Annotated in this window: 55 protein-coding genes and 1 pseudogene (1 of these 56 only partly in view); 26 read left to right on the top strand and 30 right to left on the bottom strand. The window is 72.2% G+C overall.

Annotated features, from left to right (window positions below; all coding sequences use genetic code 11):
* A protein-coding gene (locus tag ACFXPX_RS02765; protein ID WP_380594787.1) for a heme A synthase crosses the window boundary here: on the top strand, positions 1 to 415 show its final stretch. The gene continues 566 nt to the left of window position 1, outside the view; only the last 415 of its 981 coding nucleotides appear in the window; its start codon lies off the left edge, out of view; the stop codon is at positions 413 to 415.
* Positions 416 to 465: 50 nt separating this feature from the next.
* Here ACFXPX_RS02765 and ACFXPX_RS02760 read toward each other — a convergent pair whose 3' ends face one another.
* Genes ACFXPX_RS02760 through ACFXPX_RS02750 form a run of 3 tightly spaced genes read right to left on the bottom strand, consistent with a single transcriptional unit; the run spans position 466 to position 2017 of the window.
* Positions 466 to 888, bottom strand: a complete 423-nt coding sequence (locus ACFXPX_RS02760; protein ID WP_380639340.1) for an NUDIX hydrolase — start codon at positions 886 to 888, stop codon at positions 466 to 468.
* Positions 885 to 1457 carry a GNAT family N-acetyltransferase gene (locus tag ACFXPX_RS02755; RefSeq protein ID WP_380639429.1) on the bottom strand — a complete coding sequence of 191 codons (573 nt, stop codon included), beginning with the start codon at positions 1455 to 1457 and terminating at the stop codon, positions 885 to 887. Before ACFXPX_RS02755 ends, ACFXPX_RS02760 begins: the two co-directional genes overlap by 4 nt.
* A gap of 5 nt (positions 1458 to 1462) precedes the next feature.
* On the bottom strand, positions 1463 to 2017 hold the full coding sequence (locus ACFXPX_RS02750) for a flavoprotein (protein ID WP_380524151.1): 555 nt from the start codon (positions 2015 to 2017) through the stop codon (positions 1463 to 1465).
* Between the two features lie 83 nt (positions 2018 to 2100).
* On the opposite strand from ACFXPX_RS02750, the gene ACFXPX_RS02745 reads away from it, so the two are divergent.
* The 5 genes from ACFXPX_RS02745 (at position 2101) to ACFXPX_RS02725 (ending at position 5400) form a co-directional block, all read left to right on the top strand.
* Entirely contained in the window at positions 2101 to 3285 is a 1185-nt protein-coding gene (locus tag ACFXPX_RS02745) for a helix-turn-helix domain-containing protein (RefSeq protein ID WP_380639338.1), read from the top strand.
* A 104-nt stretch (positions 3286 to 3389) separates the two neighbouring features.
* A complete protein-coding gene (locus tag ACFXPX_RS02740; protein WP_380639336.1) occupies positions 3390 to 3860 on the top strand; it encodes an ATP-binding protein in 471 nt (156 codons plus the stop codon).
* A 221-nt stretch (positions 3861 to 4081) separates the two neighbouring features.
* Positions 4082 to 4216: a hypothetical protein gene (locus ACFXPX_RS02735; protein ID WP_380396179.1), complete on the top strand. Its 135-nt coding sequence runs from the start codon at positions 4082 to 4084 to the stop codon at positions 4214 to 4216.
* Positions 4213 to 4815, top strand: a complete 603-nt coding sequence (locus ACFXPX_RS02730) for a methyltransferase domain-containing protein (RefSeq protein WP_380639334.1) — start codon at positions 4213 to 4215, stop codon at positions 4813 to 4815. Before ACFXPX_RS02735 ends, ACFXPX_RS02730 begins: the two co-directional genes overlap by 4 nt.
* 135 nt (positions 4816 to 4950) lie before the next feature.
* A complete protein-coding gene (locus tag ACFXPX_RS02725; protein WP_380639332.1) occupies positions 4951 to 5400 on the top strand; it encodes a hypothetical protein in 450 nt (149 codons plus the stop codon).
* Between the two features lie 60 nt (positions 5401 to 5460).
* Here the strand turns inward: ACFXPX_RS02725 and ACFXPX_RS02720 are convergent, their stop codons facing one another.
* Positions 5461 to 5799 (bottom strand): hypothetical protein, encoded by a 339-nt coding sequence (locus ACFXPX_RS02720; protein WP_380524163.1) that lies wholly within the window; start codon positions 5797 to 5799, stop codon positions 5461 to 5463.
* A gap of 72 nt (positions 5800 to 5871) precedes the next feature.
* On the opposite strand from ACFXPX_RS02720, the gene ACFXPX_RS02715 reads away from it, so the two are divergent.
* Positions 5872 to 6513 carry a DUF2461 domain-containing protein gene (locus ACFXPX_RS02715; RefSeq protein WP_380639330.1) on the top strand — a complete coding sequence of 214 codons (642 nt, stop codon included), beginning with the start codon at positions 5872 to 5874 and terminating at the stop codon, positions 6511 to 6513.
* A gap of 72 nt (positions 6514 to 6585) precedes the next feature.
* Here ACFXPX_RS02715 and ACFXPX_RS02710 read toward each other — a convergent pair whose 3' ends face one another.
* Positions 6586 to 7533: a heme o synthase gene (locus ACFXPX_RS02710; protein WP_375888386.1), complete on the bottom strand. Its 948-nt coding sequence runs from the start codon at positions 7531 to 7533 to the stop codon at positions 6586 to 6588.
* A gap of 463 nt (positions 7534 to 7996) precedes the next feature.
* Here ACFXPX_RS02710 and tkt point away from each other — a divergent pair, with 463 nt between their 5' ends.
* The 5 genes from tkt (at position 7997) to pgl (ending at position 14823) form a co-directional block, all read left to right on the top strand.
* Positions 7997 to 10096: a transketolase gene (gene tkt / locus ACFXPX_RS02705; RefSeq protein WP_380524168.1), complete on the top strand. Its 2100-nt coding sequence runs from the start codon at positions 7997 to 7999 to the stop codon at positions 10094 to 10096.
* A gap of 93 nt (positions 10097 to 10189) precedes the next feature.
* The gene (gene tal, locus ACFXPX_RS02700; RefSeq protein ID WP_380524170.1) at positions 10190 to 11332 is read left to right on the top strand and encodes a transaldolase; all 1143 of its coding nucleotides are present in this window, start codon (positions 10190 to 10192) and stop codon (positions 11330 to 11332) included.
* Positions 11333 to 11396: 64 nt separating this feature from the next.
* Positions 11397 to 12953 carry a glucose-6-phosphate dehydrogenase gene (zwf, locus tag ACFXPX_RS02695; protein WP_380639427.1) on the top strand — a complete coding sequence of 519 codons (1557 nt, stop codon included), beginning with the start codon at positions 11397 to 11399 and terminating at the stop codon, positions 12951 to 12953.
* A complete protein-coding gene (gene opcA / locus ACFXPX_RS02690; protein WP_375888378.1) occupies positions 12950 to 14038 on the top strand; it encodes a glucose-6-phosphate dehydrogenase assembly protein OpcA in 1089 nt (362 codons plus the stop codon). The genes zwf and opcA overlap by 4 nt, the downstream gene beginning before the upstream one ends.
* The gene (gene pgl / locus ACFXPX_RS02685; protein WP_380639328.1) at positions 14035 to 14823 is read left to right on the top strand and encodes a 6-phosphogluconolactonase; all 789 of its coding nucleotides are present in this window, start codon (positions 14035 to 14037) and stop codon (positions 14821 to 14823) included. Before opcA ends, pgl begins: the two co-directional genes overlap by 4 nt.
* 117 nt (positions 14824 to 14940) lie before the next feature.
* Here the strand turns inward: pgl and ACFXPX_RS02680 are convergent, their stop codons facing one another.
* The 11 genes from ACFXPX_RS02680 to uvrA all read right to left on the bottom strand — a co-directional run bounded on the left by ACFXPX_RS02680 (position 14941) and on the right by uvrA (position 28105).
* Positions 14941 to 15228 (bottom strand): RNA polymerase-binding protein RbpA, encoded by a 288-nt coding sequence (locus ACFXPX_RS02680; protein WP_030308030.1) that lies wholly within the window; start codon positions 15226 to 15228, stop codon positions 14941 to 14943.
* A 205-nt stretch (positions 15229 to 15433) separates the two neighbouring features.
* A complete protein-coding gene (gene secG / locus ACFXPX_RS02675) occupies positions 15434 to 15670 on the bottom strand; it encodes a preprotein translocase subunit SecG (protein WP_350509343.1) in 237 nt (78 codons plus the stop codon).
* An 87-nt stretch (positions 15671 to 15757) separates the two neighbouring features.
* Positions 15758 to 16543, bottom strand: coding sequence for a triose-phosphate isomerase (gene tpiA, locus ACFXPX_RS02670; protein ID WP_375888370.1), 786 nt, complete (start codon positions 16541 to 16543; stop codon positions 15758 to 15760).
* A 7-nt stretch (positions 16544 to 16550) separates the two neighbouring features.
* On the bottom strand, positions 16551 to 17753 hold the full coding sequence (locus ACFXPX_RS02665) for a phosphoglycerate kinase (RefSeq protein WP_375888367.1): 1203 nt from the start codon (positions 17751 to 17753) through the stop codon (positions 16551 to 16553).
* 152 nt (positions 17754 to 17905) lie between these two features.
* Complete coding sequence (gap, locus tag ACFXPX_RS02660; protein ID WP_375888364.1) at positions 17906 to 18910, bottom strand: type I glyceraldehyde-3-phosphate dehydrogenase; 1005 nt, start codon at positions 18908 to 18910, stop codon at positions 17906 to 17908.
* Positions 18911 to 19317: 407 nt separating this feature from the next.
* Positions 19318 to 20298: a DNA-binding protein WhiA gene (whiA, locus tag ACFXPX_RS02655; RefSeq protein WP_188308910.1), complete on the bottom strand. Its 981-nt coding sequence runs from the start codon at positions 20296 to 20298 to the stop codon at positions 19318 to 19320.
* Positions 20289 to 21374, bottom strand: a complete 1086-nt coding sequence (gene yvcK / locus ACFXPX_RS02650) for a uridine diphosphate-N-acetylglucosamine-binding protein YvcK (protein ID WP_375888490.1) — start codon at positions 21372 to 21374, stop codon at positions 20289 to 20291. Before yvcK ends, whiA begins: the two co-directional genes overlap by 10 nt.
* 64 nt (positions 21375 to 21438) lie before the next feature.
* Positions 21439 to 22323, bottom strand: coding sequence for an RNase adapter RapZ (gene rapZ / locus ACFXPX_RS02645; RefSeq protein ID WP_375888361.1), 885 nt, complete (start codon positions 22321 to 22323; stop codon positions 21439 to 21441).
* A gap of 118 nt (positions 22324 to 22441) precedes the next feature.
* On the bottom strand, positions 22442 to 24499 hold the full coding sequence (gene uvrC / locus ACFXPX_RS02640; protein WP_375888359.1) for an excinuclease ABC subunit UvrC: 2058 nt from the start codon (positions 24497 to 24499) through the stop codon (positions 22442 to 22444).
* Positions 24500 to 24541: 42 nt separating this feature from the next.
* Positions 24542 to 24985: a Rieske (2Fe-2S) protein gene (locus ACFXPX_RS02635; protein ID WP_375888356.1), complete on the bottom strand. Its 444-nt coding sequence runs from the start codon at positions 24983 to 24985 to the stop codon at positions 24542 to 24544.
* 123 nt (positions 24986 to 25108) lie between these two features.
* Entirely contained in the window at positions 25109 to 28105 is a 2997-nt protein-coding gene (gene uvrA, locus ACFXPX_RS02630; protein ID WP_380592759.1) for an excinuclease ABC subunit UvrA, read from the bottom strand.
* 268 nt (positions 28106 to 28373) lie between these two features.
* Between uvrA and ACFXPX_RS02625 the strand changes: the two genes are divergently transcribed.
* The gene (locus tag ACFXPX_RS02625; protein ID WP_380639326.1) at positions 28374 to 29108 is read left to right on the top strand and encodes a maleylpyruvate isomerase family mycothiol-dependent enzyme; all 735 of its coding nucleotides are present in this window, start codon (positions 28374 to 28376) and stop codon (positions 29106 to 29108) included.
* A gap of 57 nt (positions 29109 to 29165) precedes the next feature.
* Positions 29166 to 29819 (top strand): MBL fold metallo-hydrolase, encoded by a 654-nt coding sequence (locus ACFXPX_RS02620; protein WP_380524182.1) that lies wholly within the window; start codon positions 29166 to 29168, stop codon positions 29817 to 29819.
* A gap of 76 nt (positions 29820 to 29895) precedes the next feature.
* On the opposite strand, the gene ACFXPX_RS02615 is transcribed toward ACFXPX_RS02620, so the two are convergent.
* From ACFXPX_RS02615 to zapE, 4 genes are all read right to left on the bottom strand, one after another.
* Positions 29896 to 30876, bottom strand: coding sequence for a TerC family protein (locus ACFXPX_RS02615; RefSeq protein WP_380524184.1), 981 nt, complete (start codon positions 30874 to 30876; stop codon positions 29896 to 29898).
* Between the two features lie 191 nt (positions 30877 to 31067).
* Positions 31068 to 31646, bottom strand: a complete 579-nt coding sequence (locus tag ACFXPX_RS02610; RefSeq protein ID WP_360236073.1) for a TerD family protein — start codon at positions 31644 to 31646, stop codon at positions 31068 to 31070.
* 247 nt (positions 31647 to 31893) lie between these two features.
* Positions 31894 to 33984: an excinuclease ABC subunit UvrB gene (gene uvrB / locus ACFXPX_RS02605; RefSeq protein WP_380524186.1), complete on the bottom strand. Its 2091-nt coding sequence runs from the start codon at positions 33982 to 33984 to the stop codon at positions 31894 to 31896.
* Between the two features lie 67 nt (positions 33985 to 34051).
* On the bottom strand, positions 34052 to 35101 hold the full coding sequence (zapE, locus tag ACFXPX_RS02600) for a cell division protein ZapE (RefSeq protein WP_380639425.1): 1050 nt from the start codon (positions 35099 to 35101) through the stop codon (positions 34052 to 34054).
* A gap of 121 nt (positions 35102 to 35222) precedes the next feature.
* Here zapE and ACFXPX_RS02595 point away from each other — a divergent pair, with 121 nt between their 5' ends.
* From ACFXPX_RS02595 to ACFXPX_RS02570, 6 genes are all read left to right on the top strand, one after another.
* Entirely contained in the window at positions 35223 to 36014 is a 792-nt protein-coding gene (locus ACFXPX_RS02595; RefSeq protein ID WP_375888332.1) for a pyrimidine reductase family protein, read from the top strand.
* Between the two features lie 51 nt (positions 36015 to 36065).
* Complete coding sequence (locus tag ACFXPX_RS02590) at positions 36066 to 36527, top strand: indole-3-glycerol phosphate synthase (protein ID WP_380524189.1); 462 nt, start codon at positions 36066 to 36068, stop codon at positions 36525 to 36527.
* Between the two features lie 124 nt (positions 36528 to 36651).
* Complete coding sequence (gene murC, locus ACFXPX_RS02585; protein ID WP_380639423.1) at positions 36652 to 38040, top strand: UDP-N-acetylmuramate--L-alanine ligase; 1389 nt, start codon at positions 36652 to 36654, stop codon at positions 38038 to 38040.
* 22 nt (positions 38041 to 38062) lie between these two features.
* Positions 38063 to 38473 carry a peptide-methionine (R)-S-oxide reductase MsrB gene (gene msrB / locus ACFXPX_RS02580; RefSeq protein WP_375888324.1) on the top strand — a complete coding sequence of 137 codons (411 nt, stop codon included), beginning with the start codon at positions 38063 to 38065 and terminating at the stop codon, positions 38471 to 38473.
* Between the two features lie 148 nt (positions 38474 to 38621).
* The gene (locus ACFXPX_RS02575; protein ID WP_380639324.1) at positions 38622 to 38807 is read left to right on the top strand and encodes a hypothetical protein; all 186 of its coding nucleotides are present in this window, start codon (positions 38622 to 38624) and stop codon (positions 38805 to 38807) included.
* A 345-nt stretch (positions 38808 to 39152) separates the two neighbouring features.
* Positions 39153 to 39431 carry a hypothetical protein gene (locus tag ACFXPX_RS02570; RefSeq protein WP_380639322.1) on the top strand — a complete coding sequence of 93 codons (279 nt, stop codon included), beginning with the start codon at positions 39153 to 39155 and terminating at the stop codon, positions 39429 to 39431.
* A 292-nt stretch (positions 39432 to 39723) separates the two neighbouring features.
* On the opposite strand, the gene ACFXPX_RS02565 is transcribed toward ACFXPX_RS02570, so the two are convergent.
* The 3 genes from ACFXPX_RS02565 to ACFXPX_RS02555 all read right to left on the bottom strand — a co-directional run bounded on the left by ACFXPX_RS02565 (position 39724) and on the right by ACFXPX_RS02555 (position 41175).
* The gene (locus ACFXPX_RS02565) at positions 39724 to 40290 is read right to left on the bottom strand and encodes an ATP/GTP-binding protein (protein ID WP_375888485.1); all 567 of its coding nucleotides are present in this window, start codon (positions 40288 to 40290) and stop codon (positions 39724 to 39726) included.
* Between the two features lie 88 nt (positions 40291 to 40378).
* Complete coding sequence (locus ACFXPX_RS02560) at positions 40379 to 40732, bottom strand: DUF742 domain-containing protein (protein ID WP_375888319.1); 354 nt, start codon at positions 40730 to 40732, stop codon at positions 40379 to 40381.
* Positions 40729 to 41175 (bottom strand): roadblock/LC7 domain-containing protein, encoded by a 447-nt coding sequence (locus tag ACFXPX_RS02555; RefSeq protein ID WP_375888317.1) that lies wholly within the window; start codon positions 41173 to 41175, stop codon positions 40729 to 40731. Before ACFXPX_RS02555 ends, ACFXPX_RS02560 begins: the two co-directional genes overlap by 4 nt.
* Positions 41176 to 41307: 132 nt before the next feature.
* Here ACFXPX_RS02555 and ACFXPX_RS02550 point away from each other — a divergent pair, with 132 nt between their 5' ends.
* Positions 41308 to 42663, top strand: coding sequence for an RNA-guided endonuclease InsQ/TnpB family protein (locus tag ACFXPX_RS02550; RefSeq protein ID WP_380639320.1), 1356 nt, complete (start codon positions 41308 to 41310; stop codon positions 42661 to 42663).
* On the opposite strand, the gene ACFXPX_RS02545 is transcribed toward ACFXPX_RS02550, so the two are convergent.
* The 4 genes from ACFXPX_RS02545 to ACFXPX_RS02530 all read right to left on the bottom strand — a co-directional run bounded on the left by ACFXPX_RS02545 (position 42577) and on the right by ACFXPX_RS02530 (position 47501).
* Complete coding sequence (locus ACFXPX_RS02545) at positions 42577 to 44334, bottom strand: ATP-binding protein (RefSeq protein WP_380524194.1); 1758 nt, start codon at positions 44332 to 44334, stop codon at positions 42577 to 42579. The two genes, ACFXPX_RS02550 and ACFXPX_RS02545, sit on opposite strands and share 87 nt — an antisense overlap.
* A 189-nt stretch (positions 44335 to 44523) precedes the next feature.
* Positions 44524 to 45534 carry an MBL fold metallo-hydrolase gene (locus ACFXPX_RS02540; RefSeq protein ID WP_380639318.1) on the bottom strand — a complete coding sequence of 337 codons (1011 nt, stop codon included), beginning with the start codon at positions 45532 to 45534 and terminating at the stop codon, positions 44524 to 44526.
* Between the two features lie 121 nt (positions 45535 to 45655).
* The gene (locus ACFXPX_RS02535; protein ID WP_375888311.1) at positions 45656 to 46459 is read right to left on the bottom strand and encodes a hypothetical protein; all 804 of its coding nucleotides are present in this window, start codon (positions 46457 to 46459) and stop codon (positions 45656 to 45658) included.
* 115 nt (positions 46460 to 46574) lie between these two features.
* Positions 46575 to 47501: a GNAT family N-acetyltransferase gene (locus tag ACFXPX_RS02530; protein ID WP_380639316.1), complete on the bottom strand. Its 927-nt coding sequence runs from the start codon at positions 47499 to 47501 to the stop codon at positions 46575 to 46577.
* Between the two features lie 267 nt (positions 47502 to 47768).
* Here ACFXPX_RS02530 and ACFXPX_RS02525 point away from each other — a divergent pair.
* The 4 genes and pseudogenes from ACFXPX_RS02525 (at position 47769) to ACFXPX_RS02510 (ending at position 51664) form a co-directional block, all read left to right on the top strand.
* Positions 47769 to 49117, top strand: a pseudogene (locus ACFXPX_RS02525) (DUF692 domain-containing protein).
* Between the two features lie 28 nt (positions 49118 to 49145).
* Positions 49146 to 50213, top strand: a complete 1068-nt coding sequence (locus ACFXPX_RS02520) for a TIGR04222 domain-containing membrane protein (protein WP_380639314.1) — start codon at positions 49146 to 49148, stop codon at positions 50211 to 50213.
* A gap of 69 nt (positions 50214 to 50282) precedes the next feature.
* A complete protein-coding gene (locus ACFXPX_RS02515; protein ID WP_380524203.1) occupies positions 50283 to 51065 on the top strand; it encodes a TIGR04222 domain-containing membrane protein in 783 nt (260 codons plus the stop codon).
* Between the two features lie 44 nt (positions 51066 to 51109).
* Positions 51110 to 51664 (top strand): hypothetical protein, encoded by a 555-nt coding sequence (locus ACFXPX_RS02510; protein ID WP_380639312.1) that lies wholly within the window; start codon positions 51110 to 51112, stop codon positions 51662 to 51664.
* A 63-nt stretch (positions 51665 to 51727) separates the two neighbouring features.
* On the opposite strand, the gene hemQ is transcribed toward ACFXPX_RS02510, so the two are convergent.
* The 3 genes from hemQ to ACFXPX_RS02495 are packed head-to-tail and all read right to left on the bottom strand — an operon-like array spanning position 51728 to position 54517.
* On the bottom strand, positions 51728 to 52453 hold the full coding sequence (hemQ, locus tag ACFXPX_RS02505; RefSeq protein ID WP_375888299.1) for a hydrogen peroxide-dependent heme synthase: 726 nt from the start codon (positions 52451 to 52453) through the stop codon (positions 51728 to 51730).
* Positions 52450 to 53892: a protoporphyrinogen oxidase gene (gene hemG, locus ACFXPX_RS02500; protein WP_380639310.1), complete on the bottom strand. Its 1443-nt coding sequence runs from the start codon at positions 53890 to 53892 to the stop codon at positions 52450 to 52452. The genes hemQ and hemG overlap by 4 nt, the downstream gene beginning before the upstream one ends.
* Positions 53893 to 53926: 34 nt before the next feature.
* Positions 53927 to 54517, bottom strand: coding sequence for a Uma2 family endonuclease (locus tag ACFXPX_RS02495; protein ID WP_380524210.1), 591 nt, complete (start codon positions 54515 to 54517; stop codon positions 53927 to 53929).
* A 219-nt stretch (positions 54518 to 54736) separates the two neighbouring features.
* Between ACFXPX_RS02495 and ACFXPX_RS02490 the strand changes: the two genes are divergently transcribed.
* A complete protein-coding gene (locus ACFXPX_RS02490; protein ID WP_380592744.1) occupies positions 54737 to 55714 on the top strand; it encodes a DUF4349 domain-containing protein in 978 nt (325 codons plus the stop codon).
* Positions 55715 to 55840 lie beyond the last annotated feature (126 nt).

Here is a 55840-nt window from a genome sequence, read left to right as displayed (position 1 = left end):
CGCGGCAGGCACCCTGGTCACCGGAGCCGGCCACCACCCGGGCACCCCGCAGGACAACAAGATCGTCCCCCGCATCCCGATCGACTACGACAGGTTGGCCCAGTTCCACGCCGACTTCGCGTTCGTCTCGGTCGGCCTCACCATCGCGATGATCTTCGTCTTCGCAGCCGTGAAGGCCCCGCCCGCAGCCAAGGCCCGCACCAGGGAACTGCTGATCGTCCTGCTCCTTCAGGGCGTCCTCGGCTTCATCCAGTACTTCACCGACGCGCCGGAACTCATGGTCGGCCTGCACATGTTGGGCGCAAGCCTGACGTGGATCGCCGCCCTCCGCATCCCCCTCGCCCTCCGCACCCGCGAGGTAGAGGAGAAGCTCACCGAACTCCCCACCCAGGCCCCCCAGGCCGCCGCAGTCTGAGCACCGTCGCGACGGCCCCCATCCGAGTTCGGATGGGGGCCGTCGCTGTGTCACAACAGCCGCCGTCCATCGTGCGTACGGATGCTCGGTGCCGAATCCTCTCGAAGCGCGTCCAGGACACGCACGGCATAGGCCTCTGCCATGCGCTCGGATACCTCGTCCGCCGTGAGCCAGCCGACTTCAATCGATTCATCCGAGAGCTGCGCTTCTCCGCCCTCAGGCCGACAGCGAAAGACGAGCGCGACAACCCCTCGCCGCAGGTTCTTGTAGACCCCGGTCAGCCGCTCCACACCAGCATGGATCCCGGTCTCCTCGTAGACCTCCCGGCACACTCCGTCCTCGATGCCCTCATCCAACTCCAGCACGCCACCCGGCGGCTCCCACGCCCCGTTGTCAGCCCGCCGGATCGCCAACACCCGCCCGTCCTCCCGCACCACCACCCCCGCAACGGAAACAGAGTGGAGTGTCGTCATGTTCGCGCCGCCGGGCGGGTCAGTTCGAGGACCATCACGTCATGCCGGGCCGCGCCCTCCCAAGGGATCGCCGCCCCGACGCGCCTGTAGCCCCACGCTCGGTAGGACGCCCGGGCCGCAGTCGCCTCTGCTCGGGAGTTCAGCATCACCCGGGCGTTGTCGATGCCCTCGATGAGGACGCGATGCATGCGGGTGGCAACGCCTTGGCGGCGCCACCCGGGTCGGACCGCCAGCTCGAAGAGACCGAACGTGCGCTTTCCGTCCTCACATCGGAGATCCTCGGACACGGGATCGATCAGGGTGTCCCACCAGCCAGTGTTCGCCGACAGCGGGTAGCCGTACGCCATACCCACGACGGTGTCGCCGTCGAAGGCGATCGCCGCCCGGAACCCCCGCCGACGCGCCTGCGAGCGGAACCGGCGAAACGCCCGCTCCACGTCAACCGGCCCATCGCCGTAGGGGGCCTCCGCGAACGCCTCCGCGAACGCCGCCTTCAACCGGCCCTCCAGCTCGGCCGCTTGCTCACCATCCAACAGCCGAACCGCCACCATCACGCCTCCCCTGCCCATGAACGTCACGTAGTCCGTTCGGAAACGCTTCCGAGAGCAGGCCTGAGCAGGTCGAGCACATGGGCCCAGCTGTACTCGTCGCGCGCCCCGCCGGACTTGGGTTTGTGCGGCACGGCGTCGCCGATCAGGACACCCATCGACCGCAGCCGGGACAGGCTCTCCGAGTAGGCCGGGTGAGCGGCCAAGGCCGAGTTGACGTAGGGCTGGACGGCGACGGGAATGCCGAGCCCGTACGCCTCGCAGAGGATGCCCAGCGCGAGTGTGTCGGTGATTCCGAGGGCCCACTTGTTGATCGTGTTGAAGGTGGCGGAGACGACCGCGATGGCATCGGCCCCTGGCAGCGGCCGGGAACTGCCGGGTGTGCGCCAGGCCGAGCGGATCGGATAGCCGGTCTGGGCCTCGATGGCTTCCTGGTCCAGGAAGGGAAGCGTGTTCGGAGTGGCGATCACCCCGACGCTCCACCCCTCCGCGTGGGCAGCGGTGATCAGTTCGCCCACGCCATCAGCGATTCCCGAGGCGCAGACGACGACATAGAGGAAAGGCTCAGCGTGCTCGGTCAAAACCTGAACTCCTGTTCGTAGGAACACAACCCGCCACCTTCGGCGAGTATCGTCCGAGTGGCTGCTACGAACGGAGTACCAGTATGCCCAGGCACATCTCCGAGCACACGGGCGAGCGCATCGCCCAGTACCGCAAGCTCCGCCACCTGACCCAGCGGGAACTCGCCGCTCGTGCCCATATCTCCTACAGCATGCTGACCAAGGTCGAACAGGGGGCCAAGCCGGCCACACCCGCGGTAATCGCTGCCGTCGCCCGGGCGCTGTTCGTCCAAACCGTCGATCTCACCGGTCAGCCGTACGTGACCGAGTTGCAACAGGACGAACTCGACGTGCTGATCCAGCCGATCCGCGAAGCACTCGATCTGTACGACCTCGGCGCCGATCCCGAGGTTGCCCCGCGCTCGATGGACGAACTGCACTCCGCCTCGGAGCAATTGTGCGCCCAGATCCGCGAGACCCGTATCAAGGACGCCGCCCGAACCCTTCCAGCTCTGATGATCGAGGCCACCACGGCCGCACACACGGCACCTTCCGAGAAGGCATGGCAGGTGCTGGCAAGCACCTACCGCACGGCTTACGACATCACCACGAAGTTGGGCTACAGCGATCTTTGCGTCGTGGCCTTGGACCGCATGGCCTGGGCGGCCGAGCGCGCATCCGACCCGGTGGTTGCCGGAGTCCGCCAGTACCTGCGGTCGCTGGTCTACCTTCGAGCAGGCCAGTACGACATCGGGAAGCGACTCGTAGGAGTCGGCATGGGCACCCTCGAACAAGCCGACCACAGTCGGCCCCGGGATGTGGCGGTCGGGCAACTACACCTCGGCGCAGCCATGTTGGCCGCGCGATCCGGGGACGGCGACACGGCAGCCGAACACATCGCGGAGGCCGAGCGAATCGCCGAGGTGACCGGCGAGGCCATGCGAGTGCACTGGCTCTCGTTCGGACCGACGAACGTCGCCGTCCACCAAGTTGCGACCCTGGCCGAGCAGTACCGGTACGCAGAAGCCGTCCGAGCCGCCGAGCAGGTCCAGATCCCTGCGGAGTGGCCCGCCTCGCGGGCTGCCGCACACATCGCAGAGGTGGCACGGGCACAGTTGTGGATCGGCCGCTCGGAGGCATCGTTGAAGTCGCTGCAGCGCGCAAGGGAGCTGGCGCCACAGCAGATGCGCTACCACCCAATGGTGCGGGAGACGGTCACCGGGCTCGTCTCAGCCCGCCGCTCGACACCGGACACTCTCGCGCACCTGGCGCACTGGGCCGGCATCTGATCATCACTCTCTGAGGCTGGACTATCACCAGGGAGTGATAGTCCAGCCCTTCCCTTGCAGCGATGCTCTCCATAACGAGATCGCCACGCCAAGGAGAAGCGCCGATGAACCTCCTCTCGAACGTTGTGAGAGGCGACGCCCTGCTCCAACGGGGACCGGATGCGAGCGTCCACTCGTCCGCCGAACTGGCGACCATCTGCCTGCCGTACCGGCCCGAATCAGTGGGCGCTGCCCGGCGCTTCGTGCGCACGAAGCTGCGGGCATGGGGGCTGGACGACCTGGTGGACGACGCCGTCGTCATCGTCAGCGAGTTGGTCACCAACTCCGTCGAGACCTGCTGCCGGGCCCGCCTGCTCGTCGGCCTCCGCCGCCCCACCGACCGGACCGTCCGCATCCTCGTCGGTGACGGGTCCCGCTCGATGCCCGTGATGGTCCAGGCCGGCCCCGACGCCACCTCCGGCCGGGGTCTGGCGATGGTCCACCGACTCACCCACGGCCGCTGGGGCGTCACACCCCTCGCGTTCGGCAAGGTCGTCCACGCCGACCTCGCGACGCCCACCCCGACCTCCCGGTGAACTCGCAACCTCCCGAGCCGAGTTCCGATTCCACCGATGCTCCCCCGACGCCCGACCCCACCCGGGTCTGGGCTGCCTACGGGGTGTCCGCCGCAGCCGGGCTGCACGTCATCGCCGCGGCCCTGATCCTGATCAACCGCGCCCACTGAACTCCCGTCCGCGCCGCCGACCCGGCGGCGCGGCCGGGATCACCAACACGCGTCAACATTAAAGGAGGACCCATGGGTTGGGGAACCGACAAGCCCAGCGGCGGCAAGCACGGGGGCAAGAAGGACCCCGGCACGAGCAAGCCGTCCCCCGACGGTCAGCGCCCGGCGCCCGACCCGAAGCACAAGAAGGACGAGGGCGACAAGTGACGGACCCCGTGCATCGACCGGAGCAGGCCGCCGTGCGCGGCCTGCTCCGGGCCGTCGGCGAAGCGCTCGACGGCCCGGTCCCCCGTGAGTGGAAGGATGCGGTCGCCGCGATCCCTCGCCACCGCTTCCTCCCCGAGCGGATCTGGCTGGAGGACGACCAGGGCGGCTACGAGCCCTGCGCCCTCTCGACCGACCACCAACGCTGGTTCGAGGCGGCCTACGCCGACGCGCCCGTCGTCACCCAGGTCAACGACGGCCAGGTATCGGCCGATCCGGCCGATACCTGGCCCTCCTCCTCCGCCTCGGCCCCCTCGATCGTCGTCCGCATGCTCCGCGACCTCGACGTCCGGCCCGGCATGAACGTCCTGGAGGTCGGCGCCGGCACCGGCTGGAACGCCGCCCTGCTGGCCCACCGCCTCGGCCCCGGGCACGTCACCTCGATCGAGATCGACCCCGAGGTCTCCGAACAAGCCTGGGCCGCCCTGAACGCCGCCGGTCTGGACGTGGACCTCGTCTGCGGGGACGGCTCCCAGGGCTGGCCCCGCCGGCACCCGTACGACCGGATCATCTCCACGTGTTCGGTCCGCCGTGTGCCCTGAGCCTGGATCGAGCAGACCCGTCCCGGCGGCATCATCCTCACCCCCTGGGACAACCCGCTGCTCTGCTGGGGCCTGCTCAAGCTCACCGTCGGCCACGACCGGGCCGAGGGCCGTTTCAGCCCGCACTCAGCGTTCATGCTGATGCGCAACCAGCGGCAGGACCTGCGGATCTTCCGCGATGTCGTCCGGGACGGCCACGTACCGAAGGAATCCGTCACCACGCTGCCACCGTGGAACATCACGGGCGACCACTGGGAGGCCCGATTCGCCCTCGGCCTCCGGCTGGGCGACGTGTGGACCGCCTGGGAGGACGAGCCGGGCGTCGACGGCGTCGCCGCCCGGCTCTGGATCGCGACCACCGACGCCCGCTCCTGGGCCGCCGTCGACCACGACGGCGAACAACGCGAACACTTCACCGTCTGGCAGCACGGCCCCCGCCGCCTCTGGGACGAGGTCGAAGCCGCCCACCACTGGTGGGAGCAGCACGACCGCCCGGCACCCGACCGCTTCGGCCTCACCGTCACCGCGAACACCCAGTGGCCATGGCTCGACCGCCCCACCCACCCCGTCCGGGCTCCTCAGTGAGTCGACGACGACGGCCCGGCTCCCCACGTGGGGAGCCGGGCCGTCACCACACTCGAAGACTCAGCCGCCGAGCTGGATGCCCGCCATGCGCTTCCACTCGTACGGGCCGGTCTTGACCTTGAGGCCCAGCTCGCCCTCGAAGTTCTCGTGCAGGGTGAGCCCGGCCAGCTCAGCGGCCCGGCGGCCGACGGCGTAGGTGGGGGCGACCTGGTCGCCCCAGGCGCCGTCCGCGCCGACCACGACGATGCGGGTGGCCACGCCGCCGACGTACTCGACGACCGCGTCGGCGCTGCCGCCGTGCTGCTGGGCGAAGCTGGTGAGGTGCTTGGCGATGCGCTTGGCACGGCGCTCGGTGCGGGCGTCCGGCGTGGCGGCGGTGGCGGTCTCTGCGCTGCTCATGCCCGCATGCTACCCACCGGTAGAGGCGCTGGCGACGGGAGCGCCCTGTGCACCGGGCCACATACTCGGAACATGACGTTCACAGGCTGGCCGGCCGAGGCGCTGGACTTCTACGAGCACCTCGAGGCCGACAACTCCAAGACCTTCTGGCAGGCCCACAAGGCGCAGTACGACGAAGCCGTACGGGCGCCGATGGAGCTGCTGCTCGCCGAGCTGGAGCCGGAGTTCGGGCCGGGGAAGATCTTCCGCCCCAACCGGGACGTCCGGTTCAGCGCCGACAAGTCCCCGTACAAGACGCACATCGGCGCGCACCTGGAGGCCGGTGGCTACATCCAGCTCTCCGCCGACGGCCTGGCCTGCGGCAACGGGATGTACCAGCTCGCCCCGGACCAGCTGGACCGCTACCGCGCCGCCGTCGCCGAGGACGTCAGCGGCGCCGAGCTGGAGCGGGTGATCGCCGCGGTGGAGAAGGACGGCCCCCAGGTGTTCGGCCGGGACTCCCTCAAGACCGCCCCGCGCGGCTTCCCCAAGGACCACCCGCGGATCGAGCTGCTCCGCCACAAGGGCCTGGTGGCCTGGCAGGAGTGGGAGCCCGCGACGTGGCTGGGCACCGGCACAGCCCGTACCCGGATCGCCGCCTTCCTGCGCGCCTCCCAGCCCCTCAAGGACTGGCTGGACGACCACGTCGGCCCCTCCGAGCTACCGGCCCGGTGACGGCACGAAGACAACGCGAAGAGCCCCGGTCCACCAGGACCGGGGCTCTTCGCTCAACCAGAAACGGGGGCCTTACTTCACGAACGGGTCGATCGCGCACACCACGAACAGCAGCGACAGGTAGGTGATCGACCAGTGGAACAGCCGCATCTCCTTGAGCTTCGCGCCCACGATCCCGGCCTTGGCCCGCCCGTACAGCGCGTGCGCCTCGCGCAGCCAGAACCCGCCGAGCAGCACCGCGGCAACGGGGTACAGCCAGCTCATGTGCCCGAGCGGCCAGACGGCCAGCGAGACCGCGACCATCACCCAGGAGTAGGCGACGACCTGCTTGCCGACCGCCACGTTGCCCTTGACGACCGGGAGCATCGGCACGCCGGCCCGCTCGTAGTCGTCGCGCACCTTCATCGACAGCACCCAGGTGTGCGGCGGGGTCCAGAAGAAGACCACCAGGAACAGCGCGACCGCCGCCCAGGACACCGAGTCGGTCACCGAGGACCAGCCGATCAGCACCGGCATGCAGCCGGCGATGCCGCCCCAGACGATGTTCTGCGAGGTGCGCCGCTTGAGCCCCAGCGTGTAGACGAACACGTAGAACAGCAGCGCGCCGAGCGCGAGTCCGGCGGAGAGCCAGTTGACCCCGAAGCCGAGCAGCAGGGTGGAGAGGACGCCGAGCGCGATGCCGAAGACCAGCGCCTCGCGCGGGGACACCATCCCGGTGACGATCGGCCGCCGCTCGGTGCGGGTCATCAGCGCGTCGATGTCGCGGTCGATGTACATGTTGAGGGCGTTGGCACCGCCCGCCGACAGGTAGCCGCCGACCACGACCTTGAGCACCAGCAGCATGTTCGGCACGCCCTGTTGGGCCAGGAACATCACCGGCACGGTGCTCATCAGCAGCAGCTCGATGATCCGCGGCTTGGTCAGTGCGACGAAGGCGCCGACACGGGCCCCGATGGGCCGGTGCGCAGGAGTCGCCCCGGTGACCCCGGCGGGACGGGTTTCGACGGCGGTCACTAACACCCCAACTGAAGATGAAACTTCGCAGGCGTCCACAGGAACGAAGGGTCCCGAATCGTCCGCTCTGCGCGTACCACGACACCATAGACGCTCCATACATCCCAACCGGCTCCGGGGTCCCCCGGCGGGGCGGACGGCCCTCCCCCGGGTCAACCGACTGGGTGAAGCCACGAAGCGCCTCCGCCGCGTCCCCGCAACCCGCCTTGACCACCCGGGCGGCGCGCCCAGCCGAATCGGGAGAGCCTGGGACGAAAGGGATCAGAACGCCCTAGTGGGAATCACCATGCGGAAATCCCGGTTGTCCCGGCACGGAGGGTGAGCCCCGGCCCGGACGGTAGGCTCGCACGCAGAAGCGGGATCTACCCTCCGTGACCGGCACCATCCACAGTCGGGACCACAGCGCCGTGGCCGACCCGGTCCCCATTCACGGGGTCACTCTTCACAATGGAAGGAGCCCTGAGACAGGGTGAGCACTGCGCCGAAGAACGCATTCGAGTGGAGCGACCTGGACGAGCGCACGGTTGACACGGCGCGGGTCCTGGCGATGGACGCTGTCCAGAAGGTCGGTAACGGGCACCCCGGGACGGCCATGTCGCTGGCCCCCGCGGCCTACCTGATCTTCCAGCGCTTCCTGCGCCACGACCCGACCGACCCGGCCTGGGTCGGCCGCGACCGCTTCGTCCTCTCCCCCGGGCACACCAGCCTGACGCTCTACACCCAGCTGTACTTCTCGGGCTACGGCCTGGAGCTGGACGACCTCAAGGCCTTCCGCGTGGCCGGCAGCCGCACCCCGGGCCACCCGGAGCACGGCCACACCGCGGGCGTGGAGACCACCACCGGACCGCTCGGCCAGGGCATCGCCAACGCGGTCGGCATGGCGATGGCCGCCCGTTACGAGCGCGGCCTGTTCGACCCGGAGGCGGCGGCCGGCGAGTCCCCCTTCGACCACACCGTCTGGGCCATCGTCTCCGACGGCGACCTGGAGGAGGGCATCTCGGCCGAGGCCTCCTCGCTGGCCGGCCACCAGAAGCTGGGCAACCTGGTCGCCCTGTACGACGACAACCACATCTCGATCGAGGGCGACACCGAGACCGCCTTCTCCGAGGACGTCCTCAAGCGTTACGAGGCGTACGGCTGGGACGTCCAGCGGGTCACCCCGAAGGCCAACGGCGACATCGACGTCGAGGCCCTCGCCGGTGCGCTGGCCGCCGCCAAGGCCGAGACCTCCCGCCCGTCGCTGATCGCGATGCGCACGATCATCGCCTGGCCGGCCCCGGACGCCCAGAACACCGCCAAGGCGCACGGCTCCGCGCTCGGTGCCGCCGAGATCGCCGCCACCAAGAAGGTCCTGGGCTTCGACCCGGAGAAGACCTTCGAGGTCAGCGACCAGGTCATCGAGCACGCCCGTCAGGTCATCAAGCGGGGCAAGGCCGCCCGCGACCAGTGGCAGCAGGGCTTCGACGCCTGGCGCGCCGCGAACGCCCACCGGGCCGCCGAGTTCGACCGCATCCAGGCCGGCGAGCTGCCCGAGGGCTGGAAGAAGGCCGTCCCCTCCTTCCCGGCCGGCAAGGACGTCGCCACCCGCAAGGCCTCCGGCGAGACCCTCAAGGCGCTCGGCGCGGTGATCCCGGAGCTGTGGGGCGGCTCGGCCGACCTCGCGGAGTCCAACCTCACCACCATCGACGAGGACAGCTCCTTCCTCCCCGAGGGCAACCCGCTGAAGTCGGCGAGCCCGTACGGCCGGACGATCCACTTCGGCATCCGCGAGCACGCCATGGGCTCGACCATGAACGGCATCGCCCTGCACGGCAGGACCCGCGTGTACGGCGGCACCTTCCTGGTCTTCGCCGACTACATGCGCCCGGCCGTGCGCCTGGCCGCGCTGATGAAGCTGCCGGTCACCTACGTCTGGACGCACGACTCGATCGGCCTCGGCGAGGACGGCCCGACCCACCAGCCGGTGGAGCACATGGCCTCGCTGCGCGCCATCCCGGGCCTGGCCATGGTCCGCCCGGCCGACGCCAACGAGACGGCCGTCGCCTGGCGCACCGTGATCGAGCGCCAGACCAGCCACCCCGGTCCGGTCGGCCTCGCGCTCACCCGCCAGAACGTCCCGACCTTCGACCGCGAGGTCTTCGCCTCCGCCGAGGGCACCGCCAAGGGCGCCTACGTGCTGGCCGAGGCCGGCAACGGCGACCCGCAGGTGATCCTGCTGGGCACCGGCTCCGAGGTCCAGCTGGCCGTCAAGGCCCGCGAGGTCCTGGAGGCCGAGGGCATCGCGACCCGCGTGGTCTCGGTCCCGTCCTTCGAGTGGTTCCAGGAGCAGGACCAGGCCTACCGCGACAGCGTGCTGCCGCCGTCGGTCAAGGCCCGCGTCTCGGTCGAGGCCGGCATCGCCCAGGGCTGGCGCGAGCTGGTCGGCGACCACGGCCGGATCGTCTCGCTGGAGCACTTCGGTGCCTCCGCCGACTACCAGGTGCTGTTCGAGGAGTTCGGCCTGACCTCCGAGCGCGTCGTCGCCGAGGCGCACAACGCCCTGCGCTCCCTCGAAGCCGTCAACCGCTAGCAGTTCCCGCGGCCGGGCCCGAGACCCGCACGTCGACGGCCCGGCCCCTCTGACTACCCCACGAAGCAGAAGAAGACGAAGGACTGAAGCACCATGACTGACGCACTGAAGCGCCTCAGCGACGAAGGCGTTGCGATCTGGCTGGACGACCTCAGCCGCGCGCGGCTGAACTCCGGCAACCTGGCCGAGCTGGTGCAGAACAAGCACGTGGTGGGTGTCACCACCAACCCGACCATCTTCCAGAAGGCCATCGCCGGCAGCGGCGACAGCTCCTACGACGGCCAGCTGCGCGACCTCGCCGTCCGCGGGGTCACCACCGACGAGGCGATCCGCATGATCACCACCTCGGACGTGCGCGACGCCGCGGACGTGCTGCGCCCGGTCTACGACGCCTCCAACGGCCGTGACGGCCGGGTCTCCATCGAGGTCGACCCGCGTCTGGCGCACGAGACCGCCCCGACCGTGGCCGAGGCCAAGCAGCTGTGGTGGCTGGTCGACCGCCCGAACGTCCTGATCAAGATCCCCGCCACCCAGGCCGGCCTGCCGGCCATCGCCGCGGTCATCGGCCTGGGCATCAGCGTCAACGTCACGCTGATCTTCTCGCTGGAGCGCTACAAGGCCGTCATCGACGCCTACCTGACCGGCCTGGAGGCCGCCAAGGCCAAGGGCCTGGACCTCTCCCAGATCGAGTCGGTGGCCTCCTTCTTCGTGTCCCGCGTGGACACCGAGATCGACAAGCGCCTGGACAAGATCGGCGGCGACGCCAAGGACCTGCGCTCCAAGGCCGCGCTGGCCAACGCCCGCCTCGCCTACCAGGCGTACGAGGAGGTCTTCGGCTCGGTCGACGGCAGGACCGCCGGCAGCGCCCGCTGGAAGGCCCTGGAGGACGCCGGCGCCAAGCCGCAGCGCCCGCTGTGGGCCTCGACCGGCGTCAAGGACCCGGCCCTGCCGGACACCCTGTACGTCACCGAGCTGGTCGCCCCGGGCACCGTCAACACCATGCCCGAGGCCACCCTGGACGCCACCGGCGACCACGGCGTGGTCACCGGCAACACCATCGTCCCCAACTACGCCGACGCCAAGGCCGTCCTGGACGCCATCGCGGCCGCCGGCGTGGACTACGACGACGTCGTCCAGGTGCTGGAGGACGAGGGCGTGCAGAAGTTCGAGCAGTCCTGGCAGGAGCTGCTCGACACCGTCACCGCCTCGCTGGCCGCATTCGCCAACGAGAAGTGAACCCCCGCTCACACAGCCAGCGCACGAAAGCGGAGCACACCAAGTGAGCACTGATTTCCCCGAGTTGACGTCGGAATCGGACGCGGACGACCTCCCGGCCACCCCCGTCAACCCGCTTCGTGACCCCTCCGACCGGCGGCTCCCGCGCATCGCGGGGCCGTCCGGCCTGGTCATCTTCGGGGTCACCGGCGACCTGTCCCGCAAGAAGCTGATGCCGGCCATCTACGACCTGGCCAACCGGGGTCTGCTGCCGCCGGGCTTCTCCCTGGTGGGCTTCGCCCGCCGCGAGTGGGAGGACGAGGACTTCGCCAAGGAGGTCCACGACGCGGTCAAGGAGCACGCCCGGACCCAGTTCCGGGAGGAGGTCTGGCAGCAGCTCGCCAAGGGCATGCGCTTCGTCCAGGGCACCTTCGACGACGACGAGGCCTTCGACAAGCTCCGCGAGACCATCGAGGAGCTGGACAAGGCCCAGGGCACCGGCGGCAACTTCGCCTTCTACCTGTCCGTCCCGCCGAAGTTCTTCCCCACGGTCGTCCAGCAGCTCAAGAAGCACGGCCTGGCCGACCCGCCGCAGGGCTCCTGGCGCCGCGCCGTCATCGAGAAGCCCTTCGGCCACGACCTGGAGAGCGCCCAGGAGCTCAACAAGGTCGTCCACGAGGTCTTCCCGCGCGACGAGGTCTTCCGGATCGACCACTACCTGGGCAAGGAGACGGTCCAGAACATCCTGGCGCTGCGCTTCGCCAACCAGATGTTCGAGCCGATCTGGAACCGGTCGTACGTCGACCACGTGCAGATCACCATGGCCGAGGACATCGGCATCGGCGGCCGGGCCGGCTACTACGACGGCATCGGCTCCGCCCGTGACGTCATCCAGAACCACCTGCTCCAGCTGATGGCGCTCACCGCCATCGAGGAGCCGGCGTCCTTCCACCCGAAGGCGCTGGTGGCCGAGAAGCTCAAGGTGCTCAGCGCCGTCAAGCTCCCGGCCGACCTCGGCCGGCACACCGTACGCGGCCAGTACGCGGCCGGCTGGCAGGGCGGCGAGGAGGTGGTCGGCTACCTGGACGAGGACGGCATCAACCCGGACTCCAAGACCGACACCTACGCGGCCATCAAGCTGGAGATCAACAACCGCCGCTGGGCGGGCGTCCCGTTCTACCTGCGCACCGGCAAGCGGCTGGGCCGCCGGGTCACCGAGATCGCGGTGGTCTTCCAGCGCGCCCCGTACCTGCCGTTCGACTCCTACGCGACCGAGGAGCTGGGGCAGAACGCCCTGGTCATCCGGGTCCAGCCGGACGAGGGCGTGACGGTGCGGTTCGGCTCCAAGGTGCCGGGCACCTCCTTCGAGGTCCGGGACGTCACGATGGACTTCGCCTACGGCGAGTCCTTCACCGAGTCCAGCCCGGAGGCGTACGAGCGGCTCATCCTCGACGTGCTGCTCGGCGACGCCAACCTGTTCCCGCGCCACCAGGAGGTCGAGCTCTCCTGGCAGATCCTCGACCCGATCGAGAAGTACTGGGACGCCCACGGCAAGCCCGCCCAGTACGCGGCGGGCACCTGGGGCCCCACCGAGGCGGACGAGATGCTCGCACGAGACGGCAGGAGCTGGCGGCGGCCATGAAGATCGACCTCACCAACACGACGTCCAGCAAGATCAACGCCGCGCTGATGGAGGCGCGCCGGACCAGCGGCTCCACCGCCGCCGGCATGGTGCTCACCCTGGTCATCGTGACCGACGAGGGCAGCGCCTACGACGCCCTCAAGGCCGCCAACGAGGCCTCCCGCGAGCACCCGATGCGCACCCTCGCGGTGATCAAGCGCGCCGGCCGCTCGCCCCGGGCCCGCGCCGAGACCCGGCTGGACGCCGAGATCCTGGTCGGCTCGGACGCCGGCTCCGGAGAAACGGTCATCCTGCGCATGCACGGCGAACTCGCCTCGCACGCCCAGTCGGTGGTCCTGCCGCTGCTGCTGCCGGACGCCCCGACCGTGGTCTGGTGGCCGGACAACGCGCCGCAGCACCCGGCGCAGGACCCGCTGGGCGCGCTCGCCCAGCGCCGGATCACCGACGCCGTCACCGCCGAGTCCCCGGTCGGCCAGCTCGCCCAGCGGGCCCAGAGCTACACCCCGGGCGACACCGACCTGGCCTGGACCCGGATCACCGGCTGGCGCTCGATGCTGGCCGCCGCGCTGGACCAGCGGCCGGCCGCCGTCAGCTCGGTGGTGGTCGAGGGCGAGTCCTACAACCCCAGCGTCGAGCTGCTCGGCCTGTGGCTGCTCAACCGGCTGAACGTGCCGGTCGAGCGGGTCGTCACCGGCGGCCCCGGCATCACCGCGGTGCACCTGCGCACCAAGGACGGGGACATCACCCTGGACCGTCCGGACGGCCTGATGGGCACGCTCTCCATGCCCGGTTCGCCGGACCGCCAGGTGGCGCTCAAGCGGCGCGAGACCTCGGAGCTGATCGCCGAGGAGCTGCGCCGGCTGGACCCGGACGACATCTACTCGTCGGCCGTGCGCACGTCCGTCGAGCGGCTGCGCGAGCCCTCGGAGCAGACCGCCCCGGTGGCCGCGGCCGAGCCCGTCGCCGACGCGGCGGCCGCGGCCGCCGACGCCGCGGTGGCCGACCCGGCCCGGGTGACCGCCGACGCGGACAAGCCCGCCGCGAAGAAGGCCGCGGGCAAGCGCGCCGCCAAGGGCAGCGCATGACGGCCGCGACCCCGCAGCTGGTCGTCCACCGGGACAAGGAGCTGATGGCCCAGGCGGCCGCGGCCCGACTGATCACCCGGATCGTGGACGCCCAGGCCGCCCGCGGCACCGCCTCGGTGGTGCTCACCGGCGGCCGCAACGGCAACGCCCTGCTGGCCGCGATCGCCGCCTCCCCGGCGCGCGACGCGGTCGACTGGGGCCGGCTGGACCTGTGGTGGGGCGACGAGCGCTTCGTCCCCGCCGCCGACCCGGACCGCAACGCCGGCCAGGCCCGCGCCGAGCTGCTGGACGCCGTCCCGCTCGACCCGGCGCGGGTGCACGAGATGCCCGCCTCGGACGGGGTCGACGGCTCGGACGTGGAGGCGGCCGCCGCCCGCTACGCGGAGGAGCTGGCCAAGGCCGCCGGACCGGGCGACCGGCTCGGCGTCCCGGCCTTCGACGTGCTGCTGCTCGGCGTCGGCCCGGACACCCACGTCGCCTCGCTCTTCCCGGAGCACCCGGGCGTGCGGGAGACCGAGCTGACCGTGATCGGCGTGCGCGGGGCCCCCAAGCCCCCGCCGACCCGGGTGTCGCTCACCCTCCCGGCGATCCGGGCGGCCCGCGAGGTCTGGCTGCTGGCCGCCGGCGAGGACAAGGCGGGCGCGGTCGCGCTGGCCCTGTCCGGCCCCGGCGAGCTCCAGGCGCCCGCCTCCGGCGCGTACGGCCGCAGCCGCACCCTGTGGCTGCTGGACCGCGCCGCCGCCGAGCGGATCCCGCCGCAGCTGTACCCGCCGGCCTCCGCGTAACAGCCGTCCCGGCCGCCGCGGCCGGGACGGCGGGGAACGCCGGAAACAGCAGGAACAGCAGGAACGCCGAAGGGCGCCCCCGTCACTCGACGGGTGGCGCCCTTTGTCGTCAGCTCCTCAGATCTCGCCGCGCAGCTTGGCCAGCGCCTCGGCGAGGATCGCCTCGCCGTCGGCGTCGGTGCGCCGCTCCCGGACGTAGGCGAGGTGGGTCTTGTACGGCTCGTTGCGCGAGGGCGCCGGCGGGTTGTGCTCGTCCTGCCCGGCCGGGAAGCCGCAGCGCGGGCAGTCCCAGGTGTCCGGGATGACGGCCTCGGCGGCGAAGCTGGGGCGCGTCTCGTGCTTGTTGGCGCACCAGAAGGAGATCCTGTTGCGCGGAGCGGACTCGCCGCGCTCCGCCTCCCCCATCGGGCCTGCCCCGACCCTGCTCCCACGGATGGCGTTGCCACTTGCCACGGTCTGACTCCCTGCGTGCTGGTGCGCCGACCCGCCGCGGTGCGCGTCGGTGGCGAAAGTCGTCCTAGTGTAAGCAGGACTTAAGCCTCCGCCACCATCGCCTCCGCCCCCGACCGTCCCAGGATAGGCGCTCGGGCGACGGGGCGTCAGGGCTGCGTCAGCTCTTGTACTTCAGGACCAGGCCCAGCGCCATGATGGAGGCGAACCAGCCGATGCCGACCACGATGGTGATGCGGTCCAGGTTGCGCTCGGCCACCGCCGAACCGCCACCGGTGGACATGGCACCGCCACCGAACATGTCCGACAGGCCGCCGCCCTTCCCCTTGTGCAGGAGCACCAGCAGGATCATCAGCAGGCTGAAGATGATCAGGGCAATCGAGAACCCGAGAACCACGACCGGACCAACTCTCTCGTATCTTCGGCGACGGGGCCGGACCGCTGTCGGCGGTCCGGCCCCAAAGCCTACGTTGCTGCGGCGGCGTTAGCCTACTGCCTGCTCACGGTAGCGCACGATCTTGACGAACTCGTCGGCGTCCAGCGAGGCACCGCCGATCAGGCCGCCGTCGATGTCGGGCTTGGCCATCAGGCCGGCCGCGCTCGACGACTTGACCGAACCGCCGTACAGCACACGGACCTTGTCGGCCAGCTCGGCGCTGTACAGCTCGGCCAGGCGGACCCGGATCGCGGCGCAGACCTCCTGCGCGTCCTCCGGGGTGGCCACCTCGCCGGTGCCGATCGCCCAGACCGGCTCGTAGGCGACCACGATCGACTCGGCCTGGTCCGCCGGGACGCCCTCCAGGGCGCCGTCCAGCTGGGCCAGGGTGTGCTCGACGTGGGTGCCGGCCTTGCGGATCTCCAGCGGCTCGCCGATGCACAGGATCGGGGTGACCCCGGCCCGGTAGGCGGCCTTGACCTTGGCGTTGACGATCTCCTCGTTCTCGCCGTGGTACTGGCGGCGCTCCGAGTGGCCGATCACCGCGTAGGTGCACTGGAGCTTGGCCAGCATCGGTCCGGAGACCTCGCCGGTGTAGGCGCCGCCGTCGTGCCGCGAGATGTCCTGCGAGCCGTACTTGATCTTCAGCTTGTCGCCGAAGACCAGGGTCTGCACCGACCGCAGGTCGGTGAACGGCACCAGGACGGCGACCTCGACGGCCTCGTAGTCCTTGTCGGCCAGCGCGAAGGCCAGCTTCTGGGTGTGCTGGATGGCCTCGAGGTGGTTGAGGTTCATCTTCCAGTTGCCCGCCATCAGCGGGAGACGCTCAGTCATGTGTTTCTCAGTCCTCCAGGGCGGCGAGACCGGGAAGGGTCTTGCCCTCCAGGTACTCGAGGCTCGCGCCACCGCCGGTCGAGATGTGTCCGAAGGCGTTCTCGTCGAAGCCCAGGATGCGGACGGCCGCGGCGGAGTCGCCGCCACCGACCACGGTGAACGCGTCGCTGTCCAGCAGGCCCTGCGCGACGGCCTTGGTGCCGTTCGCGTAGTCGGGGTGCTCGAAGACGCCCATCGGACCGTTCCAGAACACGGTGCCCGCGTCGGCCAGCTTCGCCGCGTACAGCTCGCGGGTCTTCGGGCCGATGTCCAGGCCCTCCTGGTCGGCCGGGATGGCGTCCGAGGAGACGATGTCGTAGGTCGCCGGGGTCTTGCCCTTGAGGTCCGGGAACTCGGCCGAGACCAGGACGTCCACCGGCAGCACGAACTCGACGCCGCGCGCCTCGGCCCGGGCCAGGTACTCCAGGCAGACCGGGATCTGGTCCGCCTGCAGCAGCGAGATGCCGACCTCGTGGCCCTGGGCCTTGAGGAAGGTGTACGCCATGCCGCCGCCGATCAGGATCCGGTCGGCCTTCTCCAGCAGGTTGTCGATCACGCCGAGCTTGTCGGACACCTTGGCGCCGCCGAGCACCACCACGTACGGGCGCTTGACGTCCTCGGTCAGCTTCTTGAGCACGCCGACCTCGGTGGCGATCAGGTCGCCGGCGGCGTGCGGCAGCAGGGCCGGCAGGTCGTACACCGAGGCGTGCTTGCGGTGCACGGCGCCGAAGCCGTCGCCGACGTACAGGTCGGCCAGGGCGGCCAGCCGCTCGGCGAAGGCCTTGCGCTCGGCGTCGTCCTTGCTGGTCTCACCGGCGTTGAAGCGCAGGTTCTCCAGCAGCGCGACCTCGCCGCCGGACAGCGCGGCGACGGTGGCCGTGGCGGACTCGCCCACGGTGTCGGTGGCGAAGGCGACCGGCTTGCCGAGGATCTCGCCGAGCCGCTCGGCGACCGGGGCGAGCGAGAACTGCGGGTCCGGCTCACCCTTGGGGCGGCCGAGGTGGGAGGCGACGACGACCCTGGCGCCGCGCTCGACGAGCTTGGCGATGGTCGGCGCCACGGCGCGGATCCGGCCGTCGTCGGTGATCCGGCCGTCCGACAGCGGGACGTTCAGGTCGGCGCGCACGAAGACGCGCTTGCCGGCGACGTCCAGGTCTTCGATGGTCTTCACGGGTTCTTCTGTCTCCTGGGGAGATGGTTGATGCGCAGAGGCGGCACGGCGCAGGGGCCGCCTGAGAAGTCCTTGTACGCAGAACGAGGGCCCGGTCGGCACGTTGTCGCCGTCCGGGCCCTCGCCCCTACATCACGTCAGCTCCCACTGCGTCAGAGCTGGCCACCGACGAGGGTGACCAGGTCCACGACGCGGTTCGAGTAGCCCCACTCGTTGTCGTACCAGCCGAGCACCTTGACCTGGTTGCCCTGGACCATGGTGAGCTGCGAGTCGAAGATGCAGGAGGCCGGGTCGTTGACGATGTCCGACGACACGATCGGGTCCTCGGTGTAGGCCAGGATGCCCTTGAGGGAACCCTCCGCCGCCTTCTGGAAGGCCGCGTTGACCTCCTCCTTGGTGACCTCGCGCTCCAGGGTGACGACCAGGTCGGTGATCGAGCCGGTCGGGACCGGGACGCGCAGCGAGGTGCCGTCCAGCTTGCCCTTCAGCTCCGGCAGGACCAGGGCGGTCGCCTTGGCGGCACCGGTCGAGGTCGGGATGATGTTCTGCGAGGCCGCACGAGCACGGCGCAGGTCCTTGTGCGGGAAGTCCAGGGTCACCTGGTCGTTGGTGAACGCGTGGACGGTGGTCATCAGACCCTTGACGATGCCGAAGCTCTCGTTCAGCACCTTCGCCATCGGCGCCACGCAGTTCGTGGTGCAGGAGGCGTTAGAGATGATGTGGTGGTTGGCGGCGTCGTACTTCTCGTCGTTGACACCCAGGACGATGGTGACGTCCTCGTCGGTGGCGGGCGCCGAGATGATGACCTTCTTCGCGCCGGCGGCGAGGTGCTTCTTCGCGGCCTCGGCCTTGGTGAAGATGCCGGTGGACTCGACGACGATGTCGACGCCCAGGGCGGCCCACGGCAGGTTGGCGGGGTCACGCTCGGCGGTCACCTTGAAGGTGTGGCCGTCGACGGTGATGCTGTCCTCGGTGTGCGAGACCTCGGCCTGGAGGGTGCCCAGGGTGGTGTCGTACTTGAGCAGGTGAGCCAGGGTCTTCGTGTCGGTGAGGTCGTTGACACCGACGATCTCGATGTCCGCGCCCTGGGCCTTGACGGCGCGGAAGAAGTTGCGGCCGATGCGGCCGAAGCCGTTGATGCCTACCCGGATCGTCACGAACCGATCTCCTCGTTAGGTACGCCGGCGCTGAGCCGACGGGGATGAGATTTGGGAAGTCCCCGACCGCCTACGACCCTACCTCTCCCGACCCTGGGAGGGCACATCGCGCCACCTGGCAAGACGTGGCGTGGCGCGTTCCGGGGCCCTCCGTCCTTGCCCCTCCGGGCCGTTGGTCCTGGTCAAGTGGTCTTGACCAATTTCGGATCCCCGTCCGACCCCCGTCCGACCCCGGACACGACGACGGCCGGTGCCCGGAATCCGGACACCGGCCGCTGCTACTCGCCCGCTCGCCTCCGGGGCGCTCTGACCCGGCGCCGACGGTCGGCTCTCCCTCGCTCGCTTCTCCCTTTCGGCACCGGCGCGCCCCTTCGACTCGGGGCGGTCCGGTCATCGACCGCGAACGATCAGTTGAGCGCCATCTCGTCGGTCAGGTTGGCCTCGGTGCTCGGCAGGCCCAGCTCGGCCGCCCGCTTGTCGGCCATCGCCAGCAGGCGGCGGATCCGGCCGGCCACCGCGTCCTTGGTCAGCGGCGGGTCGGCGAGCGCGCCCAGCTCCTCCAGCGAGGCCTGCTTGTGCTGCATCCGCAGCTGGCCGGCCGCCGCCAGGTGCTCGGGCACCTCCTCGCCGAGGATCTCCAGCGCGCGCTGCACCCGGGCGCCGGCCGCCACCGCGGCGCGGGCCGAGCGGCGCAGGTTGGCGTCGTCGAAGTTGGCGAGCCGGTTCGCGGTGGCCCGGACCTCGCGCCGCATCCGGCGCTCCTCCCAGGCGAGCACCGACTCGTGCGCCCCCAGCCGGGTCAGCAGCGCGCCGATCGCGTCACCGTCGCGGATGACCACCCGGTCCACCCCGCGCACCTCGCGGGCCTTGGCCGGGATGCCGAGCCGGCGGGCCGCGCCGACCAGGGCCAGCGCCGCCTCCGAGCCGGGGCAGGTGATCTCCAGCGAGGAGGAGCGGCCCGGCTCGGTGAGCGAGCCGTGCGCCAGGAAGGCCCCGCGCCAGGCGGCCTCGGCGTCGCAGGTGGCCCCGGAGACGACTGCCGGGGGCAGGCCCCGGATCGGCCGGCCGCGGCCGTCCACCAGCCCGGTCTGGCGCGCGAGCAGCTCGCCGTCCTTGACCACCCGGACGACGAAGCGGCTGCCGCGCCGCAGGCCGCCGGGCGCCATCACCACGAGGTCGGAGGAGTGCCCGAAGATCTCCAGCAGGTCCTTGCGCAGCCGCCGCGCCGCCGCGCCGGTGTCCAGCTCCGCCTCGATCACGATGCGGCCGCTCACGATGTGCAGCCCGCCCGCGAACCGCAGGATCGCCGACACCTCAGCCTTGCGACAGCAGGCCCGGGTGACCGGGAGCCGGCTGATCTCGTCCTTCACCGCTGGAGTCATCGCCATGGCCCGATCCTTCCATGTGTCCGGAAAATCCGGTCGTACGCGGCTGCCAACAGCTCCGGGTCGTGTCGCGGGGTGCCGTCGGTGCGGGCCACCGTGCCGAGCACCAGTGCGGCACCCATCCGCTCGGCGGCCTTCTCCAGTCCGGCCAGGTCCGCCTGGCCGAAGGCGCCGCCCGTGACGGCGCGCTCGTCCACCAGGATCGCATCCACCGCGAGGTCGGGAGCGTGGTCGGCGATGACCTCCAGGTGGCGCTGCGGGGTGAAGCCCTCGGTCTCCCCGGGCTGCGGGGCCAGGTTCAGGGTGAGCAGGCGGCGGGCGCGGGTCTCCACCAGCGCCTTGGCCAACTCGGGCACCAGCAGGTGCGGCAGCACGCTGGTGAACCAGGAGCCGGGGCCGAGCACCACCCAGTCCGCCTCCCGGACCGCCGTGACGGCCTCCGGGACGGCCGGCGGCCCGTCCGGCAGCAGCCGGATCGACTGCACGGTGCCGGGGGTGACGGCCACGTCGGCCTGGCCGCGGACGGCGGTGAGCTCGGCCGGGCGGTCCGGGTCGTGGCCGCGCACGGTGGCCTCGATGTCCAGCGGCACCGCCGACATCGGCAGCACCCGGCCCTGGACGTTCAGCAGCCGGCCGACCCAGTCCAGCGCCGCGACCGGGTCGCCGAGCTTCTCCCACAGCGCCACGATCAGCAGGTTGCCGACGGCGTGGCCGCCCAGCTCGCCGTTGCCGGTGAAGCGCTGCTGGATCACCTCGGACCAGGTGCGGCCCCAGTCGTCGTCCCCGCACAGCGCGGCCAGCGCCTTGCGCAGGTCGCCGGGCGGCAGCACCCCCAGCTCCTCGCGCAGCCGCCCGCTGGAGCCGCCGTCGTCGGCGACGGTGACCACCGCGGTGAGGTCGCTGGTGAGCCGGCGCAGCGCGGACAGCGACGCGGACAGGCCCTGCCCGCCGCCGAGCGCCGTGATCCGGGGGGCCGGATTGGCCCGGGCGGGACTGCTCCGCGGCCGACCCGGCGACGGGCCGGCCGCCCGCTCCGCGGTCCTGCTCTGCAGCTGTCGCCCGGGCACGTATCCCGCCACAATCACCTCGCGTTCCTCGGCCCCGCCACCGGCTCCGCCGGCGGCCCGGCAGGGAAGGCGGCGGTTACTCCCGACCCATGTCACGGTGGACGAGCACCGTCTCGACTCCGTCGGCGATGAGACGCTTGGTCAGACGCTCGGACATGGCGACGCTACGGTGCTTGCCACCGGTGCAGCCTACGGCAAGCGTCATGTAGCGCTTCCCCTCCCTGCGGTAACCCTCGGTGACGATGCGCAGCAGCTCGGCGTAGCCGTTCAGGAACTCGTTGGCGCCGGGCTGCTGGAACACGTAGTCGGCGACGTCCGAGTCGGTGCCGGTACGGGCCCGCAGCTCGGGCACCCAGTGCGGGTTCGGCAGGAAGCGGCAGTCCACCACCAGGTCGGCGTCGACCGGCAGGCCGTACTTGAAGCCGAAGGACATCACGGTGGCGCGCAGCTCGGGCTCGTCGTGGTCGGCGAACTGGGCGTCCAGCTTGGCGCGCAGCTGGTGCACGTTGAGGTTGGAGGTGTCGATCACCAGGTCGGCCTCGCCGCGCAGGTCGCGCAGCAGGTCTCGCTCCTGGGCGATGCCGTCCACGATCCGGCCGTCGGCCTGCAGCGGGTGCGGGCGGCGCACGCTCTCGAAGCGGCGGACCAGTGCGTCGTCGGAGGAGTCCAGGAAGACCACCCGGAGCCGGACGCCGCGCTTCTCCAGCTCGTCCAGCGAGGTCAGCAGGTCGTCGAAGAACTGGCGGCCGCGGACGTCCACGACGACGCCGATCCGGGCGACGTTGCCCTGGGAACGGGCGCCCAGGTCGACCATGGTCGGGATCAGGGCCGGCGGCAGGTTGTCCACCACGAACCAGCCCAGGTCCTCCAGGCACTTCGCGGCGGTGGAGCGGCCGGCTCCGGACATGCCGGAGATGATCACCAGCTCCGGTGCGTTCTCGGCCACGTCTGACACGGTCACTTCGGTTCCCCGCTCTCGGTCTTTCTGCTGGGGAGAACGCGCACGGCACGGCCGCCCTTCCCCGTCCCGGACAGTCCGGCGGGGTCGGGGCGCGCCGACAGACGGGCGGCGTCGGCCGTCATGGCGTCTCCTGGGATGGTGCGGTCTGGGGTGCTGCGGCCACCGGCTCGGCGGCCTCGTCGGCCCCGTCCTCGATGATCTCGCCGGTCGCGGTGTTGACCGCGGGTGCGGCGGGTGTACGGGACGACAACGCCGCCGCAACAGTTTCCGCGGTGCGGCGCCCGATGCCGGGTACCGCGCAGAGTTCGTCGACGGTGGCGGCCCGGAGCCTCTTCAGCGAGCCGAAGTGCTTGAGCAGCGCCTGGCGGCGAGTCTCGCCGAGGCCCGGGACGGAGTCCAGTTCCCCGGCGGTGAGTCGCTTGGAACGCTTGGCGCGCTGGTAGCCGATCGCGAAGCGGTGGGCCTCGTCGCGGACCCGCTGGAGCAGGTAGAGGCCCTCGCTGGAGCGGGGCAGCACGACCGGGTCGTCCTCGCCGGGCAGCCAGACCTCCTCCAGGCGCTTGGCGAGGCCGCACAGCGCGACGTCGTCGATGCCGAGTTCCTCCAGCGCCCGCTGGGCGGCGGCGACCTGGGGCTGTCCGCCGTCGACCACCAGCAGCTGCGGCGGGTAGGCGAAGCGCTTGGGGCGGCCGTCCTCGGTGCGCGGTCCGTCGCCCGGCTGGTCCTCGTCGGGCTCCTCCGGGACGGCCCACTCGCCGGTCTGCTCGCGCTCCTGGAGGTAGCGGCGGAAGCGGCGGCTGATCACCTCGTGCATCGAGCGGACGTCGTCCTGGCCCTCGAAGCCCTTGATCTGGAAGCGCCGGTACTCGCTCTTGCGGGCCAGGCCGTCCTCGAAGACGACCATGGAGGCGACCACGTCCTCGCCCTGGAGGTGGGAGATGTCGTAGCACTCGATCCGCAGCGGGACGGAGTCCAGTTCCAGCGCGTCGGCGATCTCCTGGAGGGCGCGGCTGCGGGTGGTGAGGTCGGAGGCGCGCTTGGTCTTGTGCAGGGCCAGCGCGTGCTGGGCGTTGCGCTGCACGGTGGCCATCAGGTCCTTCTTGTCGCCGCGCTGCGGGATCCGCAGGTCGACCTGGCTGCCGCGCAGTCCGCTGAGCCATTCCCGGACGGGGGCGGCCGGTTCGGGCAGGGCGGGGACGAGCACCTCGCGCGGGACGGACTCGTTGCGCTCGTCCGGGCCGGCGCCGCCGTAGAGCTGCTGGAGGGCGTGCTCCACCAGGCCGGCGGTGTCCACGTCCTCGACCTTGTCGGTGACCCAGCCGCGCTGGCCGCGCACCCGGCCGCCGCGGACGTGGAAGATCTGGACGGCGGCCTCCAGTTCGTCCTCGGCCACGGCCAGCAGGTCGGCGTCGGTGGCGTCGGCGAGCACGATGGCGTTCTTCTCCATCGCGCGCTTGAGGGCGCCGATGTCGTCCCGCAGCCGGGCCGCCTTCTCGTACTCCATCTCGACCGCGGCCTCCTGCATCTGCTCTTCCAGCCGGCGCAGGTAGTTGCCGGTGCGCCCGGCCATGAAGTCGCAGAAGTCCTCGGCCAGCGCCCGGTGTTCGTCCGCGGAGACCTTGCCGACGCAGGGCGCGGCGCACTTGCCGATGTAGCCGAGCAGGCAGGGGCGGCCGACCTGCCGGGCGCGCTTGAACACGCCGTTGGAGCAGGTGCGGACGGGGAAGACGCGCAGCAGCAGGTCGACGGTCTCGCGGATGGCCCAGGCGTGCCCGTAGGGGCCGAAGTAGCGCACGCCCTTCTTGTGCGCCCCGCGCATCACCTGGACCCGCGGGTACTCCTCGTTGAGGGTGACGGCGAGCTCCGGATAGCTCTTGTCGTCGCGGTACTTGACGTTGAACCGGGGGTCGAACTCCTTGATCCAGGAGTACTCCAGCTGGAGCGCCTCGACCTCGGTGGCGACCACGGTCCACTCCACCGAGGCGGCGGTGGTGACCATGGTCGCGGTGCGCGGGTGCAGGCCGGCGAGGTCCTGGAAGTAGGACGACAGCCGCGGCCGCAGGCTCTTGGCCTTGCCGACGTAGATGACCCGGCCGTGGGCGTCACGGAACTTGTAGACGCCCGGGGAGGTCGGGATCGCGCCCGGCGCCGGGCGGTAGGTGCTCGGGTCAGCCATGGGTCCACCGTACCGAGTTCGGCTGCACGTCGATCAACTGCTTCAGCTCGGAGTGACCTTGAGGTTCCCGCCCTCGACCGTGACGGCGTAGGAGGGCAGCGGGCTGGGGGCCGGGCCGTCCTGCACCGCGCCGTCGGCGATGGCGAACCGGCTGCCGTGGCAGGGGCACTGGATCTGCTGGTTCTTGACCTGGTCCACGACGCAGCCGGCGTGGGTGCACTTGGCGCTGAACGCCTTGTACTGGCCGGCGGTCGGCTGGGTGACGACGATCTTCTGCTCGCGGAAGACCTTGCCGCCGCCCTCCGGGACGGCCGAGGCGGGGCCGAGGTCCACCGGGCCCTTGGCGGCGCCGCCGGTGTCCGAGGAGCCGGCGGACGAGCCGCAGCCGGTGACCGCCACGGTGCCGCCGGCCGCCAGCACGGCCGCGGCTCCGCAGAGCAGGGTGCGCCGGGAGGTGGCGGGGCTGGTCTCGGGGGCCTCGGACATCGGTGCGCTCCTACGGTGTGCTGCTGCTGCGAGGGACCACGGAAGTCTATGCCGCACCCGCCCCGCCGCTCCCGGGATGTCCGGGGGCGGCGGGACGTCCGGGAGCGGCAGGGCGGGCAGGAGCTACTTCTTGGCCGCGGCGGCCCGCTTGCCCGGGGCCTTCTTGACGGCCGCCTTGGCCGCCGGGGCCTTGGCGGCCGTCGCGGCGGCCGCCTTCTTGGCGGCTGCCTTCTTCGCGGGCGCCTTCCTGGCGGGCGCCGGGACCGGGGCGTCGGCGAAGTCGCCCGGCAGGATGTCCCGCAGGAACTTGCCAGTGTGGCTCTCCGGGAAGGCCGCGATCTGCTCCGGGGTGCCCTCGGCGACCACCGTGCCGCCGCCGGAACCGCCCTCGGGGCCCATGTCCACGACCCAGTCGGCGGTCTTGATCACATCGAGGTTGTGCTCGATCACGATCACCGTGTTGCCCTTGTCCACCAGCCCGCTGAGCACCTTGATCAGCTTGCTGATGTCCTCGAAGTGCAGGCCGGTGGTGGGCTCGTCCAGCACGTAGACCGTCCGCCCGGTGGAGCGCTTCTGCAGCTCGGAGGCGAGCTTGACGCGCTGCGCCTCGCCACCGGAGAGCGTCGGCGCGGACTGGCCGAGCCGGACGTAGCCGAGGCCGACGTCGTTGAGCGTCCGCAGGTGGCGGGCGATCGCCGGGACGGCCTCGAAGAAGGCCAGCCCCTCCTCGATCGGCATGTCCAGCACCTCGGCGATGGACTTGCCCTTGTAGTGCACCTCCAGCGTCTCCCGGTTGTACCGGGCACCGTGGCACACCTCGCACGGGACGTAGACGTCCGGCAGGAAGTTCATCTCGATCTTGATGGTGCCGTCGCCGGTGCAGTTCTCGCAGCGGCCGCCCTTGACGTTGAAGGAGAACCGGCCGGGCAGGTAGCCCCGGACCTTGGCCTCCTGGGTCTCCGCGAAGAGCCGGCGGACGTGGTCGAACACCCCGGTGTAGGTGGCCGGGTTGGAGCGCGGGGTGCGGCCGATCGGCGACTGGTCGACGTGCACCACCTTGTCCACCAGGTCGGTGCCGGTGATCCGGGTGTGCCGGCCGGGCACGCTGCGGGCGCCGTTCAGCTCCCGGGCGAGGTGGGTGTAGAGGATGTCGTTGACCAGCGTCGACTTGCCGGAGCCGGAGACGCCGGTGATCGCCGTGAAGGTGCCCAGCGGGAAGCCGACCGTGACGTCCTTGAGGTTGTGCTCGCGGGCGCCGTGCACCGTCAGCTGGCGCTTCTTGTCCCGCTCGCGGCGGGCCGCCGGGATCGGGATGGACCTCTTGCCGGAGAGGTACTGCCCGGTCAGCGACTCCTCGTTGGCCAGCAGCCCCTTCAACGCGCCGGAGTGCACCACCTTGCCGCCGTGCTCACCGGCGCCCGGGCCGATGTCCACCACCCAGTCCGCGGTCTTGATGGTGTCCTCGTCGTGCTCGACCACGATCAGGGTGTTGCCGATGTCGCGCAGCCGCACCAGCGTCTCGATCAGCCGGTGGTTGTCGCGCTGGTGCAGGCCGATGGACGGCTCGTCCAGCACGTACAGCACGCCGACCAGGCCGGAGCCGATCTGGGTGGCCAGCCGGATGCGTTGGGCCTCGCCGCCGGACAGGGTGCCGGCCGCGCGGTCCAGCGAGAGGTAGTCCAGGCCGACGTCGACCAGGAAGCGCAGCCGCTCGTTGACCTCCTTGAGGACCCGCTCGGCGATCTGCTTGTCCCGGTCGTTGAGCCTCATCGCGCCCAGGAACTCGGCGCAGTCGCTGATCGACATCGAGGAGACGTCGGCGATCGACCTGTCCTCGACGGTGACCGCGAGCACCACCGGCTTGAGCCGGGTGCCCTGGCAGGTCGGGCAGGGCACTTCGCGCATGTAGCCCTCGAAGCGCTCGCGACTGCTGTCGCTCTCCGCCTCGGTGTGCCGGCGCTGGATGAACGGGACGGCGCCCTCGAAGCCGGTGCTGTACGAGCGCTCGCGGCCGAAGCGGTTGCGGTAGCGCACCTCCACCTGGTGCTTGTGCCCGTACATCAGCGCCTTCTTGGCGCGGGCGGGCAGCCCGGCCCAGGGGATGTCGGTGCGGAAGCCGAGCTCCCCGGCCAGCGCGTCGATCAGGCGCTGGAAGTACTCCTTGGCGTGCCCGGCCGACCACGGGTGGATCGCGCCCTCGTCGAGCGAGCGCTCGACGTCCGGCACGACCAGCTCCGGGTCGACCTCCATCCGGTTGCCCAGGCCCGAGCAGTCCGGGCAGGCGCCGAACGGCGAGTTGAAGGAGAACGAGCGCGGCTCCAACTCCTCGAACGACACGTCGTCGTACGGGCAGTAGAGGTGCTCGGAGTACATCCGCTCGCGCTCCGGGTCGCCCTCGGGGAGGTCGACGAAGTCGAGCACGACCATGCCGCCGGACAGCCGCAGGGCCGTCTCCACCGAGTCGGTGAGCCGCCGCTTGGCGCTCTCCTTGACGGTCAGGCGGTCGACGACCACCTCGACGGTGTGCTTCTCCTGCTTCTTGAGCTTCGGCGGCTCGGCGAGCTGGACCGTCTCGCCGTCGACCCGGGCGCGCGAGTAGCCCTTGGACTGGAGGTCGGCGAAGAGGTCGACGAACTCGCCCTTGCGCTCGCGCACCACCGGGCTGAGCACCTGGAACCGGGTGCCCTCGGCGAGCTCCAGCACCTTGTCGACGATCGCCTGCGGCGACTGCTTGGCGATCGGGCGGCCGCAGTGCGGGCAGTGCGGCTTGCCGATCCGGGCGAACAGCAGGCGCAGGTAGTCGTAGACCTCGGTGATGGTGCCGACGGTCGAACGGGGGTTGCGGTTGGTGGACTTCTGGTCGATCGAGACGGCCGGGGAGAGGCCTTCGATGAAGTCGACGTCGGGCTTGTCCATCTGCCCGAGGAACTGCCGGGCGTAGGAGGACAGCGACTCGACGTAGCGGCGCTGGCCCTCGGCGAAGATCGTGTCGAAGGCGAGCGAGGACTTGCCGGAGCCGGAGAGGCCCGTGAAGACGATGAGGGAGTCGCGGGGCAGGTCGAGCGAGACGTTCTTGAGGTTGTGCTCGCGAGCACCGCGGACGATGAGGCGGTCGGCCACTGCTTCTGGCGCCTTTCTCCGGACGAGAGGGCTTGCGGTGTGTGGGGTGTTCTTCTTCCAGGATGCGGCAGCCAGCCTATAGCTCAGACGTTCGAATCTCGACTTCGTCCAGTGGAGTCCACCCGAACGAGTGACAGCGCCCGCCGGACCGTCCGTACCCGGACCGAAAAACCCCTGCTCAGGACCGGGAACCGGGCGGTAGCGTCGGCTGGTCAACGAGCGAAGCCCCCTCCGGGCAACGCACCGCCCCGTACAGAAGGCAGATCCGATGACCGACCCGCAGTCCGCAGCCGCGATCGCCGCCGAGCACCTGGCCCTGGTGGAGGACGGCACCCGGGCCCTGCTGGAGACCGTCGCCGGGCTGGCGCCCGAGGCCCTCGCCGAGCCCTCTGCACTCCCCGGCTGGACCCGCGGCCACGTACTCGCCCACGTCGCCCGCAACGCCGACTCCCTGGTCAACCTGCTGACCGGTGCCCGCACCGGCACCGACATCCCCCAGTACGCGAGCGAGCAGGCCCGCGAGGACGGCATCCAGGAGGGCGCCGCCCGCCCGCTGGAGGCCCAGCTCGCCGACCTGCGCGAGTCCCACGAGCACTTCCTGGCGGCCGTCGCGCTGATGACCCCCGAGGACTGGGCCGCCGAGGTGCGCCACCGCTCGGGCGCGGTCTTCCCGGCCTGCGACCTCGTCTGGAAGCGCCTCGGCGAGCTGGAGTACCACCTGGTCGACCTGGACGGCGGCTACACCCCCGCCCACTGGCCGGAGGTCTTCGCCGTCACCGAGTTCCGCAAGCTCGCCACCAGGCTGGCCGGCGCCGACCTGCCCGCCGTCGAGCTGGTCGCCGAGGACACCGGGGACAAGGGCCTGATCGGCACCGGCGGCGCCGCCCTCACCGTCCGCGGTCCCGTCCGCGCCCTGCTCGCCTGGCTCTCCGGCCGCTCCGCCGGCACCGACCTGCCCCGCACCCCCGACACCGCCCTCCCCCCGCTTCCCCCGCTGGGCTGAGGGCGCGAGGATGATCCCGAACCCAGTTTCAGTCGGACCCTGACGAGGAGCGGACGGATGACGTACCACGGAGCGGTCAAGGTCGGCGGGCCGCCGGACGTGCGCGAGCTGGCCCACCTGATCATCAGCAAGGTGGCCGTGGGCCCGTACGACAACAACGCGTACCTGCTGCGCTGCCGGGCCACCGACGAGCAGCTGCTGATCGACGCGGCCGCCGACGCCCCGGTGCTGCTGGAGACGGTCGGGGACGCCCTGGCGACCGTCGTCACCACCCACCGGCACCAGGACCACTGGGGGGCGCTGGCCGAGGTGGTCGCCGCCACCGGCGCCCGCACCGCCGCCGGGGAGCACGACGCCGAGGGCATCGACGTGCCGACCGGGCTGCGGCTCGCGGACGGCGACACCCTGCGGGTCGGCGAGGTCGGGCTGACCGTCCGGCACCTGGTCGGGCACACCCCGGGCGCGATCGTGCTGGTCTACGACGACCCCCAGGGCCACCCGCACGTGTTCACCGGCGACTGCCTCTTCCCGGGCGGCGTCGGCAACACCTGGGGCGACCCGGCGGCCTTCGACAGCCTCTTCCGGGACGTCAACGAGAAGGTCTTCGACGTCCTGCCCGACGAGGCCTGGGTCTACCCCGGCCACGGCAACGACACCACCCTCGGCGCGGAGCGCCCGCACCTCGCCGAGTGGCGCGAGCGCGGCTGGTAGCCCGCCCCCGGACGCGGCGGGACCCCGCGCCGCAGTGCGCGTCGCGGGGCCCCTCCGCGTTGCCGCCCGGGCGGGGTCAGGCGTCCAGCTTCTCGGACTCCCGCTCGGCCTGCTCGGCCTTCTTCGAGGCCATCAGGCTGGTCACGGTGGTCACGGCCAGCACCACCACGATGAAGCCCAGCGAGAACGGGATGCCGATCTCCGGGACGTTCGCACCGGCCTCGTGGGCGGCGTGCAGCACCAGCTTCACGCCGATGAAGCCGAGGATCACCGACAGGCCGTAGCTCAGGTGGACCAGCTTCTTGAGCAGCCCGCCGATCAGGAAGTACAGCTGGCGCAGCCCCATCAGGGCGAAGGCGTTGGCGGTGAAGACCACGTACGGGTCCTGGGTGAGGCCGAAGATGGCCGGGATCGAGTCCAGCGCGAACAGCACGTCCGTGGTGCCGATCGCCAGCATCACGATCAGCATCGGGGTGATCAGCCGGCGGCCGTTCTCCCGGACGAACAGCTTGGTGCCGCGGTAGTCGTCGGTGGACGGGAAGCGCCGGGTGATCGACTTGAGCAGCCGGTTCTCCTCGAACTCCTCGTCCTCCTCCTCGGCCCGGGCCTCCTTGATCAGCTTCCAGGCCGTCCAGATCAGGAAGGCGCCGAAGATGAAGAACACCCAGGAGAACTGGGTCACCAGCGCCGCACCGCCGGCGATGAACACCGCCCGCAGCACCAGCGCGATGATCACGCCGAACATCAGCACGCGCTGCTGGTAGATCCTGGGCACCGCGAACTTGCCCATGATCAGGATGAACACGAAGAGGTTGTCGACACTGAGCGACTTCTCGGTGATGTACCCGGCGAAGAACTCACCGGCCGGCTGCGCCCCGGAGTGCCACCAGAGGAAACCGCCGAAGAGCAGCGCCAGCACGACCCAGACGGCCGTCCAGATCCCGGCCTCCTTGATCGAGACCTCGTGCGGCTTGCGCCCCCCGATGAAGAAGTCCGCCACGATCAGTGCGATCAGCACACCGATCGTGGTGACCCACATGGTTACGGAAACGTCCACTACTGCTCCTCCGGCAGGTAGGCGAGACAGTCATCGTCACTGCCGGAGGTCTCTTCCGCCCGTCGGGCCAGCGCCCCGGGATGCCGCGACGGGCATCCGTGATGACGGGGTCGGCTGTCGAGGAATACTCCCCTCCGCTGCCATCGAGAGTAACAGGACGGGCAAGGAAAGGTAAAGAAGGTAAAGAACCGTCAGAGGAAGGGCTCGATCGCCGGCAGCAGGTCCTGGAAGGTCCGCCCCTTCGCCGGGGCGCCGATCGCCTGCATCTCCCAGCCGCCGTTGCCGTCCCGGACCACCTTCGCCATGATCTGCCCGGTGTGCGGCCCGCCGCCCGCCAGCTCGTACCGGGCCAGCTCCACCCCGGTCGCCTCGTCCACCAGCCGGCAGTGCGCCTGGCTCACCTCGGCGAAGGTCTGCCCGGTGTACGAGCTGACCGTGAACACCACCTGGGTGATGTGCGGCGGCACGTGCAGCAGGTCGACCAGGATCGCCTCGTCGTCCTCGTCCCCGGAGCCGCCCTCCAGGTTGTCCCCGGTGTGCCGCACCGAGCCGTCGGTGGACTCCAGGTGCTGGAAGAACACCACGTCGGACGGGGTCCGCTCGGCGTACAGCAGGGCCGAGGCATCCAGGTCGATCTTCCTGGTCCGGCTGCCGAACAGGCCCCGCTTGGGCGCGGCCTGCCAGCCCAGCCCCATCCGCACCACGGTCAGGGCGGCGCCCGCCCCCTTCTGGAGGCTGACCCGCTGCCCCTTGGCAAGGTTCACCGACACGACGTTGTCCTCTCTGCCGGCCGCGCGGTCGCTGCCGCACGGCTCCCCGGTGGAACACCCCGTCGCCGTCCCCCGGCTGAGGCCCCCTCTGCTACCGGCCCGCGACCCCGTCCCGGAGGCGCGATGCCGCAGGCCAGCCTAGGGCCTGCGGCACCCGCGACTCCTCCGGGTTACCCGGTTTGTGGCAAGGATGAGACACCGCGGGGCTTGACCGGTGCCGAACCGGCCAAGCCCCGCACGGCGGGCCTCAGGCCACACCGGCCTCGCGCATCTGCCGCAGCTCCTTCTTCAACTCCTTGACCTCGTCGCGCAGCCGCGCCGCGACCTCGAACTGGAGGTCCGCGGCGGCCGTGTGCATCCGGTCCGTCATCTCCTGGATCAGCTCCGCCAGCTCGGCGGCCGGCAGCGACTTGGCCGGCTTGCGCTCCGCGCCCAGCGCCGGCACCGGGGCCTTGCCCTTGCCCTGGCCCCGGTAGCCGCTGGAGAGCAGCTCGTCGGTGTCCACGTCCTCGCGGGCGAGGGTGTCCAGGATGTCGCCGATCTTCTTCCGCAACGGCTGCGGGTCGATCCCGTGCTCCTTGTTGTAGGCCTGCTGCACGGCCCGGCGCCGGTTGGTCTCGTCGATCGCCTTCTCCATCGACGGGGTGATCCGGTCCGCGTACATGTGCACCTGGCCGGAGACGTTGCGGGCCGCGCGGCCGATCGTCTGGATGAGCGAGGTGCCCGAGCGCAGGAAGCCCTCCTTGTCCGCGTCCAGGATCGCCACCAGCGACACCTCGGGCAGGTCCAGGCCCTCGCGCAGCAGGTTGATGCCGACCAGCACGTCGTACCGGCCCGCCCGCAGCTCGCGCAGCAGCTCCACCCGGCGCAGGGTGTCCACGTCGCTGTGCAGGTACCGGACCCGGATGTCCAGGCCCAGCATGTAGTCGGTGAGGTCCTCGGCCATCTTCTTGGTCAGCGTGGTGACCAGGACGCGCTCGTTCCTCTCGACCCGCTTGCGGACCTCGTGCACCAGGTCGTCGATCTGGCCCTCGGTCGGCTTGACGATCACCTCGGGGTCGATCAGGCCGGTCGGGCGGATGATCTGCTCGACCTGGCCGTCGCCGCGCGACAGCTCGTACGCGCCGGGCGTCGCCGACAGGTACACCGTCTGGCCGATCCGCCCCAGGAACTCCTCCCACTTGAGCGGGCGGTTGTCCATCGCCGAGGGCAGCCGGAACCCGTGCTCGACCAGCGTGCGCTTGCGCGAGGCGTCGCCCTCGTACATCGCGCCGATCTGCGGGACGGTGACGTGCGACTCGTCGATGACCAGGAGGAAGTCCTCCGGGAAGTAGTCCAGCAGGGTGTTCGGCGGGGAACCGGGCTCGCGGCCGTCGAAGTGCATCGAGTAGTTCTCGACGCCCGAGCAGGTGCCGATCTGACGCAGCATCTCGATGTCGTAGGTGGTGCGCATGCGCAGCCGCTGGGCCTCCAGCAGCTTGCCCTGCTTCTCCAGCCTGCCGAGCGTCTGCTCCAGCTCCTGCTCGATGCCGGTGACCGCCCGCTCCATCCGCTCGGGGCCGGCCACGTAGTGCGAGGCGGGGAAGACGTAGATCTGCTCGTCCTGGCTGATGATCTCGCCGGTGAGCGGGTGCAGGGTGTACAGCGACTCGATCTCGTCGCCGAACATCTCGATCCGGACGGCGAGCTCCTCGTAGACCGGGAAGATCTCGATGGTGTCGCCGCGGACCCGGAAGGTGCCGCGGGTGAAGGCCACGTCGTTGCGGGCGTACTGGATGTCGACGAAGCGGCGCAGCAGCACGTCGCGGTCGATCTCCTGGCCGACCTTGAGCGGGACCATCCGGTCCACGTACTCCTGCGGGGTGCCGAGGCCGTAGATGCAGGAGACCGAGGCGACCACGATCACGTCGCGACGGGTGAGCAGCGAGTTGGTCGCCGAGTGCCGCAGCCGCTCGACCTCCTCGTTGATCGAGGAGTCCTTCTCGATGTAGGTGTCCGTCTGCGGGACGTACGCCTCCGGCTGGTAGTAGTCGTAGTACGAGACGAAGTACTCGACCGCGTTGTTCGGCAGCAGCTCGCGGAACTCGTTCGCCAGCTGCGCGGCCAACGTCTTGTTCGGCGCCATCACCAGGGTGGGGCGCTGCAGCTTCTCGATCATCCAGGCCGTGGTGGCCGACTTGCCGGTGCCGGTGGCGCCGAGCAGGACGACGTCCTTCTCCCCCGCCCTGATCCGCCGTTCCAGGTCGGCGATCGCCGCCGGCTGGTCACCGTTGGGCTGGAAGGGACTGACGACCTCGAAGGGCGCCACGGACCGCTCAATACTCGTGATGGGACGCACGCCTCCACCGTACGGCGCCCCACCGACAACCGACGCCGTTCCGATCAACCGCCCGGGCGGCGGGCGTTCACCCCAGCTTCTCGCTGTCGCGGGCCAGGGCGACCAGGCGGGAGACGGCGCGGAGGTACTTCTTGCGGTAGCCGCCGCGCAGCATGTCCTCCGGGAAGACCTGGTCGAAGGGCAGGCCGGAGGCGGTGACGGGCAGCTCGCGGTCGTACATCCGGTCGGCGAGGACGACCAGGCGCAGCGCGGTGGACTGGTCGTCGACCTGGTGCACGCCGCGCAGGCAGACCGCGCTGACGTCGTCCAGCAGCGCGCCGTAGCGGCTGGGGTGGACGGCGGAGAGGTGGGCGAGCAGGGCGTCGAAGTCGTCCAGCGAGGCCCCGGGGGTGCGGGCGGCGACGGCCTCGACGGTGTCGTCGGGGTACGGCGGCGGGGCGTCGGGCAGGCCGCGGTGGCGGTAGTCCTGGCCGTCGATCCGCATCGGGCGGAAGTGGGCGGACAGGCCCTGGATCTCGCGCAGGAAGTCGGCGGCGGCGAAGCGGCCCTCGCCGAGCTTCTCCGGCAGGGTGTTCGAGGTGGCGCACAGCTTGACGCCGTTCTCGACCAGCCGGCCGAGCAGCGTGGAGACCAGCACGGTGTCGCCCGGGTCGTCCAGTTCGAACTCGTCGATGCAGAGCAGGGTGTGCCCGGAGAGGGTCCGGACGGCCTGCTGGAAGCCGAGCGCGCCGACCAGGTTGGTCAGCTCGACGAAGGTGCCGAAGGCCTTGGGGCCGGGGGCGGCGTGCCAGAGCGAGGCGAGCAGGTGGGTCTTGCCGACGCCGTAGCCGCCGTCGAGGTAGACCCCGGCCGGGCCGGTGGGCGCGGGGGCGGAGCGGCGGAACCAGCTGCGCTTGGGCGCGGAACCGTTTCCCCCTCCGAGGGTGGCCGCGAACTGCTCCAGGACCTGGACGGCCTCGTACTGGCTGGGCTGGTTCGGGTCCGGGATGTACGTCCCGAAGCTCACGTCGGCGAACCGGGGCGGCGGGACCATCTCGGCGACCAGCCGCTCGGCGGGCACGACGGGGCGGCGTTCGGTGAGTGCGATCGGGGCGCCGGCCGGGCTCTCGGCGGCTATCGACTCGGTCGCGGGGGCGGGGCGGGAGGCTGCGGGCACGTTAGTAGAGGGTACGCCTGGTGCCCGCGCCCTCCGAACCCGCTCCCGGCCCCGGCCGGCCCCGCGGTGGAAGACTGGGGACATGCAACAGTTGATCAGCCCGCTGGGCGCTCCGGTCGCCGATCCGTCCGACCTGGAATCGCTCGCCGCCGTCTACGCGTACCCCGACCAGGTGAATCGGGGGCGCCCGTGGCTGCGGGCCAACATGGTGGCGGGGCTGGACGGCGGTGCGCGGCTCGACGGCCTCTCCGAGGGCCTCTCCGGGGACGCCGACAAGCGGATCTTCGGTGTGCTGCGGGCGCTGTCGGACGTGGTGCTGGTGGGCGCCGAGACGGTCCGGGCGGAGGGCTACCGGCCGGCCCGGGCCCGGGCGGACTTCGCGGCCGCGCGGGCCGCGGCGGGGCAGTCCCCGGCCCCGGCGATCGCGATCGTGAGCCGCTCGCTGGACCTCGACCTCACCGCGCCGCTGTTCACGGAACCGCTGGTCAGGACGGTGGTGATCACCGTCGAGGACGCCCCGCAGGAGCGCCGCCGGGCGGTCGCCGGGGTGGCCGACCTGGTGCTCGCCGGGCAGGGCTCGGTGGACCTGCGGGCGGGCGTGGCGGCCCTGGTGGAGCGGGGCTGGACGCGGCTGCTGACCGAGGGCGGCCCCCGCCTGCTGGGGCAGCTGGCGGCGGCGGGACTGCTGGACGAGCTGTGCCTGTCGCTGGCCCCGCTGGTCACCGGCGGCGACGCGCCGCGCATCGTCCGCGATGCGGAAATGCCGGACGTGCAGCGGATGCGGCTGGTCTCATTGATCGAGCAGAAAGGATTCCTCTTCACCCGCTACCTGCGTCACCTGGGTTCGGATGACCCCGTGACCCCCCGATCGTGATCCCGTTATGCGATGCCGGGGCCCGGGGGCCGGCCACTGGAAGGGACTCACGTGTTCAAGACGGTACTGATGATCGAAAAGGCGCTCTCGGACGCGGACGTGGAGCTCGTCACCACGCTCCACAGCGACGAGAAGGTGTCCTTCGTCGTCCTGATGCAGCCGCGCGGCAAGCAGGACGAGTTGCTGCGGGCGCTCGACGACGTCGCCCTCGGCCACCTCGACAAGGTGGTGCACGAGCACGACGAGTCCGCGGGCGGCCCGACCGTGGCCGGCGAATCGCTGGAGCACAGCCTGCGCCACCTGCGCCGTGCCGGGGCCGAGGCGGTCGGCGAGCTGGTCGAGGAGAAACCGCTGGACCGGCTGCGCGCCGTGGTCCGCGAACAGGAGGCGGACGAGGTGGTGGTGCTCACCTCGCCGCACTTCGTGGAGGAGTTCTTCCACCGCGACTGGGCCTCCCAGGCCCGCCACAAGGTGGGGGTGCCGGTGCTCAGGCTCTTCGCCAGCGACTCCTGACTCCGCCCGCCGGTGGTGCAGAATCGTCCTTGCGGTCCGCCCGCGAGGACGATTCGCACCCCGGCCGCCTGCCCACCAGATCCCGCCCGTACGGAGCCACGCCTTGAACGACGCCGCGCACGACCTGCACGCCCCGCACTTCATCGGCATCGGCGGCGCCGGGATGTCCGGCCTGGCGAAGATCCTCGCGGTGCGCGGTGCCAGCGTCTCCGGCAGTGACTCCAAGGAGTCCGAGACCGTCCTCGCGCTGCGCGCCCTCGGCGCCACCGTGCACGTCGGCCACGCCGCCGAGCACGTGCCGGACGGCGCCAGCAGCATCGTGGTCTCCAGCGCGATCCGCGCCGACAACCCCGAGCTGGTCGCCGCCCGCGAGCGCGGCATCCCGGTGGTGCACCGCTCCGACGCGCTGGCCGCGCTGATGGGCGGCCGCCGGGCGCTGGCGGTGGCCGGCACCCACGGCAAGACCACCACCACCAGCATGCTCGCCGTCGCCCTCGGCGAGCTGGGCCTGGAGCCGTCCTACGCGATCGGCGGCGACCTGGACGCGCCCGGCTCCAACGCCCGGCACGGCGTCGGCGAGATCTTCGTCGCCGAGGCCGACGAGAGCGACCGCAGCTTCCACAAGTACGCGCCCGAGGTGGCGATCGTGCTCAACGTGGAGCTGGACCACCACGCCAACTACGCCTCGATCGACGAGATCTACGAGTCCTTCGAGACCTTCGTCGGCCGGATCACCCCCGGCGGCACCCTGGTCGTCTCCGCCGACCACGACGGCGCCCGCGAACTGACCTCCCGGGTGGCCGCCCGCGAGGGCCTCCACGTGGTCACCGTCGGTGCCGCCGAGGACGCCGACCTGCGCGTCCTGTCGGTGGTCGCCCACGGCATGACCAGCGAGGTCACCGTCCTGCTGGACGGCGAGGAGCTGACCTTCACCGTCTCGGTGCCCGGTCGGCACTACGCCCACAACGCGGTGGCCGCGCTGGCCGCCGGCGTCGCGCTGGGCGTCCCGGCCGCCGACCTCGCCAAGGCGCTCGGCGCCTACACCGGCGTGCGCCGCCGGCTCCAGCTCAAGGGCGAGGCGGCCAGCGTCCAGGTGATCGACTCCTACGCCCACCACCCGACCGAGATGACCGCCGACCTGGAGGCGATCCGGGAGGGCCTGGAGGGCGACGGCCGCGTCCTGGTGGTCTTCCAGCCGCACCTGTTCAGCCGCACCCAGCAGCTCGCCGAGGAGATGGGCCGGGCGCTGGCGCTGGCCGACGCCTCGGTGGTGCTGGACATCTACCCGGCCCGCGAGGACCCGATCCCCGGGGTCACCAGCGAGCTGATCCTCGACGCCGCCCGCCGGGCCGGCGCCGACGTCACCCCCGAGCACGACTTCGCCGCCGCCCCCGCCCTGCTGGCCGGCCTGGCCCGCCCGGGCGACCTGCTGCTCACCATGGGCGCCGGCGACGTCACCAACCTGGGGCCCGAAATTCTCAAGCACCTCGCGAACGTTGCTTCCAACGTCTGACGTACGCCGAGCGGGAGTCGTGATGAGCTACGAGATCCAGAAGTCCGAGGCCGAGTGGCGCGCCCAGCTCAGCCCCGAGGAGTACCACGTGCTCCGCGAGGCGGGCACCGAGCGGCCCTTCGTCGGCGAGTACACCGACACCAGGACGGTCGGCGTGTACGCCTGCCGGGCCTGCGGGACGGAGCTGTTCAGCTCCGAGACCAAGTTCGACAGCCACTGCGGCTGGCCCTCGTACTACGCGCCGCTGGCCGGGGACCGGGTCGAGTACATCGAGGACACCTCGCTCGGCATGCGCCGGGTCGAGGTGCGCTGCGCCAAGTGCGGCGGGCACCTGGGGCACGTCTTCGAGGGCGAGGGCTACGGCACGCCGACGGACCAGCGGTACTGCATCAACAGCATCTCGCTGACCCTGCGGCCGGTCGAGGAGAGCTGACCGCCGGCGCCGAGGGCCCCGCACGCTCCGGCGGGCGGGGCCTCGGCGCGGTCCCGCCGGCGATACCGCCCCCGGGGCGCAGCGGGCCCGCAGGGGGCGCCCGGGGGGGGGGGACGGCGCCCGGCGCCAGAGCAACTCACCTGCCGGGGTGGCCAGTTCGAGGTCGCTGAGCCGACTGGTCAGCTGCTCGATGGCGGTGATCGCGATCAGCAGGGCCGGGTCCCGGGCCGGGCAGGCGTGCGGGCCGGCCGCCCAGGCCAGGTGGGCGCTCTCCCCGCTGCGCAGCTCGGTGCCGTCGGTGGCCGGCGCCGCCTGGGAGTTGGCGGCCGCGTAGGAGACCAGCACCAGCGAGCCGGCCGCGATCTCGCGCCCGTGGAAGGTGATGTCGTACCGCGGGTAGTGGGCCGAGAGGTTGGCCATCGGCGGCTCGTGCCACAGCACTTCGTCGATCGCCTGGTGGGCGGTCATCGCGCCGCCGAACAGCGAGCCGGCGTAGCGGGCGTCGGTGAGCAGCCGCAGCAGGGCGTTGCCGATCAGGTTGGTGGTCGGCTCGTGCCCGGCGATCATGGTCAGGGTGATCTGCCGGATCACCTCGTCGTCGTCCAGCCCGACCGGGTGGGTGACGAACCAGGAGGCCAGGTCGTGCCGGGGGCGTTCGCGGCGCTCGGCGACCATCGCGGTGACCACCGCGACGAGCTTGCCGTACGCGGCACCGGCCCGGGCGCCCGACTCGATCAGCCCGGTGATCGCGGCCACCACCTCGGCGTGCTCCTCCTCCGGCACGCCGAACCCGGTGGTCAGCACGAAGGCGGGCAGCTGGCGGGCGTACTCGGCGATCAGGTCGGCGCTGCCGACGGCGGCGAAGCGGTCGATCAGCTGGTGGGCCACCTCGGCGACCTGGCGCTGCAACCGGTGCGGTTCGAGCAGGGCCAGGCCGTCGGTGATCACCGCGCGGTAGCGGGCGTGCGTCGCGCCGTCGCTGAACAGCGCGGTGGGGCGGTAGCCGAGCACCGGCAGCAGCGGGGAGTCCGGCGGGACGGTCGCCTGCCAGGCGCGGGAGTCCTTGGAGAAGGTGTCGGTGTCGCGCAGCAGGTCCAGGGCGGCCTGGTAGTCGGTGACCAGCAGGGCCTCGACGCCGGGGGCGATCTCGACCGGGGCGACGGCGCCGTGGCGGCGCAGCCGCTCGTACACCAGCTGGGGGTCGGCGGCGAAGACCGGGCCGTAGATCGGGGTCGGTCGGGTCTCGACGGTCACGGGCGTTCCTGGGGATCGGTGGCGGTGGCGGTGGCGGGCAGGGTCTCCAGGACGTGCTCGGCCAGGGCGATCAGCGCGTCGAGGCTGCTGCCGCGCTCGCGCGCGTCGCACAGCAGCAGCGGGGTCGCGGCGTGCAGGTCCAGGTGGGCGCGCAGCACCTCGGGCGGGTGCTCCGGGGAGTCCGGGAAGGTGTTGACGGCGACGGCGTACGGCAGGCCCTGCTCCTCGACCATGTCCATGATCTCGAAGGAGTCGGCCAGTCGGCGGGTGTCGGCGAGCACCAGCGCGCCCAGGGCGCCGCGGGCGATGTCCTGCCAGAGCGGGAAGAAGCGGCGCTGGCCGGGGGTCCCGAACATGTAGAGCACCGTGTTGCCGGGCAGGGTGAGCCGGCCGAAGTCCACCGCGACGGTGGTGGTGGTCTTCTCCGGCAGGCCCGCCAGGTCGTCCACCGGCCGCCCGGTCTCGGTCATCGCCTCCTCGGTGTGCAGGGTGGCGATCTCGGAGAGGGTGCGGATGAGCGTGGTCTTGCCGACCCCGAACGGGCCGGCGACCACCAGTTTCATCAGCAGCTGGTCCCGGTCGGGCAGGTAGCCCACCCGGCTCGGCCCTGCGGCCGGGAGGTCCTGGCCGGGGCCGGGGCCGCTGCCGGGGTCACCGGAGCGCACGGAGTCCAACGAGGAGCCTCTCGACGATGGAGCGGTCGGTCTGCTGGGCGCGCGGGATCGGCGCGCGGGCGCGCAGGCAGCCCGCCTCGACCAGGTCGGCCGCCAGGAAGACGGTGGCGCTGACCGGCAGGCGCAGGTGCGCGGCGGCCTCCACCACGGTCAGCGCGCCGGGGCGCAGCAGCTCCCAGAGCCGGCGGTGCTCGGGGTCGAGGTCGCCGGGCGGTTCGGCGCGGTCCGCGAACAGGACGGTCAGCCGCTCGAAGCCGTCGGTGCCGGGGCGGCTGCGGCCGCCGGTGGCCAGGTAGGCGGGCACCATCCGCCTGCGGGGGACGGCGCTCATGACCCGGTCGGGGTGCCCTGCGCGCCGGCCTCCTGCTGCCGGGGCGGGCTGGCCAGGGCCCGGCCGAGGGCGGCGACCTGGAGCTGCATCTGGTAGGCCACGTTGCCGAGTTGGGCGTCCGGGGCGGTGAACACGGCGAGCGAGGTGTTCTCCCCGGCGGGGACCACGATGGCGTAGCCGAGGTCGGACTCCACCACGGTCTGGGCCAGCCGCGGCCGCTCGACGTCGGTGAAGGCGGTGGTGAAGGCGCGGGCCGCGGCGTGCACGGTGGCGGTCATCGCGGCGACCCGCTCGGCGGAGGCCCGGCCGAGGCCGTCGGAGGCGGCCTCGACGAGGCCGTCACCGGTGGCGACCACCGCGTGCAGCACCCCCGGGAGCTCCAGCAGCGGGTTCAGCACCCAGGAGATCTCTTCGGTGGCGGTCGGGCTGGGCGAGCTGCTCACTTTTGTACTCCCAGGGTGCTCCCGGCGTCGGCCGGGGGAAATGGGGGCCGTTCCGCCCTGCCGCACAGCGGCGTGCGGGCTCAAGGCATGTGGGTAGGAGCCGTTGTCGGTGGCTCCGGCTAGGTTGATCGTGTGCATCTGAGGTACTCCTATCGCGCCTATCCGACAGCGAGTCAGCGCGTGGCTCTGGCACGGACGTTCGGGTGCGCGCGGGTGGTGTACAACGACGCCCTCGCGACACGGAGGGACGCCTGGAAGGACGGCCTGCCGTACCCGAAGGCCACGGACTTGCAGAAGCAGGTCATCACAGCGGCGAAGAAGACTCCGGAGCGGGCGTGGCTCGCCTCGGTGGGCGTGGATCCGTTGATCCAGTCCCTCCGGGATCTGGACACGGCCTACCGGAACTTCTTCGACTCGGTGGCCCGCAAGCGGGAGGGCCGACCGGTCGGCCTGCCTCGGTTCAAGTCGAAGCGTGACGCCCGGCAGTCGCTGCGGTTCACCCGCAACGGCTTCCGCGTCCGGTCCAACGGGAAGCTGAACCTGGCGAAGATCGGCGATGTGCGGGTGAAGTGGTCGCGGGCGCTGCCCGCCGACCCGTCGTCGGTGACGATCGTGCTGGACCCGGCTGGGCGCTACCACGCGAGCTTCGTCGTGGACGTGGAGCCGTGCCACCTGCCCGAGGTCGATGCCGAGCTCGGCATCGACCTCGGGCTGACCACCTATGCCGTGCTCTCCGACGGCAGCGTGATCGACAATCCGCGCTTCCTGCGTAAGGCCGAGAAGCGGTTGAAGGCCGCGCAGCGGGAGCTGTCCCGTAAGGCCAAGGGGTCGAAGAACCGGGCCAAGGCCCGCCGCAAGGTCGCCAAGGCACACGCCAAGGTGGCCGACACCCGCAGGGACTGGCTGCACAAACAGACCACCAGGATCATCCGCGAAACCCAAGCGGTGTACCTGGAGGATCTGAACGTACACGGCCTCGCCCGAGGCCGCCTGGCCAAATCCGTCCACGATGCCGGATGGGCCACCTTCCGCCGACTGCTCGAAGAGAAAGCCGCACGGCGCGGGCGCACGGTCGGGATCGTGCACCGCACGTTCCCGTCCTCTCAGCTCTGCTCGGAGTGTGGGCACCGTGACGGTCCCAAGCCCCTCGCGATCCGCGCGTGGTCCTGCCGCGCATGTGGTGTGCTGCATGACCGTGACCTCAACGCCGCTCGCAACATCCTGGCCGCCGGGCAGGCGGACAGGCTAAACGCCCCCGGAGGGCCGGTGAGACCCGACGTGGCGATCCCACGCCGGGCACGGCCCGTCGAACGGGGAACCCGCCGGAACGCCGGCCGTACGGGGCAGGAGCCCCGCGCAGCAGGTGCGGCCGGAATCTCCCGGCCTCAGCCGGGGAGGATGTCAATGCTCGACTCCTTCTATGTCTGTCGGACCGGTGGTGTCGCCACCGGCGACGCCGTTCCGGGTGATCGCGCTGTCTTCGGGTGAGGCGCTGCCCGGGGCGGCCTGTGCCGCCGCGGCCCGGCCGGAGTCGGTGCCGCGCTGCAGGGCCTGCCAGTGGGCGGCGGCCCGCTCGGGGGTGCGGACGTACGGTGCGGGCTGCTCCCCCGGCCCTCCCGCCGTCCCGGCGGACGGTGCGCCGGGCGCCGCCCCCGGTTCCTCGCCGGTGCGCGGACGCCGCCGCCGTCGGCTGGGCAGGCCGCTGCCGTCCCCGTCGGGGGTGGCGGCGGTGTCCGGGTCGGGGACCACGTGGATGGCCGGCGCCGGGTGCGGGCCGGGCTGGTTGTGGCGGTCGGCGAGCACCGGCGGGGCCTGCTCGTCGGCGTCGCGCATCGGCGGGACGGCCGCGACGGTGGGCGCCGGTGCCGGGCCGCTGCCGGCCCGCAGCGGCAGCGGGGTGAGCACGGACAGCGGCTGCTCGTCGTCCACCGTGGTCACCAGCGCGGCCGGGATGCGCAGGAGGGTCCGCATGCCGCCGTACGGCGAGGGCTCGATGTGGCAGGTGAAGCCGTACTGGCGGGCCAGCTTGCCGACCACCGCGAAGCCGGTCTTGGGCGGGTTGCCCAGCTCGGTGAGCAGCACGTCCGACGGGCCGGCCAGCAGTCGGCGGGCCCGGCGCAGCTGGTCCTCGTCCATGCCGATGCCGCTGTCGTCGACGATCACCAGTGCGCCGCGGCCGCCCTGCTGGACGGTGACCGGGACGTCGGTCTCCGGGTGGGAGTAGGCGGTGGCGTTGGCGAGCAGTTCGGCGATGGCGATGGCGATCGGCTCGGCGGCCCGGGCGACCACGGCCAGCCGCTGCTCGCGCAGGTGGTTGGCGACCTTGATCCGGGCGTAGCCGGGCACCCGGGAGAGCGCGCCGACGACGACCTCGGCGAGCGGGGAGTCGGTCCGGGCCAGGCCCGGCCAGGCCTCGCAGAGCACGGCGACGGTCTGGATCCGGCGCAGCGCGACCTCGTTGCGGAAGTCGACCTCCAGCAGCCGGGGGTCGTCGTTGTCGTGCTGGAGCTGCTGGACCAGGCTCTGGATCTGGTAGAGCAGGGTCTGGATCCGGGAGGTGGCGCCGCGCATGGCGGCCCGGGCGGCGGCGTCGACCCGCTCGCGCTCGTCGGCGAGGGCCGCGGTGGTGGCGTCCAGGACGGACTGCAGGGCCCGGACGCCCTCGGGGCCGACGGCCTGCGGGTCCAGCGGGCCGACCGTCGGGGCGTTGGTGTGGGTCAGCCGGACGGCCGTGGCGGCGACCCGCTCCTGGGCGAGGTGGCCGATCTCCGCCAGCAGCGCGGCGCCGCCGCGGTCCGCGGCGGCCAGCCGGGCCTCGGCGGCCGCGGCGCGGGCGTTCGCCTCCCCGATGCCGGCGTTCGCCTCCTTGGCCCGGGCGTTGGCGGCGGCGCCCCGCTGGTCGGCGGCCCGGGTGTGCTCCTCGGCCCGCCGGGTCTGCTCGGCGGCGTTCCGTACGGCCTCCTGGGCCTCGTCCCGCTGGCGTTCCGCGCGGGCGAGTTTGGCCTCGGCGGCGCGGGCCTGCTGCGCGCCCTGGCCGAGCGCGGCCTCGGCGGCCACCGCCCGGCGGACGGCCGCGGCCCGGCCGCGGGCGAGCACGACCGCGGCCGCGGTGGTGGCCAGCGCCAGGACGATCAGCGCGATCAGCGCGATCTGCGTCATCGGGGTCCTCGGGTGTCCTTGCTGCTCGGCCCGGGCCGGCGCCCGGGGTTCGGTTCCGGGCGGAGCTCGGGAGCGGGGTGCGCGCGGGTGCGGTGGTGCGGGTGCCGGGGTGCGGGTGCCGGGTGCGCGCGGGGTCCGGCCGGGGTCGGGGCCCCGGCGGTCGGTGCCCCGGCGGTCGGTTCCGGGCGGTCAGTTCCGGGCGGGGCGCGGGCGCGGGATCCGGGCCGAGTCCTCGGCCAGTTCGCGGGCCACCACGGCGACCTGGGCCATGGCGTCCAGGATGCCGGGCAGTTCGGAGCCGTCCAGGTGCCGGTACTCGGCCGCGACGGTGAGCACCAGCCGCTCGGGCAGGCCGAGTTCGGGGTGGCGCTGCTCGGCGATCACCCGCCGGGCGGCGTCCAGCGCGGGTATCCCGGCGGCGTGCAGGGTGTGGGCGCGCTCGCGGACGTACGCCAGGTAGCCGATGTGCTCCTGGACGCCCTCGCGGTCGAGCACCGGGCCGTGGCCGGGGACGAAGATCTCCGCGCCGGTGTCCAGGGCCCGTTCGCAGGCGCCGATGACGTTCTCCAGCGGGCCGGCCCAGTGCGAGGGGTGGTCGCCCGGTTGCTCGGGGGTCGAGGAGAAGATCACGTCGCCGGTGAACACGGCGCGCTGGTGCGGCAGGTGGACCATCAGGTCGCCGCCGGTGTGGGCGGCGGGCAGGCTGGTGATCTGCACCGGGTAGCGGCCGACCGTGAGCTCCAGCTCGCCGGTGAAGACGGTGTCCGGGTGCACCGGCTCGGTGGTGGACCAGTCGAAGCCCCCGAAGTGCTCGCGGAGGTAGCCGCCGAGCGGGGAGTCCGGGTCGCTGTTGGTGAGCAGGGCGTGCTGCTGCTGGGGGGTGGGCTCCCAGTGGATGTGCTCCAGCGCCTCGCGGGTCGCGATCACCTCGGCGTCGGGGAGCACTCCGGCGCCCCACAGGTGGTCGCCGTTGGCGTGGGTGACGACCACCCGGTCGATGTCGACCCCGGTCGGCAGCAGGCGCCGGCTGGCGGCCAGGAACTCCCCGGCCAGTGAGGGGTCGTAGGGGGTGTCGATCCAGAGCGCGGTGGTCTCCGAGGCCAGCAGGCCGCAGTTGGCCAGGCCCCAGCCCCGCTTCGGGGGGAGCCACACGTACAGGTCCTCGGCAATCGCGCTCACGTTCGCACGGTTGATCGTCATGCGCGCGATTATGCCCATGTTGTGTCAGGGATGGGGCAAAAGCTGTACGAACAGCTGGAGTTAGTGCCCCGTTCCCTCCCGCACTGTCCGGATTCGCACCACGTGGTCGAGACCAATCGTCTCACGGCTCGGGACGACTGGTGGACACCTCGCCCCGGAAACCCGACGGGACGTCGGACCGCTGGGTGGGCAGCACCCGGCAGACCTCGACCGTGACGTCCACCGTGTCCAGCCCGATCACCCGCCCCTCCACCGCGACGAATCCTTTCTCCCCCGAGCGGAACAGCGCCGCCAGCGGGGACCCCCGGTTCGCCGAGGTCAGGGCCTCCACCGCCATCGCCGAACCGAAGGCGAACACCCCGCAGAGCACGACGCAGGGCGCCTGCCGGGGCGTGCGGGTGACGAAGATGAAGCCGTGGTCGCGGATCAGCTCCCCGGCCGGGTTGTACAGCGCCTCGAAGGTCATCCCGCCCCAGCGGGCACGGGCCTCGTCCGGGTACTCGACCGCGAAGTCCGGGAACACCGTGTCCAGCACGCCACCGGAGTACGAGTTGACGCCCGGCCCGCCGATCGAGAAGGTCGGCATCCGCGGGTCCTGCGCCCCCGCCACCACCAGCTCGATCGTCGCCTTGCGGTTGACCTTCCGCAGCAGGTCGGTCAGTTCCGCTATCGCCCTGGCCTCGGCCATCGGCACGAACAGCACGTTCTTCGGCCCGCGGCTGGTCAACTGGCAGCCGTCCGAGGTGAAGGCGAACTCCGCCACCTCCAGGCTCGGGATGACGATCTGCACCCGCCCGTACGGCGCCAGCAGCGCCCGCAGGAAGCCGTAGCGCAGGAACAGCCTGGTGCGGGCGAGGGAACGGGCCGCGAGGAAGCCGATCACGGCCGGCACCGATGCGATCAGCACCTGGAGCAGGATCTCCATATGATCCCCCGGAGGAAGACTCGACCACGAACTGTGCGCCCTGGTCATGTCCCCGTCCGTGGCCGGAAATACCCCCTTCGCGGCAAATCGGGGTGGCCGGATCTCCGCGCCCCGGTCACCCCAGGCGCTTGATCCCCTTCCGCTCCCCCGCGCAGCGCTCGTACCCCAGCCAGGCGTTGACCGCCAGCATCGGCGCGTTGGTGGCGTCGTTGCTGGTGTACGCGCGGCGGTGACCGGCCGCCGCCGCGAGCCGCAGCGACTCCAGCTTGGCCAGCTTGGCCAGCCCGCGGCCGCGGAACTCCCGGCGGCAGGCGGTGAACGCGGACCAGTAGCGGCCCATACCGTCGGTCTGCGCCATGGTGAAGGCCGCCGGCTCGCCGTCCACCACGGCGACCACCGTCAGCCCGAGGTCGAGGTCCGGCCGGGCCCAGTCGCCCCGCAGCCACTCCTCGTAGTCCAGGGCGTCCATCACCACCTCGCCGGGCTCGTCCCGGATCGCGTCCGCCTCCACCAGGAACAGCGGGCGCGGATCGTCCGCCCAGTCGGTGGCCGGGCGCAGCTCGACGCCGGCCGGCCGCACCGGTGCCTGTGGCAGCGGGAGGGCCAGGTCCCGCCCGCCGAAGTGGGCTTCGCGCCCCGGCTCGTAGCCCCGGGCGGCACCGAAGGCCAGGGCGGCGGGCTCGTCGTCCAGCCAGGTGTGCAGTTCGGCCACCCCGTGGGCGCTCAGGTGCCGTTCGGCCGCGGCCAGCAGCGCGGTGGCCGCGCCGCGCCGCCGGAACCCGGGCAGCACGCTGCCGTTGGCGTAGCCGACGCCGGTGGTCGTCGTCCCGAGCACCAGTCCGCAGCGCACCGCGCCGACCACCCGGCCGTCCAGTTCGGCGACGAAGGTGCGGAAGCGCTCCTCGGGATTCGTCCGGGAGTTCATCCAGAGCAGCGCCTCGGCGCTCATCACCAGGTGTTCGCGGCCGGCCCGGTGGGCGGCGGTCACCGCCTCGGCGTCGGCGGGGCGGAAGTCTCGGATCGTCAGTTCGGTCTCAGTCATCGATGCGCACGCTATCCGCGCCCGTCCGCCGCCGCCTCCGAATTTCCCCGCCACCGGGCCGTCCGTCCGCGGATCCGCCCCGGACGCCGGGCCGGAATCCTCGCGCACCTGAACGGCAAGGCTCAAATAATGCTCTGAGAAGACCGGGTGAGGCTTGGCAGCCACCCCGCCCGGGGACATCCTCAGCAACACGGCCGCGCGGTCCTGGCGACGACGCCCGCACCGCCCGACGGCCTCCCCACCCAGCCCTCCGAAGGGGGCGAACCGATGACCTCCCCTGCCCTGGACCTGCCCGGCTCCACCGCCTCCACAGTGGACACCGCCACGACGGAGACCACCGCGACGGCCACCACCGCGCCCCGGCTCGGCGTCGGCCTCGGCTGGCGCAGCGAGATCGACACCGTGGTCGAGCGCCAGCCCGGCCTGGACTGGGTCGAGGTGGTCGCCGAGAACGTCTGCGCCGACCACCTGCCCACCTCGCTCACCGTCCTGCGCGAACGCGGCGTCACCGTCGTCCCGCACGGCGTCGGCCTCGGCCTCGGCGGCGCCGACCGGCCCGACCCCGGCCGGCTCGGCAGGCTCGCCGGAACGGCCCTCGCGCTCGGCTCGCCCCTGGTCACCGAGCACCTGGCCTTCGTCCGGGCCGGCGGCCTGGAGGCCGGCCACCTGCTGCCCGTCCCGCGCACCCGGGACTCCCTGCGGGTGATCGCCGAGAACGTCCGGATCGCCCAGGACCAGCTGCCGGTGCCGCTCGCCCTGGAGAACATCGCCGCCCAACTCGCCTGGCCCGACGACGAGTTCACCGAGGGCGAGTTCCTCGCCGAACTCGTCGCGCGGACCGGCGTCCGACTGCTGATCGACGTGGCCAACCTGCACACCAACCGGGTCAACCTCGGCACCGACCCGGCCGCCGAGCTCGACCGCCTGCCGCTGGAGGCGCTCGCCTACGTGCACGTCGCCGGCGGCACCCTGGTCGACGGCGTGTGGCACGACACCCATGCCCACCCCGTCACCGAACCGGTGCTGGAGGTCCTGGCCGAACTCTGCGCGCGGGTCGAACCGCCCGGCGTCCTGCTGGAACGGGACGCCGACTTCCCGCCGCCCTCCGAACTGGCCGGTGAACTGGACGCCATCCGTCGGGTGCTGGAGGGGAGCACCCGATGACGCCCGACCTGAACCCCGTCGAGCCGAAGGAGGGCGCCGGCGCCGAGGACGCGACCGGCACCCCCCGGGAGCTCCTGGCCCGGCGCCAGACGGAACTGCTGGCCGCCCTGGTGGCCGGCGGGCCCGTCCCGCCGGGCTTCGACCCGGACCAGGTCCGCGCCCAGTCCACCGGCCTCGCCGCCAAGCGGCGCGACACCACCGCGAAGGTCGCCCCCGACCTGCCCCGCCTGCTCGGGGCACGGTACGGGCCGCTCTTCCTCGCCTACGCCCGCACCCACCCGCAGACCGGCGGCTACCACGCCGACGCCCGGGCCTTCGCCGCGTGGGTGCTCACCGACGGCGGCCCGTCCGCCGCCGACCACCGCCGCGCCCTGGAGCAGTGGCTCCACCCGGCGCCCCAACCGCCGCCCGGCCCGCTCGCCAGGCTGCGCCGGGCCCTGCGCGGCCACTGATCCGACGTCTCAATCGGGGGAACCGCCCATGTGGCACAACAGCTACTTCCTGATCCCGGCCCTCCTGCTGGTCGCGGCCGCGCTGTACGCCTCCCAGGCCAGGCAGCGGGTCCGCCACGTGCCCCACCCGCAGGGCCTGCCCGGCCGCGGCCTGCCGCTGCTGGACACCGCCTTCCTGGCAGGCGGCCCGGGCCGGGTCTTCGACACCGCGCTGGTCCGGATGCACCTCGGCGAACAGGTCGTGATCAACCGCACCGGACTGGTCACCCTCACCGGCGCCCGCCCGTACGACGCGGTCGACCAGGCCGTGCACGACGCCGTCGGCTCGACCGGCAGCCTGGAACTCGGCACCCTGCGCCGCACGGTGATGCGCTCCGCCGCCGTCCAGGAGATCGGCGACCGGCTCGCCGACCGCGGCCTGATGCGCCGCCCGGAACGGCTGCACCGGGCCCGCGTCGCACGGCGGCTGCTCTGGCTGGCGATGCTCGACGTCGTGGTCTTCGCCGGGCTCGCCCTGCTGCTGGACGACAACGACGCCCTCCACGACCGGCCCAACCTCTGGTACCCGGGCCTCTTGCTGCTCCTCGGCGCCGTCGCCCTGCTCGCCACCCTCCCCGCCGACGGCCGGGTCACCCCGGCCGGGCACCGCCAGCTCGCGCTGATGCAGGGCAGCACCCCGTGGACGCCCGGCTCCGGCGTCTCCCCCCGGCTGACGGGCGGCGCGATGCTGGGCGCGGTCGCCCTCGGCGGACTGGCCGCGGCCGCGCTGGACGACCAGGAGCTGGAGGCCGCGATGCTGGCCGCGGCGGCCGAGGACGAGGCGGTACGACAGGCCCAGGCGGCCTCGTCCTCCTCCTTCTTCTCCTCGGGCGGATCCTCGTCCGGTACCTCCTCGTCCGGCGGGTCCTCCTGCGGCGGGTCCTCCTGCGGCGCCGCCTCCACCGCCTCCTGCGGCTCCTCCGACTCCGGCTCCACCCACCACCACTCCTCGTGCGGCGGCTCCTCGCACTCCAGCTGCGGCTCCTCGTCGAGCTGCGGTTCGTCCTCCAGCTGCGGCTCCTCGTCCAGTTGCGGGAGCAGCTGCGGCGGCTCCTGACGTCACAGTTCGGTATCGCGCCCCGGGAAGCCGTTCCCCACGCCGGGGCCCCAGGCATAGAACAAGCCCATGTGGTTGCTGTTCCTGATACCGGCCTGTGTCGCGGCGGTGCTGTCCTGCCTCCGGCTGGTGCGGATGACCGCCACCGCCGATGCCCTCGCCGACCAGGACGGGCGGCGCCCGCCGGAAGCCGTCGGCATCGGACTGTACGAGACGGCCTACCTGGCCGGCGGCCCGGACCGGGTGGTGGAGCTCGCCCTCGTCCTGATGGCCGGCCGCGGCCGCCTGCACCTCGCCCACACCGGCTGGACCACCGTGGTCGACCCCAGGGGCCGCAGCCGGCTGGAACGGGCGGTCGTCGCCACCGTCGGCCCCGAGGGCCAGTGCCGCACCGACGAGCTGCGCCGGGCGATGGGCGAGCACCCCACCGTGCTGGAGATCGGCGCCCGGCTGGCGCTGGCCGGCCTGGCCACCCCGGCCCTGGTCCAGCGCAACACCGTGGTGGTGGTGCGCCAGGTCCGGCACGCGATGCTGCTGACGGTGGTGCTGCTCGCCGCCGCGGTCTCGCTCAGCGGCTTCACCGGCGGTGACACCCTCGCCCCGATCGCCTGGTTCTCGCTGCCGCTGGTGCTCACCGCGGGCACCCTGCTGATGGCCCGGGTCGACGTCTACCCGTACACCCGCTGGGCCTCCCCGATCGGCCAGGAGGTGCTGCGCGAGGTCCGCCCGGCCCGCCAGCACGGCCTCGCCGACGACGAGGAGCGCGAACTGCTCACCGCCGTCGCCATGAACGGCCCCGCCGTGCTCCCCGACGCCCGGCTGCGCGCCGCCCTGCGCCCGCACCGCGGCTGAAAACCGGCTGCGCCGACGGCCCTGACCGGGGCAGACTCCGCCCCATGGACGACCACCACCGCGCCGCGCTCGACCGCGCCCACCGCGAAGGCCGGCCGGTCCGGCTGCGCCGCTCGATCCCCGGAGCGGACGAGCTGGAGGGCTTCGTCCTCGGCACCGGCCCGGTCTGGACGCTGCTCGCCGCGTGCACCGACCACCACCTCGACGGCTGGACGGCCGTGCGCACCACCGACCTGCGCAAGGTCCGCGACCTCGGCGGCCCCGACACCCTGACCGTGCGGGTGCTGCGCCGCCGGGGCCGGTGGCCCGTCCGGCCGCCGGGCGCCGAACTGCCGCTGGACGACCTGCCGGGGCTGCTCGCCACCGCCTGTGCGGAGTACGGCCTGATCGCGCTGCACACCGAGCGGAACGCCCCGGACTCCTGCTGGGTCGGCGCCGTCACCGCCGTGCGCCCCGCCTCGCTGCGGCTGCACGAGGTCGACCCCGAGGCGCGCTGGCGCCCGGAGCCGATGAAGTTCCGCTTCTCCGACGTCACCCGGGTCGACCTCGGCACCCGCTACAACGCCGTCCTGCGGGAGTTCGCGGGGCCGCGCCCCTGACGAACGGCCGGAGGCCGGCTCCCACCCCAGCGGGGGGGGAGCCGGCCTCCGGTGCGACGCGGGTCAGGCCAGGCCGTTCAGCAGCTCGCTCACCGGCTTGCGGCGGCCGGTGAAGAACGGCACCTCCTCGCGGACGTGCAGCCGGGCCCGGGAGGGACGCAGGTCGCGCATCAGGTCGACGATCCGGTGCAGCTCGTCCGCCTCGAAGGCGAGCAGCCACTCGTAGTCGCCGAGCGCGAACGAGGCCACCGTGTTGGCCCGCACGTCCGGGTAGCCGCGGGCCATCTGGCCGTGCTCGGCGAGCATCGCGCGCCGCTCGGCGTCCGGCAGCAGGTACCACTCGTAGGAGCGGACGAACGGGTAGACGCAGACGTAGTCGCGCGGGCGCTCGTCGGCCAGGAAGGCCGGGATGTGCGACTTGTTGAACTCGGCCGGGCGGTGCAGGGCCATGTTCGACCAGACCGGCTCCAGCTGGCGGCCCAGGCCGGTGCGGCGGAAGCGGTTGTACGCCTCCTGGAGGTCGTCCGAGTCCTCGGCGTGCCACCAGACCATCAGGTCGGCGTCCGCGCGCAGCCCGGAGACGTCGTAGGTGCCGCGGATCGTCACGTCCTTGGCGTCCAGCTGCGCGAACAGCTCGTCCACCTCGGCGGCGAGGGCGGTGCGGTCCTCGGGCAGGGCGCCCTTGAGCTTGAACACCGACCACATGGTGTAGCGGATGACCTGGTTCAGGTCGCGCGCCTTCTTCTTCTCGGGCCGCTGCTCGGGCTCCCGCTCAACGCTCTCAGTCATGCGCCCATTGTCCTCTCCGTGGAACCGTCCCCGGTCGTCGGGGTCAACCGTTCGTCGATGTGCTCACCGACGGCCGCCGCGGCGGCGGCCGCCGAAGCGATGCAGGCCGGGATCCCCACCCCGTCGTACGCGGCGCCGCACAGCGCCAGGCCGCCCACCGCCCGCACCGACGCCCGCACCCGGGCCACCCGGTCCGGATGGCCCACCGGGTACTGCGGCAGGCCCGCCGTGAAACGCGACACGACGGTGTCGTACGGCCGGGCGGTCAGGCCGACCGCCTCCGCCAGGTCCGCCAGCGAGCGGGCCACCAGCTCCTCGTCCGGCAGCTCCAGCACCTCGTCCTCGCGGTGGCGGCCCAGCGAGGTGCGCAGCAGGAAGGCGTCCGGGGCGGAACGCTGCAGCCAGCCCCACTTGTTGGAGGAGAAGGTCGAGGCCTTGATCCGACGGCCGTCCACCGGCGGTACCAGGAAGCCGCTGCCGGCCGGCGGCTCGGGCAGGTCGGCGCGGCGGAACGCCAGGGTCACCAGGGCCATGCCCGCGTACTCGACGGCGTCCAGCTCGGCGGCCGCCGCCGGGGCGTCCGCCCGCAGCAGCCGGGCCGCGGCCGGCGCCGGGACGGCCAGCACCACGGCGTCGGCGGTCAGCACCTCGCCGCCGGCCACCACCCGCCAGCCCTCGGGGGTGCGGCGCAGCTCCTCCACCGGGGTGTCGGTGCGCAGGTCCACGCCCGCCTTCACACAGGCCGCGGCCACCGCCCCCGGCAGGGTGCCGAGGCCGCCGCGCAGCCCCTGGAACACCGGGGTGCCGACCACCTGCGGCCGGGACGCCAGCGCGTGCACCCCCTCGACCAGCGAGCCGCCGCTCCGGGCGATCGGCAGCAGCTGCGGCACGGCGGCGCGCAGCGAGATCTCCTCGGCGCGACCGGCGTAGACGCCGCCCAGCAGCGGCTCCACCAGCCGGTCCACCACCTCCTGGCCGAGCCGGTCGGCGACGTAGCGGCCGATCGCGACGTCCGCCCCGACCTCGCCGGCCCGCTCGTGCCGGGCCCGCTCCAGCCCCTCGGCGCTCAGCACCCCGGAGGCGGCCAGCGCCTCCAGGTCGCCCGGGACGCCCATCACCTGCCCGCCCGGCAGCGGCCGCAGCGCGCCCCTGGTCCAGATCGCCGCCTTGGCGCCGGTCGGCGGCTCCAGCTCCGCCCCCAGCCCGACGGCCCGGGCCAGCTCCACGGCCTCCGGCCGCCGCGCCAGCACCGACTCGGCCCCGAGGTCAACCCGGACCCCGCCGACCTCGCCGCCCCACAACTTCCCGCCGACCCGCCCCGACGCCTCCAGCAGTGTCACCCGCGCCCGCGCCGGCCCCCCGGCCGCCCCGCTCAGGAAGGCGGCCGCAGCCAGCCCCGCGATCCCACCACCGACGACGACGACCTGTGCATCCGACATGCCTCGCAGTCTCGCAGGTCTTTACACGGATGCCTCAATCCGCTGCACGCTTCCGCCGGGACACGAACCTGTCGAGATCGATGACGGTCGGGAACGGCACCGGCCGCTCCAGCTTGCCCCGGAAGATCCCGGCCGGCGCGTAGGCACTTGCCGCTGGATCCAGCTCGTAGACGTGCACGACCGGCAGACCGTCCTCCTCCTCGACGATCCAATAGTGCCGAATTCCGGCCTTGGCGTACTTCCGGAACTTGACCTCGCGGTCGCGTTGGGCGGACTCCGGAGAGACCACCTCAACGACCAGTACCACCTCGGTCGGCTCGTACCACGTGCGAGTGGGGTCGGGCTCGGCGCTCACGACCATCACATCTGGTTCCGGGCGGTTGGTGCGGTCGAGCTTGATCGTGATCTCGCGCTCCGGCCACAATCCATCCGGCACGAGGCCTTCCAGCGCCGCGTTCAGGCCCGATACGACCCAACTGTGCCAAGTGCGCTGCGGGGACATCATGAAGACCAGGGCTCCGTCGATCAGCTCGGTGTGCCGCGGCGCCTGCGGCAGGTGGTCGAGGTCGTCAGCGATCCAACCCTCGACTCTGGGCGCGTACATCCAGTCCGGCAGCTCGCTCATAACTCCAAGATAGCGAGTTCTGCGGCGCTGCCTGCGGGCCACACAAGCCGTGTGCCACAGAGCCGGTCATGGCGAACCTGCGGGATGGAGCACTCCGGTGGGTCGTGTCCGTCCCGGGGCCGAGCTGTGATGGACCTGCGATCTGCCGGGCGGGTCCGTCGGGCAGGCTCTTGCGTCCAATGGCAGGAAATGCCAGCGGACTTGGGGAGGGGCCGGGGAATGGGACGACGGGCGAGGGCCGGGGTGCCGGTGGTGGCGGTGGCCGCCGCGGTGCTGCTGGCCGGGGGTTGCAGTGCGAGCGGCGGCGGGGAATCGGGGCGGAACGACTCGGCGGGAGCGCCGGCGAAGGCGGCCGGTGGGGCGGCCGCGCCGGCCGCTCCCGCCCCGGCGGGCGGGCAGCCCTCCGGGGCGCCGGCGGCCGCCGGGGTCACTCCGGCCGCGGACGCCCGGCTGATCTCGTACACCGCGCAGCTCTCGCTGACCACCAAGGACGTCGGGCAGGTCCTGGGCAGGGCGCGGGAGTTGACGACCGCGTCGGGCGGTTACGTGGGCGGCGAGTCGGTCAACGGCGGCGGTGCGGACGAGTACGGCCAGTTGACGCTGCGGATCCCGTCCGCCGCCTACCAGCAGACCCTGGACCAGCTGGCCGCCCTGGGCCGGGTGGTCTCGCGCAAGAGCCAGGCGGACGACCTGACCCAGCAGGTCGCGGACGTGGCGAGCCGGGTGCAGACCCAGCAGGCGAGCGTGGACCGGGTGCGGGCGCTGATGGCCCAGGCCAAGACGCTGAGCGACATCACCTCGCTGGAGGGCGAGTTGAGCCGCCGGGAGGCGGACCTGGAGTCCTTGCAGAAGCAGCAGAAGGAGCTGGCCGCCCGGACCTCGTACTCGACCGTCACCCTGGACGTCCACCGGGAGGCGGTGGCCCCCACGCCGACCCCGACGCCGACGGCGGCCGGGGGGAAGGGCTTCGGCGAATCGGTGGGTTCGGCGCTGGGCGGCGGCTGGCACGTGCTGGTCGCGATCGGGACCGCGCTGGTGGTGGCGCTGGCCGCGGTGGCGCCGTTCCTGCTGGTGCTCGGGGTCCCGGGGGCGCTGCTCTACCGGTACTGGCGCCGGACCCGCGCACGGCCGGTCGTCCGGCCCGAGGAGCCCGAGCACCCCGAGGAGCCCGAGCACCCCGGGGCTTCCGGGGAATGACGCACGGCGGCGGGGGCCCCCACACCCAGCGGCCCCCCCCCCCGGGCGGCCGCCGCCCGCCCGCGCCCGCCCCCGCGGCGGCGGCCCCGCGGGGCCCCGGCGGGCGCTCTGCCGCAGCGGCCGGGG

It is taken from the genome of Kitasatospora sp. NPDC059146, assembly GCF_042786665.1.
Lineage (GTDB): Bacteria > Actinomycetota > Actinomycetes > Streptomycetales > Streptomycetaceae > Kitasatospora.
The sequence above is the reverse complement of the archived record's forward strand: the minus strand, read 5'-3'. Positions and strand labels throughout refer to the sequence as shown.

Excerpts from the sequence above, each read along its gene's own strand:
- ACFXPX_RS02760 (WP_380639340.1), bottom strand. The coding sequence starts at position 888 with ATGACGACACTCCACTCTGTTTCCGTTGCGGGGGTGGTGGTGCGGGAG.
- ACFXPX_RS02620 (WP_380524182.1), top strand. The coding sequence starts at position 29,166 with ATGACGTACCACGGAGCGGTCAAGGTCGGCGGGCCGCCGGACGTGCGC.
- tal (WP_380524170.1), top strand. The coding sequence starts at position 10,190 with ATGACTGACGCACTGAAGCGCCTCAGCGACGAAGGCGTTGCGATCTGG.
- ACFXPX_RS02560 (WP_375888319.1), bottom strand. The coding sequence starts at position 40,732 with ATGAGCGCCGTCCCCCGCAGGCGGATGGTGCCCGCCTACCTGGCCACC.
- pgl (WP_380639328.1), top strand. The coding sequence starts at position 14,035 with ATGACGGCCGCGACCCCGCAGCTGGTCGTCCACCGGGACAAGGAGCTG.
- hemQ (WP_375888299.1), bottom strand. The coding sequence starts at position 52,453 with ATGACTGAGAGCGTTGAGCGGGAGCCCGAGCAGCGGCCCGAGAAGAAG.
- ACFXPX_RS02540 (WP_380639318.1), bottom strand. The coding sequence starts at position 45,534 with ATGACGATCAACCGTGCGAACGTGAGCGCGATTGCCGAGGACCTGTAC.
- ACFXPX_RS02535 (WP_375888311.1), bottom strand. The coding sequence starts at position 46,459 with ATGGAGATCCTGCTCCAGGTGCTGATCGCATCGGTGCCGGCCGTGATC.
- ACFXPX_RS02595 (WP_375888332.1), top strand. The coding sequence starts at position 35,223 with ATGCAACAGTTGATCAGCCCGCTGGGCGCTCCGGTCGCCGATCCGTCC.
- ACFXPX_RS02520 (WP_380639314.1), top strand. The coding sequence starts at position 49,146 with ATGTGGCACAACAGCTACTTCCTGATCCCGGCCCTCCTGCTGGTCGCG.
- opcA (WP_375888378.1), top strand. The coding sequence starts at position 12,950 with ATGAAGATCGACCTCACCAACACGACGTCCAGCAAGATCAACGCCGCG.
- ACFXPX_RS02715 (WP_380639330.1), top strand. The coding sequence starts at position 5,872 with ATGACGTTCACAGGCTGGCCGGCCGAGGCGCTGGACTTCTACGAGCAC.
- ACFXPX_RS02745 (WP_380639338.1), top strand. The coding sequence starts at position 2,101 with ATGCCCAGGCACATCTCCGAGCACACGGGCGAGCGCATCGCCCAGTAC.
- ACFXPX_RS02625 (WP_380639326.1), top strand. The coding sequence starts at position 28,374 with ATGACCGACCCGCAGTCCGCAGCCGCGATCGCCGCCGAGCACCTGGCC.
- ACFXPX_RS02515 (WP_380524203.1), top strand. The coding sequence starts at position 50,283 with ATGTGGTTGCTGTTCCTGATACCGGCCTGTGTCGCGGCGGTGCTGTCC.
- ACFXPX_RS02735 (WP_380396179.1), top strand. The coding sequence starts at position 4,082 with ATGGGTTGGGGAACCGACAAGCCCAGCGGCGGCAAGCACGGGGGCAAG.
- ACFXPX_RS02740 (WP_380639336.1), top strand. The coding sequence starts at position 3,390 with ATGAACCTCCTCTCGAACGTTGTGAGAGGCGACGCCCTGCTCCAACGG.
- ACFXPX_RS02565 (WP_375888485.1), bottom strand. The coding sequence starts at position 40,290 with ATGAAACTGGTGGTCGCCGGCCCGTTCGGGGTCGGCAAGACCACGCTC.
- hemG (WP_380639310.1), bottom strand. The coding sequence starts at position 53,892 with ATGTCGGATGCACAGGTCGTCGTCGTCGGTGGTGGGATCGCGGGGCTG.
- ACFXPX_RS02510 (WP_380639312.1), top strand. The coding sequence starts at position 51,110 with ATGGACGACCACCACCGCGCCGCGCTCGACCGCGCCCACCGCGAAGGC.
- msrB (WP_375888324.1), top strand. The coding sequence starts at position 38,063 with ATGAGCTACGAGATCCAGAAGTCCGAGGCCGAGTGGCGCGCCCAGCTC.
- whiA (WP_188308910.1), bottom strand. The coding sequence starts at position 20,298 with ATGGCGATGACTCCAGCGGTGAAGGACGAGATCAGCCGGCTCCCGGTC.
- tpiA (WP_375888370.1), bottom strand. The coding sequence starts at position 16,543 with ATGACTGAGCGTCTCCCGCTGATGGCGGGCAACTGGAAGATGAACCTC.
- uvrC (WP_375888359.1), bottom strand. The coding sequence starts at position 24,499 with ATGGCTGACCCGAGCACCTACCGCCCGGCGCCGGGCGCGATCCCGACC.
- ACFXPX_RS02720 (WP_380524163.1), bottom strand. The coding sequence starts at position 5,799 with ATGAGCAGCGCAGAGACCGCCACCGCCGCCACGCCGGACGCCCGCACC.
- ACFXPX_RS02530 (WP_380639316.1), bottom strand. The coding sequence starts at position 47,501 with ATGACTGAGACCGAACTGACGATCCGAGACTTCCGCCCCGCCGACGCC.
- ACFXPX_RS02755 (WP_380639429.1), bottom strand. The coding sequence starts at position 1,457 with ATGGGCAGGGGAGGCGTGATGGTGGCGGTTCGGCTGTTGGATGGTGAG.
- ACFXPX_RS02495 (WP_380524210.1), bottom strand. The coding sequence starts at position 54,517 with ATGAGCGAGCTGCCGGACTGGATGTACGCGCCCAGAGTCGAGGGTTGG.
- ACFXPX_RS02680 (WP_030308030.1), bottom strand. The coding sequence starts at position 15,228 with ATGGGGGAGGCGGAGCGCGGCGAGTCCGCTCCGCGCAACAGGATCTCC.
- ACFXPX_RS02725 (WP_380639332.1), top strand. The coding sequence starts at position 4,951 with ATGCTGATGCGCAACCAGCGGCAGGACCTGCGGATCTTCCGCGATGTC.
- ACFXPX_RS02545 (WP_380524194.1), bottom strand. The coding sequence starts at position 44,334 with ATGACGCAGATCGCGCTGATCGCGCTGATCGTCCTGGCGCTGGCCACC.
- ACFXPX_RS02490 (WP_380592744.1), top strand. The coding sequence starts at position 54,737 with ATGGGACGACGGGCGAGGGCCGGGGTGCCGGTGGTGGCGGTGGCCGCC.
- ACFXPX_RS02635 (WP_375888356.1), bottom strand. The coding sequence starts at position 24,985 with ATGTCCGAGGCCCCCGAGACCAGCCCCGCCACCTCCCGGCGCACCCTG.